Annotated in this window: 51 protein-coding genes (2 of these 51 only partly in view); 22 read left to right on the forward strand and 29 right to left on the reverse strand. The window is 72.6% G+C overall.

Annotation, left to right across the window (positions count from 1 at the left end; genetic code table 11):
- Both RGE_RS06875 and ileS read right to left on the reverse strand, forming a co-directional pair.
- Nucleotides 1–3364, reverse strand: partial view of a PAS domain-containing protein gene (locus RGE_RS06875; protein ID WP_070099448.1) — the 5' portion only. It extends 905 nt beyond the left edge of the window; the window shows 3364 of its 4269 coding nt (coding positions 1–3364); the start codon lies at nucleotides 3362–3364; the stop codon falls past the left edge of the window.
- A gap of 115 nt (nucleotides 3365–3479) precedes the next feature.
- The gene (ileS, locus tag RGE_RS06880; RefSeq protein WP_014427612.1) at nucleotides 3480–6323 is read right to left on the reverse strand and encodes an isoleucine--tRNA ligase; all 2844 of its coding nucleotides are present in this window, start codon (nucleotides 6321–6323) and stop codon (nucleotides 3480–3482) included.
- 263 nt (nucleotides 6324–6586) lie between these two features.
- Between ileS and RGE_RS06885 the strand changes: the two genes are divergently transcribed.
- Nucleotides 6587–7387: a MipA/OmpV family protein gene (locus tag RGE_RS06885; protein ID WP_232504994.1), complete on the forward strand. Its 801-nt coding sequence runs from the start codon at nucleotides 6587–6589 to the stop codon at nucleotides 7385–7387.
- On the opposite strand, the gene RGE_RS06890 is transcribed toward RGE_RS06885, so the two are convergent.
- The 7 genes from RGE_RS06890 to RGE_RS06920 form a co-directional block, all read right to left on the reverse strand.
- Complete coding sequence (locus RGE_RS06890; RefSeq protein ID WP_014427614.1) at nucleotides 7384–8346, reverse strand: bifunctional riboflavin kinase/FAD synthetase; 963 nt, start codon at nucleotides 8344–8346, stop codon at nucleotides 7384–7386. The genes RGE_RS06885 and RGE_RS06890 overlap by 4 nt on opposite strands.
- 16 nt (nucleotides 8347–8362) lie before the next feature.
- Complete coding sequence (locus tag RGE_RS06895; protein ID WP_014427615.1) at nucleotides 8363–9061, reverse strand: 16S rRNA pseudouridine(516) synthase; 699 nt, start codon at nucleotides 9059–9061, stop codon at nucleotides 8363–8365.
- Entirely contained in the window at nucleotides 9061–10038 is a 978-nt protein-coding gene (locus RGE_RS06900; protein WP_014427616.1) for a P1 family peptidase, read from the reverse strand. The genes RGE_RS06895 and RGE_RS06900 overlap by 1 nt, the downstream gene beginning before the upstream one ends.
- A 40-nt stretch (nucleotides 10039–10078) precedes the next feature.
- Entirely contained in the window at nucleotides 10079–11206 is a 1128-nt protein-coding gene (locus RGE_RS06905) for an acyl-CoA dehydrogenase family protein (protein WP_014427617.1), read from the reverse strand.
- A gap of 127 nt (nucleotides 11207–11333) precedes the next feature.
- Nucleotides 11334–12509: an acyl-CoA dehydrogenase family protein gene (locus RGE_RS06910; RefSeq protein ID WP_014427618.1), complete on the reverse strand. Its 1176-nt coding sequence runs from the start codon at nucleotides 12507–12509 to the stop codon at nucleotides 11334–11336.
- A gap of 97 nt (nucleotides 12510–12606) precedes the next feature.
- Complete coding sequence (locus RGE_RS06915; RefSeq protein ID WP_014427619.1) at nucleotides 12607–13266, reverse strand: retropepsin-like aspartic protease family protein; 660 nt, start codon at nucleotides 13264–13266, stop codon at nucleotides 12607–12609.
- On the reverse strand, nucleotides 13266–13769 hold the full coding sequence (locus tag RGE_RS06920) for a YajQ family cyclic di-GMP-binding protein (protein ID WP_014427620.1): 504 nt from the start codon (nucleotides 13767–13769) through the stop codon (nucleotides 13266–13268). Before RGE_RS06920 ends, RGE_RS06915 begins: the two co-directional genes overlap by 1 nt.
- A gap of 35 nt (nucleotides 13770–13804) precedes the next feature.
- Between RGE_RS06920 and murB the strand changes: the two genes are divergently transcribed.
- Nucleotides 13805–14821: a UDP-N-acetylmuramate dehydrogenase gene (gene murB / locus RGE_RS06925; RefSeq protein ID WP_043784910.1), complete on the forward strand. Its 1017-nt coding sequence runs from the start codon at nucleotides 13805–13807 to the stop codon at nucleotides 14819–14821.
- A gap of 12 nt (nucleotides 14822–14833) precedes the next feature.
- Here murB and RGE_RS06930 read toward each other — a convergent pair whose 3' ends face one another.
- The 7 genes from RGE_RS06930 to RGE_RS06960 form a co-directional block, all read right to left on the reverse strand.
- Nucleotides 14834–15706, reverse strand: a complete 873-nt coding sequence (locus tag RGE_RS06930; protein WP_014427622.1) for a ZIP family metal transporter — start codon at nucleotides 15704–15706, stop codon at nucleotides 14834–14836.
- The gene (locus RGE_RS06935; RefSeq protein WP_014427623.1) at nucleotides 15703–16071 is read right to left on the reverse strand and encodes a hypothetical protein; all 369 of its coding nucleotides are present in this window, start codon (nucleotides 16069–16071) and stop codon (nucleotides 15703–15705) included. The genes RGE_RS06930 and RGE_RS06935 overlap by 4 nt, the downstream gene beginning before the upstream one ends.
- A 192-nt stretch (nucleotides 16072–16263) precedes the next feature.
- Complete coding sequence (locus tag RGE_RS06940; RefSeq protein ID WP_014427624.1) at nucleotides 16264–18525, reverse strand: ATP-binding protein; 2262 nt, start codon at nucleotides 18523–18525, stop codon at nucleotides 16264–16266.
- Nucleotides 18526–18533: 8 nt separating this feature from the next.
- Nucleotides 18534–19091 carry a hypothetical protein gene (locus tag RGE_RS06945; protein ID WP_148280133.1) on the reverse strand — a complete coding sequence of 186 codons (558 nt, stop codon included), beginning with the start codon at nucleotides 19089–19091 and terminating at the stop codon, nucleotides 18534–18536.
- A gap of 48 nt (nucleotides 19092–19139) precedes the next feature.
- Nucleotides 19140–20348 (reverse strand): Coenzyme F420 hydrogenase/dehydrogenase, beta subunit C-terminal domain, encoded by a 1209-nt coding sequence (locus RGE_RS06950; protein WP_196887286.1) that lies wholly within the window; start codon nucleotides 20346–20348, stop codon nucleotides 19140–19142.
- Nucleotides 20349–20436: 88 nt separating this feature from the next.
- On the reverse strand, nucleotides 20437–21588 hold the full coding sequence (locus RGE_RS06955; RefSeq protein ID WP_014427627.1) for a tetratricopeptide repeat protein: 1152 nt from the start codon (nucleotides 21586–21588) through the stop codon (nucleotides 20437–20439).
- A gap of 56 nt (nucleotides 21589–21644) precedes the next feature.
- Nucleotides 21645–21878, reverse strand: a complete 234-nt coding sequence (locus RGE_RS06960) for a hypothetical protein (RefSeq protein WP_014427628.1) — start codon at nucleotides 21876–21878, stop codon at nucleotides 21645–21647.
- 255 nt (nucleotides 21879–22133) lie between these two features.
- Between RGE_RS06960 and RGE_RS06965 the strand changes: the two genes are divergently transcribed.
- From RGE_RS06965 to RGE_RS06975, 3 genes are all read left to right on the forward strand, one after another.
- Nucleotides 22134–22757: a 2OG-Fe dioxygenase family protein gene (locus tag RGE_RS06965; protein ID WP_310732389.1), complete on the forward strand. Its 624-nt coding sequence runs from the start codon at nucleotides 22134–22136 to the stop codon at nucleotides 22755–22757.
- Between the two features lie 80 nt (nucleotides 22758–22837).
- Nucleotides 22838–24325, forward strand: coding sequence for a S10 family peptidase (locus RGE_RS06970; protein WP_014427630.1), 1488 nt, complete (start codon nucleotides 22838–22840; stop codon nucleotides 24323–24325).
- Between the two features lie 7 nt (nucleotides 24326–24332).
- Entirely contained in the window at nucleotides 24333–25397 is a 1065-nt protein-coding gene (locus RGE_RS06975; protein WP_014427631.1) for a 6-phosphofructokinase, read from the forward strand.
- Here RGE_RS06975 and RGE_RS06980 read toward each other — a convergent pair whose 3' ends face one another.
- Nucleotides 25398–25874: a cupin domain-containing protein gene (locus RGE_RS06980; protein ID WP_043783879.1), complete on the reverse strand. Its 477-nt coding sequence runs from the start codon at nucleotides 25872–25874 to the stop codon at nucleotides 25398–25400. It abuts the gene before it with no gap.
- The gene (locus RGE_RS06985; RefSeq protein ID WP_014427633.1) at nucleotides 25871–26620 is read right to left on the reverse strand and encodes an SDR family NAD(P)-dependent oxidoreductase; all 750 of its coding nucleotides are present in this window, start codon (nucleotides 26618–26620) and stop codon (nucleotides 25871–25873) included. Before RGE_RS06985 ends, RGE_RS06980 begins: the two co-directional genes overlap by 4 nt.
- Nucleotides 26621–26633: 13 nt before the next feature.
- Between RGE_RS06985 and RGE_RS06990 the strand changes: the two genes are divergently transcribed.
- Nucleotides 26634–27362, forward strand: a complete 729-nt coding sequence (locus RGE_RS06990; RefSeq protein ID WP_014427634.1) for a hypothetical protein — start codon at nucleotides 26634–26636, stop codon at nucleotides 27360–27362.
- On the opposite strand, the gene RGE_RS06995 is transcribed toward RGE_RS06990, so the two are convergent.
- Nucleotides 27310–27894 (reverse strand): flavin reductase family protein, encoded by a 585-nt coding sequence (locus RGE_RS06995; protein WP_014427635.1) that lies wholly within the window; start codon nucleotides 27892–27894, stop codon nucleotides 27310–27312. The two genes, RGE_RS06990 and RGE_RS06995, sit on opposite strands and share 53 nt — an antisense overlap.
- 11 nt (nucleotides 27895–27905) lie before the next feature.
- Complete coding sequence (locus RGE_RS07000) at nucleotides 27906–28538, reverse strand: RluA family pseudouridine synthase (protein WP_014427636.1); 633 nt, start codon at nucleotides 28536–28538, stop codon at nucleotides 27906–27908.
- 342 nt (nucleotides 28539–28880) lie between these two features.
- Here RGE_RS07000 and rsgA point away from each other — a divergent pair, with 342 nt between their 5' ends.
- Nucleotides 28881–29960 carry a ribosome small subunit-dependent GTPase A gene (rsgA, locus tag RGE_RS07005; RefSeq protein ID WP_014427637.1) on the forward strand — a complete coding sequence of 360 codons (1080 nt, stop codon included), beginning with the start codon at nucleotides 28881–28883 and terminating at the stop codon, nucleotides 29958–29960.
- A gap of 66 nt (nucleotides 29961–30026) precedes the next feature.
- Nucleotides 30027–31265: a PGAP1-like alpha/beta domain-containing protein gene (locus RGE_RS07010; RefSeq protein ID WP_014427638.1), complete on the forward strand. Its 1239-nt coding sequence runs from the start codon at nucleotides 30027–30029 to the stop codon at nucleotides 31263–31265.
- A 4-nt stretch (nucleotides 31266–31269) separates the two neighbouring features.
- On the opposite strand, the gene RGE_RS07015 is transcribed toward RGE_RS07010, so the two are convergent.
- A complete protein-coding gene (locus RGE_RS07015) occupies nucleotides 31270–32505 on the reverse strand; it encodes an MFS transporter (protein ID WP_014427639.1) in 1236 nt (411 codons plus the stop codon).
- A 73-nt stretch (nucleotides 32506–32578) separates the two neighbouring features.
- Nucleotides 32579–33100 (reverse strand): 3'-5' exonuclease, encoded by a 522-nt coding sequence (locus RGE_RS07020; protein ID WP_014427640.1) that lies wholly within the window; start codon nucleotides 33098–33100, stop codon nucleotides 32579–32581.
- Between the two features lie 51 nt (nucleotides 33101–33151).
- On the opposite strand from RGE_RS07020, the gene aroQ reads away from it, so the two are divergent.
- Complete coding sequence (aroQ, locus tag RGE_RS07025; RefSeq protein WP_014427641.1) at nucleotides 33152–33604, forward strand: type II 3-dehydroquinate dehydratase; 453 nt, start codon at nucleotides 33152–33154, stop codon at nucleotides 33602–33604.
- Between the two features lie 94 nt (nucleotides 33605–33698).
- On the forward strand, nucleotides 33699–35210 hold the full coding sequence (gene gshA, locus RGE_RS07030) for a glutamate--cysteine ligase (RefSeq protein WP_014427642.1): 1512 nt from the start codon (nucleotides 33699–33701) through the stop codon (nucleotides 35208–35210).
- Between the two features lie 13 nt (nucleotides 35211–35223).
- Here gshA and crcB read toward each other — a convergent pair whose 3' ends face one another.
- Nucleotides 35224–35607: a fluoride efflux transporter CrcB gene (crcB, locus tag RGE_RS07035; protein ID WP_014427643.1), complete on the reverse strand. Its 384-nt coding sequence runs from the start codon at nucleotides 35605–35607 to the stop codon at nucleotides 35224–35226.
- A 129-nt stretch (nucleotides 35608–35736) separates the two neighbouring features.
- On the opposite strand from crcB, the gene RGE_RS07040 reads away from it, so the two are divergent.
- From RGE_RS07040 to RGE_RS07090, 11 genes are all read left to right on the forward strand, one after another.
- Nucleotides 35737–36552, forward strand: a complete 816-nt coding sequence (locus RGE_RS07040; protein WP_043783883.1) for a TIGR00266 family protein — start codon at nucleotides 35737–35739, stop codon at nucleotides 36550–36552.
- A 42-nt stretch (nucleotides 36553–36594) separates the two neighbouring features.
- Nucleotides 36595–37458: an EI24 domain-containing protein gene (locus RGE_RS07045; RefSeq protein ID WP_014427645.1), complete on the forward strand. Its 864-nt coding sequence runs from the start codon at nucleotides 36595–36597 to the stop codon at nucleotides 37456–37458.
- Nucleotides 37455–38249 carry a competence/damage-inducible protein A gene (locus RGE_RS07050; protein WP_014427646.1) on the forward strand — a complete coding sequence of 265 codons (795 nt, stop codon included), beginning with the start codon at nucleotides 37455–37457 and terminating at the stop codon, nucleotides 38247–38249. The genes RGE_RS07045 and RGE_RS07050 overlap by 4 nt, the downstream gene beginning before the upstream one ends.
- Before the next feature lie 223 nt (nucleotides 38250–38472).
- Nucleotides 38473–39888 (forward strand): type I glutamate--ammonia ligase, encoded by a 1416-nt coding sequence (glnA, locus tag RGE_RS07055; protein ID WP_014427647.1) that lies wholly within the window; start codon nucleotides 38473–38475, stop codon nucleotides 39886–39888.
- Nucleotides 39889–39987: 99 nt separating this feature from the next.
- Nucleotides 39988–40485, forward strand: coding sequence for a hypothetical protein (locus RGE_RS07060; protein ID WP_043783885.1), 498 nt, complete (start codon nucleotides 39988–39990; stop codon nucleotides 40483–40485).
- Nucleotides 40482–41573, forward strand: coding sequence for a nitrogen regulation protein NR(II) (glnL, locus tag RGE_RS07065; protein WP_014427649.1), 1092 nt, complete (start codon nucleotides 40482–40484; stop codon nucleotides 41571–41573). The genes RGE_RS07060 and glnL overlap by 4 nt, the downstream gene beginning before the upstream one ends.
- 99 nt (nucleotides 41574–41672) lie before the next feature.
- Nucleotides 41673–43148 carry a nitrogen regulation protein NR(I) gene (ntrC, locus tag RGE_RS07070; RefSeq protein ID WP_014427650.1) on the forward strand — a complete coding sequence of 492 codons (1476 nt, stop codon included), beginning with the start codon at nucleotides 41673–41675 and terminating at the stop codon, nucleotides 43146–43148.
- A gap of 225 nt (nucleotides 43149–43373) precedes the next feature.
- Nucleotides 43374–44096, forward strand: a complete 723-nt coding sequence (locus RGE_RS07075; RefSeq protein WP_014427651.1) for a hypothetical protein — start codon at nucleotides 43374–43376, stop codon at nucleotides 44094–44096.
- 56 nt (nucleotides 44097–44152) lie between these two features.
- A complete protein-coding gene (locus RGE_RS07080) occupies nucleotides 44153–45364 on the forward strand; it encodes a trans-sulfuration enzyme family protein (protein WP_014427652.1) in 1212 nt (403 codons plus the stop codon).
- A 56-nt stretch (nucleotides 45365–45420) separates the two neighbouring features.
- On the forward strand, nucleotides 45421–46941 hold the full coding sequence (locus tag RGE_RS07085; protein ID WP_014427653.1) for a WG repeat-containing protein: 1521 nt from the start codon (nucleotides 45421–45423) through the stop codon (nucleotides 46939–46941).
- Nucleotides 46942–46946: 5 nt separating this feature from the next.
- The gene (locus RGE_RS07090) at nucleotides 46947–47834 is read left to right on the forward strand and encodes a hypothetical protein (protein WP_014427654.1); all 888 of its coding nucleotides are present in this window, start codon (nucleotides 46947–46949) and stop codon (nucleotides 47832–47834) included.
- A gap of 19 nt (nucleotides 47835–47853) precedes the next feature.
- Here the strand turns inward: RGE_RS07090 and RGE_RS07095 are convergent, their stop codons facing one another.
- A complete protein-coding gene (locus tag RGE_RS07095; protein WP_014427655.1) occupies nucleotides 47854–48135 on the reverse strand; it encodes a hypothetical protein in 282 nt (93 codons plus the stop codon).
- Between the two features lie 199 nt (nucleotides 48136–48334).
- Between RGE_RS07095 and xth the strand changes: the two genes are divergently transcribed.
- On the forward strand, nucleotides 48335–49111 hold the full coding sequence (gene xth, locus RGE_RS07100) for an exodeoxyribonuclease III (RefSeq protein WP_014427656.1): 777 nt from the start codon (nucleotides 48335–48337) through the stop codon (nucleotides 49109–49111).
- A 1-nt stretch (nucleotide 49112) separates the two neighbouring features.
- Here xth and RGE_RS07105 read toward each other — a convergent pair whose 3' ends face one another.
- From RGE_RS07105 to RGE_RS07125, 5 genes are all read right to left on the reverse strand, one after another.
- Entirely contained in the window at nucleotides 49113–49613 is a 501-nt protein-coding gene (locus tag RGE_RS07105; RefSeq protein WP_014427657.1) for a dihydrofolate reductase, read from the reverse strand.
- 2 nt (nucleotides 49614–49615) lie between these two features.
- Nucleotides 49616–50437, reverse strand: a complete 822-nt coding sequence (locus tag RGE_RS07110) for a thymidylate synthase (RefSeq protein ID WP_014427658.1) — start codon at nucleotides 50435–50437, stop codon at nucleotides 49616–49618.
- 29 nt (nucleotides 50438–50466) lie between these two features.
- Entirely contained in the window at nucleotides 50467–54168 is a 3702-nt protein-coding gene (locus tag RGE_RS07115; protein WP_014427659.1) for a PAS domain-containing sensor histidine kinase, read from the reverse strand.
- Entirely contained in the window at nucleotides 54158–55336 is a 1179-nt protein-coding gene (locus RGE_RS07120; RefSeq protein ID WP_014427660.1) for an HD-GYP domain-containing protein, read from the reverse strand. Before RGE_RS07120 ends, RGE_RS07115 begins: the two co-directional genes overlap by 11 nt.
- Before the next feature lie 151 nt (nucleotides 55337–55487).
- Nucleotides 55488–56091, reverse strand: the 3' portion of a protein-coding gene (locus RGE_RS07125) for an ABC transporter transmembrane domain-containing protein (RefSeq protein ID WP_014427661.1). Its footprint extends 1220 nt past the window's final position; the window shows 604 of its 1824 coding nt (coding positions 1221–1824); the start codon falls outside the window, past its right edge — the gene reads right to left on this strand; it ends in the stop codon at nucleotides 55488–55490.

A 56091-nucleotide genomic window follows, 5' to 3' on the forward strand; every position in this document is an offset into this window, starting at 1 on the left:
CCGAAGCGAAACGCGCGGCCTTGGCCTCGCTGCGCATGGTCTCGTCGTCGAACGCGGTGACGAGCAGCGCCGGCGCTTCGGCGGCCGCCGGCAGTTCGCGCAGGCGCTTGAGCGTGCCGATGCCGTCGAGCTCGCCCATGCGCCAGTCCAGCAGCAGCAGGTCGTAGCGCCGGCCGTGCGCGCCGGCGGCGCGGGCATGCTCGATCGCGTCCTCGCCCGAGTCGGCGGCGTCGACGCGCACGCCCATCTGGCGCAGCCGGTCGGCCAGCGCCTCGCGCGCTTCGGGCAGGTCGTCGGCCAGCAGCGCCTGCAGCCCGGACAGGCGCGGCAGGCTGGGCGCCGGCGCGCTGTCCAGCGCCAGCCAGGCGCTGAACCAGAAGCGGCTGCCGACGCCGGGAGTGCTGTCGGCGCCGGTCTCGCCGCCCATCATCGTCGCCATGTGGCGCGTCAGCGCCAGGCCCAGGCCGGTGCCGCCGTGGCGCCGGCTGGTCGAGCTGTCGACCTGCTCGAAGGCCTGGAACAGCGCGCCCAGGCGTTCCGGCGGGATGCCGATGCCGGTGTCGGTGACCGTGAAGCGCACCAGCACGCGCGCTTCGTTCTGTTCGACGCGCCGCGCCTGCAGCCGGATCCAGCCGTGCTCGGTGAACTTCACCGCGTTGGACAGCAGGTTCAGCAGCGACTGCAGCAGCCGTGTCGGGTCGCCGATCAGGCGGTCGGGCACGTCCTCGGTGTCGAGCACCAGCTCCAGCCCCTTGCGCTGGGCGTCGGTGGCCACGGTCTGGAAGGCGCGGCCGAGCAGCGCCTCCAGCGAGAACGGGATCGCCTCCAGCTCCAGCCGCCCGGCCTCGATCTTGGACAGGTCGAGCACGTCGTTGAGGATCTGCAGCAGGTGCTGGGCCTGGTTGCGGATCTTCTCCAGCCGCTGGCGCTCGGTGTCGTGGCGTGCGTCGCGCAGCATCAGGTGCGCCAGGCCGATGATGGCGTTCATCGGCGTGCGGATCTCGTGGCTGATGTTGGCCAGGAAGGCGCTCTTGGAGCGGCTGGCGGCCTCGGCGCGGTCGCGCGAGACGACGAGTTCCTCGTTGAGCCGCTGCAGCGCGCCCTCGGCGCGTTTCTGCGCCGAGATGTCGATGGCCATCACGTAGAAGCCGTTGACGCCGCCGTCGCCGCGCCGGTCGGGCACGTAGTGCACCAGCAGGTCCTTGGGCTCGCCGCGGCGCGGCAGGCTGCGCTCGTAGCGCTGCAGCTCGCCGTCGAGCGCGGACTGGACCAGCGCGTACTGCTGGCTGACGAACTCCGGGCCCAGCAGCTCGGCCATCGTCCGGCCGAGGATCTGTTCCTGCGTCAGCTCGAACCATTCGCAATAGCCGCGGTTGGCGAAGCGGCAGCGCATGTCGCGGTCCCAGTAGGCGACCAGGCCCGGCAGGCTGTCGGCGATCATGCGCGCCGAGCGTTCGGCCTCGGCCAGGCCGGCGATCGCGCGCTTGAGCTCCTCGGTGCGGTCCTCGACGAGCTGCTGCAGGTGAAGGCGGTGGCGGCGCAGCTCCTCGGTGGTCTCGCGGCGCTCGGTGACGTCGTCCCAGGACGCGACGATGGCCAGCAGGCGGCCGTCGTGCGGGTCGCGCACCGGCTCGGCGTTGACGCGGAACCAGCGCAGCTGGCCGTCGGGCCCATGCACGCGCAGCTCGGCGTCGCGCCGGTCGCTGCGCGCCAGCACGACGTCGGTGAGCTGCTCCAGCGCCTGCGGCGACTCGCGTCCGTGCTCGTCGACCGGCATCCAGCCGGTGTCGGCCAGGTGGCGGCCGCGCAGCCAGTCCACCGGGCGCTGCAGCAGGCGTTCGGCGGCCGGGTTGGCGTCGACGATGGTGCCGTCGGGCGTGCGCACGACGATGCCTTCGTTGAGCACCTCGAAGACCGAGCGGAAGCGCGCCTCGCTCTCGCGCAGCGCCTGCTCGCCGCGGCGCACCTTGGTCAGGTCGCTGGCCACGCCGACCAGGCCGACGATGCGGCCGTCGGCGTCGCGCAGCGGCGCCTTGGTCACCGACAGATAGCGCTGCCCGGCCCGCGTCGGCATCGTCTGCTCGAAGCTCATCGGAGCGCCGTGTTCGAGCGTGCGCAGGTCGTCGGCGACGTAGTTCGCGGCCACCTCGGCCGGGAAGATGTCGGCGTCGCGGCGCCCGATCAGCTCGTCGCGGCTCTTGCCGGCACGTTCGCAGGCGACGCGGTTGACGAACAGGTATCGGCCTTCGAGGTCCTTGGCGAAGATCGCCTCGCCGGCGTTGTCGGCCACGGCGTCGAGCAGCTGCAGCGCGCGCATGCGCTCGCGCTCCTCGGCGCGCTCGCGTTCGGCGCGCGTCAGCGCGTCGCGGTTGGACAGGCTGCGCGCCGTGGCATAGAGCGCGAGCAGCGTCACCGCCAGCACCGAGACGCCGGCCAGCGTCACCTGCCGCGCCGGGGCGTCGATCGCCTGCTGCTCGATCTGCAGCGACAGCCACCAGTCGCCGCTGGCCAGCGGCAGCACCATCGCGGTGACGGCCTCGCCGCGGAAGTCGCTGCCGCGCAGCGCCGCCCGGGACGCGAGCTCGCCGCGTGCGACCTGGCCGACCAGGAAACGGGGTTCGGCGACCGGCACGGCATCGGGCAGTTCGCCTTCGAGCTCGGGCGTGAACTCGAGCAGCGGCACCATCACGTCGCCCTGGCGTTGCCACAGCACCGACATCGCGCCCGGCCGCGGCAGCGGCCAGCCGCGCAGGCGCGGCAGGAGCGCCTGGCGCGGGTCCTGCCGCAGCACGACGACGGCGCGCGCCGGCGTGCCGGTCAGCTTCAGCGCGAAGACCACGTCCAGTTGCAGCACGGCCGGGTTCTGGCCGTTGCGGTAGATCGGGGTCTGCTGGGCGTGGCCGGTCTCGATCGCGCGCCGCACGGCTTCCTGCAGCGCCGCAGCCGGCTCTTCGGTCGGCGTCGCCGTCACCAGGGCGCGGCCCTCGGCATCGAGCAGCAAGGCGTTGACGCTGCGCGTGTTGTCGCGCAACTGCTGCAGCCGCCGCTCCAGTTCCTGCTGCCCGGCGGCGCCGGGCCCGGCCTCGGCGGCGCGGAAGAACTGGGCCAGCGACGGGCTGGGTTCGAGCAGCCGGGCCAGGCCCAGGCGCTCGTCGATCCAGTTGTCGACCTGGGTCGCCCTCAGCTCGGCGACGGCACGCAACTCGGCGGCCGCGCGTTCGCGCCCGCTCTGGAACTCGCGCACGACGAGCACGGTGGTGATCGCCGCCAGCACGACGAACACGGCGGCTGCACGCCAGCCGATCGCACTGGCGCCCGTGGGCTTCGAGACACCGGTGGTCCGGCTGCTGCTTCTGTCGGCCATTCGACGCCGCCTCCCTTCCGCGCTGAGGCGCACGGCGGCGTCGCATTTCTAGCACATGGCCGGCGAACCGGCACGGGAGGTCCCCCGAGGCGGACGCCTCGGGGACAGGGCGTCGTCAGGCGACGCGCCGGGCTTCGCCTTCGCCGTACAGGTTGCTCGTGCAGCGGCCGCACAGCCCCGGGTGCGCCGGGTCGTGGCCGACGTCGTCGCGCCAGTGCCAGCAGCGCTCGCACTTGGTGTCGCTCGACGGCGTCACCGTCACCTGCAGCTCGTCGGCGGCGGCCAGCACCGCCTTGGAGGTGATCAGCACGAAACGCAGGTCGTCGCCTAGCGATTTCAGCAATTCCAGCTGGTCGGCGGGCGCACCGATCGTCACGTTGGCCTGCAGCGACGAGCCCACCGCGCCGGTCGTGCGCACGGCCTCGATCTCCTTGTTGACGCGTTCGCGCACGGCGCGGATGCGCGCCCACTTCGCCAGCAGCTCGGCGTCCGGCGTGGGGAAGTCGAGATAGGTCTCGGTGAAGATCGACGGCGTCGTGCCGACCAGCTTCCAGGCCTCCTCGGCGGTGAAGCTGAGGAAGGGCGCCATCCAGCGCAGCATCGCCTGGGTGATCGTCACCAGCGCGGTCTGGGCGCTGCGGCGGGCCAGCGACTTCGGCGCCGTCGTGTACAGCCGGTCCTTCAGCGCGTCGAGGTAGAAGGCGCCCAGGTCCTCGCTGCAGAAGACTTGCAGCTTGGCGACCACCGGGTGGAACTCGTAGACCTCGTAGTGCGCCAGGATCTCGGCCTGCAGCTCGGCGGTGCGGGCGAGTGCCCAGCGGTCGATCTCCAGCAGCTCGTCAGGCGCCACGGCGTCGGTCTTCGTGTCGAAGTCCGAGGTGTTGGCGAGCAGGAAACGCAGCGTGTTGCGGATGCGGCGGTAGGCGTCGACGACACGCGCCAGGATCTTGTCGTCGCCGGCGATGTCGCCCGAGTAGTCCGAGGCCGCGACCCAGAGACGGATGATCTCGGCGCCCAGGGTCGAGCTGACCTTCTGCGGCTCGATGCCGTTGCCCAGGCTCTTGCTCATCTTGCGGCCCTGGCTGTCGACGGTGAAACCGTGCGTCAGCAGGCCGCGGTAGGGCGCGCGGCCGTACAGCGCGCAGGCCAGCAGCAGCGAGCTGTGGAACCAGCCGCGGTGCTGGTCGTGGCCTTCGAGGTAGAGGTCGGCCTCGGGCCCTTGCTTGTGGAAGCCCTCGGGATGCTGGCCGCGCAGCACGTGCCAGAAGGTCGAGCCCGAGTCGAACCAGACCTCCAGGATGTCGCTGCTCTTGGTGTAGAGCGCGGCGTCCTCGGCGCCGAGGATCTGCTCGGCGGTCGTGCGGCTCCAGGCCTCGATGCCGCCGGCTTCGACGATGTCGGCGGCCTGGTCGAGGATCTCCATCGTGCGCGGGTGCAGGTCGCCCGTTTCCTTGTGCAGGAAGAAGGGCAGCGGCACGCCCCAGCTGCGCTGGCGGCTGATGCACCAGTCGGGGCGGTTGGCGATCATGTCGCGCAGCCGCGCCTGGCCGTTCTCGGGGTAGAAGCTCGTCGCCTCGATCGCGTCCAGCGCCATCCGGCGCAGCGACTGCGGCGCCTTGTCCGTCGTGAAGACGCCAACGCCTTCGTCCATGCGGATGAACCACTGCGCCGCGGCGCGGTAGATCACCGGGCTCTTGTGGCGCCAGCAGTGCGGGTAGCTGTGGGTGATGGTCTCGGTGGCGAGCAGCCGGCCGGCGGCCTTGAGCGTGTCGAGGATGACCGGCACCGCCTTCCAGATGTTCTGGCCGCCGAAGAGCGGGAAGTCGGCGGCGTAGCAGCCGTTGCCCTGCACCGGGTTCAGGATCTGGTCGGTCTTCATCCCGTGCGCGACGCAGGAGTTGAAGTCGTCCAGGCCGTAGGCCGGGCTGCTGTGCACGATGCCGGTGCCGTCGTCGGCGGTGGCGTAGTCGGCGAGATACACCGGGCTCAGGCGGTCGTAGCCCGGGTCGGTGTCGGCCAGCGGGTGGCGGAAGTTCAGGCCGCCGAGCTTTTCGCCCTTGGTCGTCGCCAGCACCGTGCCTTGCAGGCCGTAGCGCGCCAGGCACTTCTCGACCAGGCTCTCGGCCAGCACCAGCAGGCCGCGTTCGGTGTCGACGAGCGCGTAGTCCAGCGCCGGGTTCAGGTTCAGCGCCTGGTTGGCGGGGATGGTCCAGGCGGTCGTCGTCCAGATGACGACGAAGGCCGGCTTGGCGAGCGACGGCAGGCCGAACGCGGCGGCCAGCTTGTCGGGCTCGGCCGCCGGGAAGGCGACGTCCAGCGTCTGGCTCTTCTTGTCGGCGTACTCGATCTCGAACTCGGCCAGCGAGCTGCCGCAGTCGAAGCACCAGTAGACGGGCTTCAGGCCGCGGTAGACGAAGCCGCGTTCGATGACACGCTTGAAGGCGCGGATCTCGCCGGCCTCGTTGGCCGGGTCCATCGTCGCGTAGCGGTGCTCCCAGTCGCCGAGCACGCCCAGGCGCTTGAAGTCGGCCATCTGCAGCGCGATCTGCTCGGTGGCATAAGCGCGGCTCCTGGCCTGCATGTCGTCGCGGCTCAGGTGGCGGCCGTGCTTCTTCTCGATCGCGTTCTCGATCGGCAGGCCGTGGCAGTCCCAGCCGGGCACGTACTGGGCGTCGAAGCCCTTGAGCTGGCGCGCCTTGACGATCATGTCCTTCAGGACCTTGTTGACCGCGTGGCCCATGTGGATGGCGCCGTTGGCGTAGGGCGGGCCGTCGTGCAGCACGAACAGCGGCTTGCCGCAGCGTGCGTCGCGCAGGCGCTTGTAGAGGCCTTCGTCCTGCCAGCTCTTGATCCACGCCGGCTCGCGCTTGGCGAGGTCGCCGCGCATCGGGAACGGGGTGTCGGGCAGGTTCAGCGTCGCGCGGTAGTCGGGCGCGGCGGCGTTCGTGGAGTCGTTCATCTCGGTCGGCACCGTGGGGCGGTGCGTGGGCAATCGGCGGGGCGCGCGCGCGAGGGCACGCGAAGGCGGGACGGTCAGGCGTGCGGGCGCACGCTGCGCGTAATTCGGTCGCGCGTCGTCTGCCGCCGCGTGGCCGCCTGCCACGACGACGGATCGAGCCGGACGATGGACAATCGCATGAGGCGATTCTACCGAGGCGACGCAGAATGCCTTGTCACCGTCCGACCGCCCTCGCGCTGACGGCCCTGGCCGCGGCGTCCGCCATGGCCGAAGAGGCTTCGGCCCCGGCCGACCCGGCGCCCGCGCCAGCCGCTGCCGCGCCGCCCGAGCCGCCGGAACCGTCCCGGCGCTGGGACGCCGCCGTCGGCCTGATCGCCTCCTGGGGCACGTCGCCGCACGGCGACGGCAAACCCGACCTGCGCCTGCAACCCGGCTACGTGCTGCGCTGGGGGCGTGTGAGCCTCAGCAACGCCGGCGCCTTCGCCACCCGGCGCAGCGACAACGTGCAGCGAGGCCTGGGCCTGGACCTGCAGCGTGGCGAGCGCCTGCGCACGACGCTGTCGCTGCGCTACGACGGCGGCCGCGACGACGACGAACCGGCGCTGCGCGGCCTGGGCAAGGTGCGCAACACCGTGCGTGCGCGCCTGGGCGCGAGCTGGCGGCTGGACGACGGCTGGCGGCTGTCGGGCGGCATCAGCCCCGACCTGCTCGGCCGCGGCGGCGGCGTCTTCGCAGATGTCGGCGTCGGCCGCGAGCGCCGGCTGGCGCCGGCCACCGTCTGGAACTGGGGCCTGCGGCTGAGCGCGGCCGACAGCCGTTACCTGCGCAGCTACTACGGCGTCGACACCGAGCAGTCGCAGGCCTCCGGTTATCCCGTCTACCGCCCCGGCGCCGGCTGGCGCGACCTGCAGGGCTCGCTGGGCCTGCGCCACGATCTGGACAAGCACCGCATCCTGACTGCGGGCGTCTCGCTGGCGCGGCTGCTCGGCCCGGCGGCCGACGGGCCGGCGGTGACGCGGCGCAGCACCTGGAGCCTCGCGGCCGGCGCCGGCTGGCGTTTCTAGCCCGGGTGGGCGGCGAACCAGGCGCGCGCGTCGGCCTCGTCCTGGGCGATGCCTTCGCGCAGCGCCTCCAGCGACGGGTAGCGGCGCTCGTCGTGCAGCTTGTGCAGCAGCTCGACGCGCAGCACGCGGCCGTAACCGGCCTCGGGGCCCAGCGGCCATTCGAGGCAGTGCGTCTCCAGCAGCACGCGCCCGGCGTTCTCGACCGTCGGCCGCGTGCCCAGGCTGGCGACGCCGGGCAGCGCGCGTTCGGCCAGGCCGTAGACACGCACGACGAAGATGCCGCCGGCCGCCGGCCGCGGGTGCGGGAAACGCAGGTTCAGCGTGCGGAAACCCAGCTCGCGGCCGAGCTTGCGGCCGTGGATCGCGTGGCCGCTGATCGAGTACGGCCGGCCCAGCAGCACCGCGGCGCGCTGCATGTCGCCGGCGTCGAGTGCCGCCCGCACCGCCGAGCTCGACACGCGCAGGCCGTGCACCTCGTAGCTGAGCATGCGCGCGACGTCGAAGCCCAGCCGCGTGCCGGCCTCGTCGAGCATCGTGTAGTTGCCTTCGCGACGCGCGCCGAAGCGGAAGTCGTCGCCGACGAGCACGTAGCGCGCGTTCAGCCCGCGCAGCAGCACCTGTTCGACGAAAGCCTCGGGCGACTGCGTCGCCAGGCGCTCGTCGAAACGCGCGACGACGACGTGGTCGACGCCGCAGCGCTCCAGCTCGGCGAGCTTGTCGCGCAGCGTCGCGATGCGTGCCGGCGCACGCGCCGGATCGCCGGCGCGGCGGGCGAAGAAGTCGCGCGGGTGCGGCTCGAAGGTCATCACGCACGAGGCGAGGCCGCGGTGCCGGGCCTCGTTGACCAGCATCGCCAGCATCGCCTGGTGGCCGCGGTGCACGCCGTCGAAGTTGCCGATCGTCAGCGCGCAGCCGGCCTCGCGCAGGCCGGGGTGGTCGAATCCTCTGAAAACGCGCATGGCCGCGGATTCTCGTTCAAGCGCCGGCGAAGATCGCCTCGGGCTCGACCCAGCACCAGCGCCCCGGCGCCAAGTCCGCCGGCAGCGTCAGCGCACCGAAGGCGCTGCGGTGCAGGGCCTCGACGCGGTTGCCGGCGGCGGCGACCATGCGCTTGACCTGGTGGTACTTGCCTTCGGCGAGCACCAGGCGCAGCGCGTTCGGGCCGGTGCATTCGGCCTGCAGCGCGCGCACCGGCTCCGGGTCGTCGTCGAGCACGACGCCGGCCAGCAGGCGCTGCACGACGGCCTCTTCGACGGGGTGCCTGGTCGTCGCCTCGTAGACCTTGGGCACGTGGTGCTTGGGGCTGGTGAGACGGTGGATCAGCTTGCCGTCGTCGGTGAACAGCAGCAGCCCGGTCGTGTCTTCGTCGAGCCGGCCCACCGGCTGCACGCCGCGCGTGCGCAGCGGCGGCGGCAGCAGGCTCATCACGCTGGGGTGGTGGCGGGGCTTCTGCGAGCACTCGTAGCCGGCGGGCTTGTGCAGCATCACCAGCGCCGGCTGGCGGAAGGGCCACTCGCGGCCGTCGACCTCGAAGACGAGGCCGGCGGTGTCGAAGTCGGCCGACGGGTCGTCGACGACCTGGCCGCCGACGCGCACCGCGCCGCAATCGACCAGCCCCGCACAGACGCGGCGGGTGCCGAAGCCCTGGGTGAAGAGGATTTGTTCGAGTTTCATCAGGGGGCGAATTCTCGCGCCGACGGCAAGCCGGCCCGGCCGGTGGCCGAAAGCACCGCGTCGAGCACCGCGGCGGCCACCGCTTCGGCGGCCAGCACGTGCAGCAGCGTTGCCGGCGCCGCTGGGCCGCGGCCGGTAGACAGGCCGAACAAGGTGTCGCCGTCGCTGGCGGTGTGCACCGGGCGGATCGTGCGCGCCAGGCCGTCGTGGCCGGCGGTGGCCAGGCGCTGCGCCTGGGCCTTGGAGAGCGGCGCGTCGGTGGCGACGACGCCGATCGTCGTCGCCCCGGCCAGCGGCGCGGCGGCGTGTTCGCCGGCGAGATAGCAGGCGACGGTGTCGCGCAGGCTGCGGCCGTCGGCGCTGCGCGCGCCGGCGACGAGGCGGCCGCTGGCCGGATCGACGACGTCACCGACGGCGTTGACCGCCACCAGCGCCGCCACCGTCACGCCGCCGGCGCGGCGCGAGGCCGTGCCGATGCCGCCCTTCATCGCGTGCTGCGGCCCGAAGAGCTTGCCGACGCTGGCGCCGGCTCCGGCGCCGACGCTGCCACGCTCGAAGGCGCCGGCCACCGCCGCCTCGCAGGCGGCGTAACCCGCCGCGGCGTCGGGGCGCGCGGCCGGGCGCAGCCAGAGGTCGAACAGCACCGCCGCCGGCACGATGGGCACGATGGCCGGGCCGACGGCGACGCCGCGGCCGCGTTCTTCCAGCCAGCGCATCACGCCGCCGGCGGCGTCCAGCCCGTAGGCGCTGCCGCCGGCCAGCAGCAGCGCGTGCACGGCCTCGACGGTGTTCTCCGGGCGCAGCAGATCGGTCTCGCGTGTGCCCGGCGCGGCGCCGCGCACGTCGGCGCCGGCCACCGAGCCTTCGGGGCAGAGCACGACGCTGCAGCCGCTCAGCCCGTCGGCCAGCGTGTGGTGGCCGACGGCGAGGCCGGCGACGTCGGTCAGGGCGTCGAGCGTGGCGTGGGGGGCGGACATGCCGCGACTGTAGCGGCGGGCCCGCCTTCGCCCCGCTGCGTCAGACGAAGACGCCGGCCGTGTCTTCCATGCGTGCGGAGACTTCGCCCAGGTGGTGCAGCGTGTCGCCGAAGGCCAGTTCCAGCACCGTCAGGCGCTTGAAGTAGTGGCTGCCGGCGTACTCGTCGGTGACGCCGATGCCGCCGTGCATCTGGATGCACTGCTGGCCGACGAAACGCATCGCCTGGCCGAGCTGCACCCGCGCCTGGGCGACGGCGCGGCGGCGTTCGGCGGCCGGCGCGCCGAGCTTGAGCGTCGCGTAGTAGCTCATCGAACGTGCGAGTTCGAGCTGCATCTTGGCGTCGGCGACGCGGTGGCGCAGCGCCTGGAAGCTGGCGATCGGCACGCCGAACTGGCGGCGCGTGTTCAGGTACTCGACGGTCATCGCCAGCAGCCGGTCCATCAGGCCGACGCCTTCGGCGGCGATGCCGGCCAGCGCGATGTCCACCGCGTGTTCCAGGCGCTCGAGGCCGTCTTCGGCGATCAGCGCGGCCGGCGCGGCGTCGAAACGCAGGTCGGCGGCACGCGCGCCGTCCTGCGTCGGGTAGGGCGTGATCGCGGTGGCACCGGCTTCGACGACGAACAGGCCGATGCCGGCACGCTCGCCATCGGCGCCCGCGATGCGCGCCGGCACGACGAAGGCGTCGGCCTCGTCGCCGGCCGGCACGACGATCTTGGTGCCGGTGATGACCCAGCCGTCGCCGCGGCGTTCGGCGCGCGTCGCCGGCCGATCCAGCGCCCAGCGTGCGGCGCGCTCCTGCTGCGCCAGCACGACCAGCGCCGAGCCGTCGGCGATGCGCGGCAGCCACTCGCCCTGCAGCGCCTCGGGCGCGGCGGCCAGCAGCGCCGGCACGGCGAGCGCGGCGTTCGTCCACGGCGCGTGCACCAGGCCGCGGCCGAGTTCCTCGTTGACGAGCATGGCCTCGACCGGGCCGAAGCCCAGCCCGCCCTGCGACTCGGGCACCGCCAGGCCGGCGAGCCCGAGTTCGGCCAGTTCGCCCCAGACGGCGCGCGAATGCCCGCCGGCCTTGGCCAGCGTGTGGCGGCGCTCGAAGGCGAAGCCCTTGTCCACCCAGCGCCGAACCGCTTCGCGCAGCGCCTGCTGGTCGTCGGTGAAATCGAAATCCATGGGCCCTCCTGTGCTTCAGATGCCGTGACCACGGCGCATCAAGCGGCCGCCGTGGCCCGGCTTTGCCGGGACACTGGCGGCGCCCCCTCGAGGGGGAGCGCCGAAGGCGCTGCGGGGGTGGTCCATCTCAGCTCCCGAGCACGGTCTGGGCGACGATGTTGCGCTGCACCTCGTTGGAGCCGCCGTAGATCGTCGTCTTGCGCAGGTTGAAGTAGCTGCCCATCAGCGGCGCCAGCGTGTCGTGCTGCCAGCCGGCGCCCGAAGCGTCGGCGGCTTCGTCGCGGCGCGCCACGGTGCCGGGGCCGCCGGCGAGCATCAGCAGCTCGGCCGAGCGCTGCTGGATCTCGCTGCCGCGGATCTTCAGGAGGCCCGCGATGTCCAGGCTCTGCTTGCCGCTCTTCTCGGCCGACAGCACGCGCAGCACCAGCATCTCCAGCGCGACGATGTCGACTTCCAGCAGCGCGATCTGGTCGCGCAGCCGGGCGTCGTCCCAGACGCCTTCGGCCTTGGCCAGCGCCTTCAGCCGTTCGAGCTCGCGCTTGGAGCGGTTGACCTCGGCGATGTTGGTGCGTTCGTGCGCCAGCAGCAGCTTGGCGTAGGACCAGCCCTTGTTCTCCTCGCCGATCAGATTGGCCGCCGGCACCTCGACGTTGTCGAAGAAGACCTCGTTGACCTCGGGCTCGCCGTCGAGCATGACGATGGGCCGCACGCTGACGCCGGGGCTCTTCATGTCGATCAGCAGAAAGCTGATGCCTGCCTGCGGCTTGCCGTCGCTGGCGGTGCGCACCAGGCAGAAGATCCAGTCGCCGTGCTGGGCCAGCGTCGTCCAGGTCTTCTGGCCGTTGACGACGTAGGTGTCGCCGCGGCGCTCGGCGCGTGTCTTCAGCGAAGCCAGGTCCGAGCCGGCGCCGGGTTCGCTGTAGCCCTGGCTCCACCAGACCTCGCCGCTGGCGATGGCCGGCAGGAAACGCCGCTGCTGCTCGGGCGTGCCGAAGGCCATGATGACCGGCGCCACCATCACCGGGCCGAAGGGGATCAGGCGCGGCGCGCCGGCGAGCGCGCATTCCTCCTCGAACAGGTGCTTCTGCACCGCGGTCCAGCCCGGGCCGCCGAAGGCGCGCGGCCAGCCGGCGACCAGCCAGCCTTTCTGGCCCAGGATGCGGGCCCAGCGCTGGTGTTCCTCGCGGGTCAGCGGGCGCGCGGCGCGCACCTTGTCGCGGATGTCGGCCGGCAGGTGGGCGCCGACCCAGGCGCGAACCTCCTGGCGGAACACCTGTTCTTCCTCGGTGAACTCGAGGTCCATCGTCGTCTCCTCGCGGCCGTCGGCGGCCGGCTCTTGGTGGCCGGCTCGTTGTAGCACGCGGGTTTCGGGCCGCCTTGTCCCTGCCGGGACAGCGGCTTCAGCGGGCCTCGAGGCGCAGGACGTCGCTGTCGCGCTGCATCTTGAAGCGCGTCAGGAAGCTGTTGCCGAGCAGCACCAGCGGCATCGGCTGCGGCACGACGACCGCCGGCACCTGGCTGACCTCCACCTCGCCGACCCGCACGCGCGACAGCGTGATGCGGTACGCGGTGGCGCTGCCGTTGGCGGTGTTGACCAGGCCCGGTTCGCCGTTGCGCCAGGCGATGCCCAGGCGGTCGGCCTCGGCCTGGCCGAGCGCGATCAGCGTCGCGCCGGTGTCGACCATGAAGTTCACCGGCCGGCCATTGATCGCGCCCTGGGTGACGAAGTGCCCGCCCGGACCGACGGGGATGACGATCTCGCGTGGGCCGGACACGACGCCGCCGCTGCCGGCCACTCGAGCCGTGCCGCCGCCGGTGCGCAGCACCAGGCGCTGGCCGCCGGCTTCGACGACCGCGCCATCGGCGTCCAGCTGCAGCAGCTTGACGCCGCGCGCGCTCTCGCCGACGGCCAGCGTCACCGGCTGTCCGCCGACGACGAGCAGCGCCTTGCGCCCCATCTGGCCGGCCAGCGAGACGTCCTGCGCCGCGGCCGGCAGCACGGCCGCGGCCAGGAGCGTTGCCGCGATGCGCAGCGCCTGGCGACGGCCGGGGGCGTTCATCAGTCGCGGAAGTTGTCGAAGGTCAGCGGCAAGTCCGAGATTTCCTTCTTCAGCAGCGCGATCGCCGCCTGGAGGTCGTCCCGCTTCGCGCCCGAGACGCGCACCGCGTCGCCCTGGATCGCGCCCTGCACCTTGAGCTTGCTGGCCTTGAGCGCCTGCTGGATCTTCTTCGCGTGTTCGGCGTCGATGCCGGCCTTGACCTTGACGGCGAGCTTGAGCTTGTCGCCGCCGAGCTTCTGCGGCTTGGCCGTGAGGTCGAGGAAACGCACATCGACGTTGCGCTTGGCCAGGCGCGAGAGCAGCACGTCGCGCACCTGTTCGATCTGGAAGTCGCTGTCGGCGTAGAGCACGAGTTCGCGCTCCTTGGCCGACTTCTCGGTGAGTTCGACCTTCGCGCTCGACCCCTTGAAGTCGAAGCGGTTGCCGATTTCCTTGTTCGCCTGGTCGAGCGCGTTGCGCAATTCGACCAGATCGGGCTCGAGGACGGTATCAAAGCTGGGCATGGGAAAATTCTGCCATGTCCCCCGTCGCCTCCCCGCTGCAGATCGAGTCGCGCGTGTCGCTGCGCGAGCACAACAGCTTCGGTCTGCCCGCCGTCGCCCGCACCCTGGTGCGCGTGCGCAGCGAGGCCGACGTGCGCCGTGTCGTCGATCACCCCGAGTTCGGCCGCGCCCCCAAGCTGATCCTCGGCGGCGGCAGCAACCTCGTGCTAACGCGCGACGTCGACGCCGTCGTGCTGAAGATCGAGATCGAGGGCCGGCGCCTGGTGGCCGAGACCGAAGACGCCTGGATCGTCGAGGCCGGCGCCGGCGAGCGCTGGCACGACGTCGTCGCCTGGACGCTGGACCAGGGCCTGCCCGGGCTGGAGAACCTAGCGCTGATCCCGGGTACCGTGGGCGCGGCGCCGGTGCAGAACATCGGCGCCTACGGCGTCGAGCTGAAGGACCGCTTCCATTCGCTGGACGCGGTCGACCTGATCACCGGCCGCAGCGTGACGCTGGACGCGGCGATGTGCCGCTTCGGCTACCGCGACAGCCTCTTCAAGCAGGACCTGGCGGGCAAGAGCGTCGTCACCCGCGTGCGCCTGCGCCTGCCCAAGCCCTGGGTGCCGGCGCTCGGCTACCTGGACCTGGAACGCAAGATGGCCGAGACCGGCGACACGCACCCCAGCGCGCGCACGATCTTCGACTGGGTCTGCGCCATCCGCCGCGCCAAGCTGCCCGACCCGGCGGCCATCGGCAACGCCGGCAGCTTCTTCAAGAACCCGGTGGTCAGCGCCGAGCAGTGCCGCGACATCATCGGCCGCGACCCGGAGATCGTGCACTACCCGCTGCCCGACGGCAGCGTGAAGCTGGCCGCCGGCTGGCTGATCGACGCCTGCGGCTGGAAGGGCAAGTCGGTGGGCCGCGCCGGCGTCTACGAGCGCCAGGCGCTGGTGCTGGTCAACCGCGGCGGCGCCAGCGGCGCCGAGGTCGTGACGCTGGCGCGCGCGATCCAGGAAAGCGTCTACGGCCGCTTCGGCATCCGCCTGGAGCCCGAGCCGGTCATCGTCTGAACCCTCGGCGCTCTACGCGAGCGCCGTGTCCAGCACCATCATCAGCACGAAGCCGAGCATCAGCCCGGCGGTGGCCTGGCGCTCGTGGCCCTGGCGGTGCGACTCGGGGATGACCTCGTGGCTGACGACGAAGAGCATCGCTCCGGCGGCGAAGGCCAGCGCCCAGGGCAGCAGCATGGCGGCGCCGGCCACCGCCGCCGCGCCCAGCACCGCGGCCAGCGGCTCGACTAGGCCCGAGGCCGCGCCCAGCAGCGCCGCGCGGCCGCGGCCCATGCCGGCGGCGTGCAGCGCCAGCGCGACGACCAGGCCTTCGGGCACGTCCTGGATCGCGATGCCGCCGGCCAGCGCCGTCGCACGCGCCGCTTCCGAGCCCACCGCGGCGACGCCGATCGCCAGGCCTTCGGGGATGTTGTGCAGCACGATCGCCAGCACGAACAGCAGCACGCGGCGCGGGCGCGCGTCGCCGCCCAGCGCGTGGCTGTGCGGCAGCAGGTGTTCCAGCAGCATCAGCCCGCCGGCACCGGCCAGCAGCGCCAGCCCGATGCCGGCGGCCCGCGGCCAGGGCGCGAAGCCGGCGGCGCGCACCGCGTCCAGCGCCGGGTTCAGCAGCGAGAAGCAGGTGGCGGCGAGCATCACGCCGGCCCCGAAGCCGAGCAGCGTGTCCTGGGTGCGCTGCGACGGCGTGCGCGCCAGCACCAGCGGCAGCACGCCCAGTGCGGTGGCCAGCGCCGCGGCGGCGCCCAGCGCGCCCGCATGCGCCACCGCCGGCGCCAGCACGAGCGCCCGCCAGGCCTGGGCCAGCACGATGGCCGCGCCGGCGGCGCACAGCGCCAGGCCCAGCCACTGCAGCGGCCGCAGCGTGGCGTGGGTGCCGGTCGGGTTCACGGCTCGGCCCGGTCGACCGGCCGCAGCGTGAACTGCGCCAGCCGTGCCGACAGCGTGTGCAGGCGATCGGCCTGCTCGTCGTCGGCCAGCAGCGGCCCCAGCCGCGCCAGCGGCCGGCTGGCGGCGTTCAAGCAGGTCATGCGCCAGCAGACCGGCAGCAGCGTGTCCTCGGCGGTGTCCAGCAGCAGGCGCAGCATGCGCTCGTGCGTCGCGAAGGCCGGGCGGCCGTAGGCGGCGATCAGGCGTTCGCCCTGGTGGTGGTAGGCGCAGAGCAGGCGCGGCTCGTCGGGCTCGAGGCCCAGGCGGATGTGCATCGCGATGCGCTGCCAGTGCCGTGCGGCGGCCTGGGTCTCGGCGGGGCACATCTCAGCGCTCCCGACGACGGGCTGCGGGGAAGGGACGGGCGGTCATGGCGGGCTCCTCGGCGTGACATGCACCGGGGCTGGCCGGGTCGCTGGCGTGCATGCGGGGGTTCTGCGGCTTCGGCGAAGCCATGAACCATCTTACATGCGAATAATTCGCATTTGCAAATCGGAGGCGCCGGGCCTCGTGTCGATTCAGGCTGCGGCGTTGGCGGGCTGTGCCAGGCCGGCGGCGATCGCGGCGTCGCGCGTGGCCGGCAGCAGATCCTCGAAACGCTGCACGTGGCGCGCGATCTCGTGCGCCGGCAGGTGGGTCGCACCTTCCTGCAAGGCGTCGGCGGTGGCGGCCAGCGCCGCCAGGCCGAGGTTCAGCGCCGCGCCGCGTGCGGCATGGGCGTTGACGCGCAACTCCAGCGGCTGGGCGTCGCGCACCGCGGCGCGCAGGCGCTGCACGAGCTGCGGCCCCTGGTCGAGGAAGCTGTGCACCATCGCCGCCAGGCGCTCGCGCGGCATGGCCTGCAGCGCCAGTTCGATCGCCGCCGGATCGATCAGCGGCGGGCTGTCACCGGCGCCTGCGGCAGGCGCGGCGGGCGCCGCGGATGCCGAAACCGGCGGGAACTCGGCACCCCCGGTGCTGCCGAAGAAGCGGCGCAGTGAAGCCGCCAGCTTCTGCGGGCTGACCGGCTTGGTCAGGAAGTCGTTCATGCCGGCGACCAGGCAGCGGTCGCGGGTCTCGGTGAAGGCGTCGGCGGTCAGCGCGACGATCGGCACCGTGGCGGCGGTCGGGTCGGGCAGGGCGCGGATCGCGCGTGTCGCGGCGATGCCGTCCATCTCCGGCATGTGCAGGTCCATCAGCACGATGTCGAAAGGCCGGGTGCCGGCGGCGTGCATCGCGTCGACCGCCTCGTGGCCGTTGGCGGCGAAGACCGCGGTGTGGCCCAGGCGCTCGAGCAGCGCGGCCATGTACTGGCGGTTGACGAAGTGGTCCTCGGCGACCAGCACGCGCAGCGGCCGCGGCGGCGGCGGCGCGTCGCCGGGCAGCGGGTGCGGCGCGGCCCCGGCGGCCACCGGCTTGAGCGGCATGCGGAAGCGGAAGCTGCTGCCGCTGCCGGGCTGGCTGGTGACGGTGATGTCGCCGCCCATCAGGCGCGCGAGGTTGCGCGAGATCTCCAGCCCCAGCCCGGTGCCGCCATGGCGGCGCGAGCGCGAGCTGTCGCCCTGCACGAAGCGGTGGAACAGCGTCGCCAGCGTCGCCTCGTCGATGCCGATGCCCTGGTCGGTCACCGTGAAGACCAGTTCCGGCACGGCTACGGCGTCGTGGGCCTGGACGTCGAGCACGACGGCGCCGCGGTCGGAGAACTTGATCGCGTTGGACAGCAGGTTGAACAGCACCTGCTTGACGCGCGTGGCGTCGCAGAGCACACGCTCGGGCAGCGCCGGGTCGGCGACGATGTGCAGCGCAAGCGACTTGGCGTGCGCCTGCGGGCGCATCAGCGCCTCGACGTCGCGCAGCAGCGCGCGCAGCTCGACCGGCGTCGAATTCAGCACCATGCGCCCCGACTCGAGCTGCGACATGTCGAGGATGTCGTTGAGGATCGCCAGCAGGTGGTCGGCCGACTCGGTGGCAGTGCGCAGATAGCCGACCTGCTGCTGGTTGAGCCCGGTCTCGCGCAGCAGCGACAGCATGCCCAGCAGGCCGTGGAAGGGCGTGCGGATCTCGTGGCTCATGTTGGCGAGGAAGGCGCTCTTGGCCTCGCTCGCCGCCTCGGCGTCGCGGCGCGCCTGGCGCAGGTGCTCGGCCAGCTCCTCCAGCGCGGCGCGGCGGCGGTCGAGCTGGCGCATCTGGCGCAGCGCCAGCAGCGCGAAAGCCAGCGTCAGCGCCGACAGCGACACCGTCAGCCCGATGCCGATCATGTTGTGGTGCTGCACCGTGGCATTGCGCGCGGCGACCTGCTCGCCGACGTGATGCGCGGCGCGCATCGACAGGCCGTGGATCTCCTGGCCCAGCGCCATCAGCTCGGGCTCCAGCTCGAGCAGCGCGTCGCGTGCCGGGCCCTGGCCGCCCGAGGTGCCGAACACCTCGTCGGCCCGGCGGATGAAGCGGTCCATGCGCATCAGCGTGTCGGCGAACTCGGTCTCGTCGGCCAGGATGCGGGCGATGCGCTCGTTGTGCAGCAGGCCGACGCGGCTGATCCAGATGTCGTAGCGCAGCTGCAGCGCCGAGGTGTCGAGCACGCGCCGCGGGTCGATCGAGCGGCTCCACTCGTCGCGCAGGCGCAGGTACTCGGTCTCGGCCTGGTAGACGAGCAGCACGGCGTCGTCGTCGGCCACCTCGACGGCCTGGCGCAGCAGCGCGGCCTGGCGCACCTGCAGCCAGGCCACCGCCAGCAGGGCGAAGATCAGCCCGACGCCGAGCACGCCCAGCCAGGTCGCCCGGCTACGCCGTGCGTTCGGCACCGTGGGTTCTAACGAACCTCGATCGTCCGCAGCTGCCATGCCGACCTGCTGAAGTAGACGGGGGTGCGGAGTTCCTCTTTCGCGTCGAAGGGGTAGATCGCGAACAGCGGCCCGCGGTCGCGCACGGCCATCGGCCGGTCGTCGAGCAGGCGGGCGACGATGACGTCGTGGCGTGCGGCGTCGTCGAACGGCATGTCCACCCAGTAGTCGTTGAGCGCGACCAGCCGCAGCGTGCTGCCGCGTGCCGCCGCCGCGCCGAGCACGTCGCGCAGCAGCGGGCCGGTGAACTTGCGCGGCGTCGAGTACCAGGGCGTGCGCGTGACGAAGCTCGTCTGCGGCAGGTGCTCGAGCATCGGCATGTCGAAGTCGGCGCGGGCGCCGAAGTTCGGCGACTGCACGCGGCCGATCAGCGTCAGCACGACCGCGCCGGCCGGGGCCTCCAGCGCCCTGGCGGCGCCGCACCACGGGGCCAGCGCGGCCGCGCTGGCGGCGGCCAGCACGCGGCGGCGCCCTCGGTCGTGCGAGGTCGCGCGGGTGACGGCGGCGACAGCGGAGCGGGCGGGCACGAACGGATTCTAGGGGGAGAGCCTCCCCCGAATCGTCTGCCCTGAGGATCAGCCGGAGTGGGGCTTGGTTTCCTCGGGCCGGGGCGCCAGGCCGTAGGGCTCGACCAGTTTCCAGACGTGCGGCGGGACCATGTTCTTCATCTTCGCCGGCTGCTCGCGGCGCAGGTGCAGCACGGTCTCGACGGCCTTCATCTCCAGCCGGGCGCGCGCGAACTCCAGCCCGCGCGGGCCGACCTTGGGCATCAGCCAGCCGACGATGGGCCGCAGCCAGGACGGCATGCGGCGCAGCGGCAGGCCGCCGGCGGCGCGCTCGGTGTTGGCGAGAAAGCCCTTGACCGGGCCTTCGCGCTTGCCGGCGCTGCCGGGTTCGGCCAGCGTCACCTCGTCGCCGAGCAGGCCGAGGATCTTCTCGCCGCGCTCGTTGCGCACCAGCAACCATTGCTCGCCTTCGCCGCCCATGTAGCCGACGGTGATGTCGGCCAGCACGTTGCTGTAGTCGACGCAGGTGCGGCAGGTGAGCGGGAAGAAGTCCGTCGGCAGCTGCGACAGCGGCAGCTGCAGGAAGGGCACGCGGCGCTGGCGGCCGTCGTCGAAGCGGATCTCGACGTGGTAGTCGGCGCGGAACTCGAGATAGGTGATCGACTCCGGCTTGGGCGTCAGCAGCCCGAGGAAGCGGTGGAAGTTCTCGGTCGTCGTGTTGTCCGAACACGGCGTGCCGATGACGTAGAGCTGCTCCAGTCCCAGCTCCTGCTCCAGCGCGCGCAAGGCGTAGACCTGGCACGGGATGCCGATCACCGCCAGGCGCTTGTGGCCGGCGGCGACCGCCGGCTCCAGCAGCGACAGCAGCGGCGCGTAGCCCATGCGCATGCCGCGGCAGCGCGCCAGCTCGCCGGGTTTCGTCACCAGCGTCGGCACCGGGCGCCAGCGGTCCTCGGGGTCGGGGGCCATCGTCAGCACCGCGTCGACGGCGCCGGTCTCCAGCAGGCGCTCGGCCAGCCGGGTCGTGATGCCGGTCCACTGCGCGCCGTCGGACGGGCGCTTCAGCGCCGCGCGCCACATGCGCCGGAAGGGGCCGAAGTGCAGCTCGTCGGCGCGCCCGGGGTCGCGCGGCCGGCCCTGCACGCGGGTCTCCATCGCGGCGTAGTCGGGCTGGATGAACTGGCAGGCACGGCCGCAGCGGCGCGGGTCGCTGCTGCGCGAGACGCCGCAGTCGGTGCACAGCGTGCGGGCGGGGGCGTGGGGCGTGGGGGACTTCAAGGTTCGGGCGCGGTTCGCGGGACGCGCGATCATCGCCCAAGCCGGCCGCCGCCGACGCGATCTGCCGCAGAACGGCGGCGCTGGGGGCTCACTGCAGCGCTCGTTCGGCCTTGATCCGGTCGAGCTTGGCGGCGTAGAGCGCCTGCACCTGGGGCGTCGGGCTGGTTTCGCGGGCCAGTTCCAGCTCGCGCAGCGCCTGTTTCGGGCGCCCGAGCAGCAGCTCGGCACGCGCCAGCCAGTAGTGGAACTCGTGGTAGCTGGCGTCGCGTTCGACCTCGCGCACGAAGAACTCCCGGGCGCGGCGCGGGTCGCCGGCCTGCAGCGCGTCCAGCCCGGCATCGAACCAGTGGAAGGGCGGCGCCACTTCCAGCGACTGCAAGCGCGTGGCGAAGACCTGGGCCTCGTCGCGACGGCCCTCGTGGGCGAGCAGCTGCGAGAGGTTGGCCAGCGCGCTGCGGTTGGCCGGCTCGCGGGCGAGCAGGGTGCGCCAGACGGTCTCGGCGGCGTCGGCCAGGCCACGGCGGCGGTAGACGACGGCCAGCGTGTTGTAGCCGGCGGAGAAGTGCGCATCCTGCCGGATCGCCTCGCGGGCGTGCCAGTAGGCGTCGTCCAGCCGGCCCTGGGCCAGCGCCTCGGCGGCGCGGTTGTTCATGAACATCGCCAGCACCGTGGCCGGCGAGATCTCGCGCCAGCGGTAGGCGCCGATCTGCTCGCCGGGCAGGAAGTCGACGACGATCGTCGACTCCTTGCTGCGCCGCACCTGGCCGGCGGCCACCGGCCAGCCGATGCCGACGTTGACGTGGCCGCTGAGCGCCATCAGGTCGCCGCTGCGGCTCCAGCTCTCGTCGACGGCGATGCTGCGAAAGCGCACCGGCAGGCCGGCCTCGCGTGCGAAGGCCGCGGTCATCGCCACCAGCGACAGGCAGTTGCCCGAACGGGCGGCGAAGGTCTCGGCGGCGGTGCGCGTCGCGCCTTCGTAGTCCAGCGCCAGCGACTGACGGCGGTACAGCAGCTCGACGAGCAGGCGCCGCGGGTCCTCGGCGCGCCACAGCGCCGCGGTGTCGAGCGCCGCGCGCATGCGCTCGTCGGTGGCGAAGACGCCCGCCGGGTCGGGCCGGTGCTCGGGCGGGGCGAAGGCCTCGTCGCGCCACAGCGGCGGCGGGGTGCCCGGGTCAGGGGCGGTGGCGCAGCCGGCCAGGACGGCCGTGGCCACGACGAGCAGTGCGATGGTGCGGCGCATCGGGGTGCTCCCGCCGCGCGGCTTGCGCGGCCGTGGACATCCTACGCCGCGGGGCTTCAGGCGGTGGCGGTGCCCCCGGCGGCAATCTGGTCGGCCAGGCGCGCGGCGGCGGCGCGCAGTTCGGCGTTGCCCGAAGCGGCGGCCCGGGCCAGCAGATCGCGGGCGTAGTCGGCGTCGTGCTGCAGGCGTTCGACGTGCAGGAACACGCCTTCGTTGGCGAACAGCCACTTGAGGTCGATGACGTCGACCAGCTCCAGCGCGCCTCTCAAGCCTTGGGTTTCGGCATTCATCGCACACTCCCGCCTTTTGGGCCTTCGATTCCACGCTGGCGCCGGGTAGGCGCCCGCCAGACGACGATAGCGCCGCCGGGCACCGGCCGGGCCGGCGATTCCTGGAGTCGTCACTCCAATTTCCGCAGCATGAATTTCTCGCCTTCTCCGCCGCTGACACCGTTGCCCGCGCTCCACACCACGCTCGCGGGGGGGGGCTGGGCGGTGCTCGATGCCGGTGCATTCACCGAACTGGTGCGGCAGCCGCTGTCCGCGATGCAGGCTCTGCAACCGGCCTGGGAAACGCTGCCGCCCGATGCGCACCTGCGCGACGGCGGCCGCTACCGTCGCCGTCGCCACGGCTGCTTCGTCGTCGACGACGGTCGCGTCGAGGCCGCGCCGCCGCGCGCGCACTGGCAGCCGGTGGCCTACAACGCGCTGCATGGAGGTTTCGAGCGCTGGTTCGAGCCCTTGCCGGCGGAGTGGGCGAGCGCGCCTGCCTGGCCGGCGCTGCTGGCGGCGCTGGCCGGCGTGGCGACGCGGCTGCGTGGCGAGCGCCGCTGGTACGTCGAGGCGCATCCCTTCCGCATCGACACCACCGACGGCATCGGCCGGCCGACGCCCGAAGGCGCGCACCGCGACGGCGTCGACCTGGTCGCCGTGATCCTGGTCGCGCGCCACGCCGTGCTCGGCGGCGAGACGCGGGTCTTCGACGCCGCCGGCGCCCAGGGCGTGCGCTTCACGCTGGCCCAGCCCTGGAGCGTGCTGCTGCTCGACGACGAACGCGTGATCCACGAGAGCACGCCGATCCGGCCGCGGCAAGCCGGTGCACCGGCCTGGCGCGACACGCTGGTCGTGACGCTGCGTCGCGGCGGCTTCCAGGGGCCCGACGGGGGCTGATCGATCCCGCCGGCGGCGTTAAGCTGCGCCCGCCGCGGCCACCCGCCGCGGCGAATGCCGCGAAACGATCACGAATCCCGATGGCCGAACCCGACAAGACCCCCGACCCCGACAAGACCCCCGACCGCCGCCACCGCGAACGCGTCGAACAGCTCGTCGCGCGCCCGCCGGTGCGTGCCTCCGGCTCGCTGACGCTGGCCGCCCGGCGCCTGGACTACGGCGTCAGCGCCGAGTTCATCCCGGTGTCCGGCGAAGGCTTCGACGCCGCGCTGGCCGAGTCCCAGGCGGCGGTGATGACCACCGCCTACCAGCTGCGCGACGCCGCCGCCGGCACGCGCCCGGTGTGTTTCGCCTTCAACGGCGGGCCGGGTTCGGCCTCGATCTGGCTGCACCTGGGCGCGCTGGGCCCAAAGCGCCTGGTCGTGCCTTCCGACGGCAGCATGCCGGCGCCGCCGTACGCGGTGGCCGACAACCCGCTGAGCTGGCTGGAGCACTTCGACCTTGTCTTCATCGACCCGCCGCACACCGGCTGGTCGACGACCGCCGGCGAAGAGGTGCGCAAGAAGATGCTGTCGGTCGACGGCGACGTGAAGGCGCTGGCCGAGGTCGTGCGCACCTGGCTGACGCGGCACCGCCGCTGGGGCTCGCCGGTCTACCTGGCCGGCGAGAGCTACGGCACGACACGCGGCGCGGCGCTGGCCGACAAGCTGCTGGACGGCGGCGTCGCGCTCGCCGGGCTGGTGCTGGTGTCCTGCGCGATGGACCTGCAGAGCCTGTCCTTCGACCCGGGCAACGACCTGCCTTACGCGCTGTACCTGCCGGCCTTCGCCGTCGTCTCGCAGTACCACGGGCTGCTGAAGGGGCCGCTCGCCGCTTCGCGCGAAGCCGCGCAGGCGGCGGCCGAGGCCTTCGTCGACGAGGACTACGCCGCCGCGCTGCTGGCCGGCGCGCGGCTGTCGGACAAGCGCCGCGCCGCGGTGGCGCGCCGCGTCGCCGAACTCACCGGCCTGCCGCGCGAGCTGGTCGAGCAGAAGAACCTGCGCATCGCCGATGTGGACTACTTCTTCGAGGCCATGTGGCCGCAGGGGCGTCAGGTCGGCCGTCTCGACGCGCGCGTAACCGTGCCGATGGCCGCGCGCCGCAGCCGCGACTGGGAGTTCGACCCCGGCATCGAGGCCATCGCCGCGCCGTACACGATGGCCGCGATGGCCTACTTCGGCGAACTCGGACTGGCCACCGAGCAGCGTTACGAGACCCTGTCGCACGAGGCGCACCGCGCCTGGAACTGGAACCGCGGCGACGCCCAGGGCAACGCCTACGCCAGCACCAGCCGCGACCTGGCGCGCGCGCTGCGCCGCAACCCGCAGCTCAAGGTCTTCGTCGCCAGCGGCCGCTACGACCTGGGCACGCCGTACAGCGCCAGCGACTGGTCGCTGGCCCAGCTCGACGCGCCGCCGGAGGTGCTGGCACGCATCGAGCATCACTACTACGATGCCGGGCACATGATGTATACCCGGGAAGAGGACTTGACCAAACTCAAGTCCGACATCGCCCACTGGCTTGGATGATCGCCCCATGCACATCGGAATCCTGACCGGCGGGGGCGACTGCCCCGGCCTCAACGCCGTCATCCGCGCGGTGACGCTGTCGCTGATCAACGAATGCGGTGCCAAGGTCACCGGCATCGAACGCGGCTTCCTCGGCCTGCTGACACGTTCGTCGCGGCCGCTGGACACCGCCGCCGTCGCCGGCATCCTGGCCGAAGGCGGCACGATCCTCGGCACGCACAACAAGTGCGACCCGTTCCACTACTTCGGCGCTGCCGGTGCCGACAGTTCCGCCGCGGCGATGGACTACGTGCGCGAGCTGGGCCTGGACGCGCTGGTCGCCATCGGCGGCGACGGCACGATGGCCATCGCGCACAAGTTCGAGGCGATGGGCCTGCCGGTCGTCGGCGTGCCCAAGACCATCGACAACGACCTGTTCTGCACCGAACGCACCTTCGGCTTCGACAGCGCGGTGGCCGTCGTCGCCGAGGCGCTGGACCGGCTGGCGACCACCGGCCGCAGCCACGGCCGGGTGATGATCGCCGAGACCATGGGCCGCTACGCCGGCTGGATCGCGCTCGAAGGCGGCATGGCCGGCGGCGCCGAGGTCATCCTGATCCCCGAGATCCCGTTCAGCGTCGAGGCCGTGGCCGAGCGCTGCCGCGAGCGTGCCGCGCACGGGCTGTCGACGATCATCTCGATCGCCGAAGGCGCCGCGCCCGAGGGGGGCGGTCTGACCATCCAGCGCACGATCGCCGACAGCCCCGACCCGCTGCGCCTGGGCGGCGTCGGCAACTGGCTGCAGCAGCAGCTGGAGCCGCTGGTCGACTGCGAGGTGCGCACCACGCTGCTGGGCCACATCCAGCGCGGCGGCTCGCCGACGCCCTTCGACCGCGTGCTGGCCACGCGCTTCGGCTACCACGCGGCGCAGCTGGTCGAGGCCGGCCAGTTCGCGCGCATGGTCGCGCTGCAGGGCGACGCCGTCGTCAGCGTGCCGATCTCCGAGGTGGCGGGCAAGAACCGCCTCGTGCCGCGCGACCACGAGCTGGTGCGCGCCGCACGCGGCATCGGCGTCTCGCTGGGCGAGAAGTAACTACAGCAGCCGGTGCAGATCGGGCGCCAGGCGCCCGATCGCCGAACGCAGCGCGGCGTCGTCGCGGCCGAAGCCGAAGTCCTCGAACTCGAAGCCCGGCCCGACCGTCGCGCCGCAGTAGGCGAACTCGCCCATCGGCTCGGCGGTCTGCCACCAGTCGGCCGGCACGACGTGGCGCCGGCAGTCGGCGTCGAGCACGACCTGCTCGATCGTCTGCAGGTCCGGCGACAGCTGCCACAGCGCCAGCGGCCCGCCTTCGAGCAGGTGCCAGACCTCGCAGGAGCGCACCCGGTGCCAGGCCGAGCGCTCGCCGCGCACGAGCAGGAAGTCGATCGTCGTCAGGCCGCGGCGCTCGCCGCGCGCCGTGGCCACAGTCTGCTGCGAGCGGTAGAGCTCGGCGTAGTGGCCGCCTTCGGGGTGAGGCTTCAGCTTCAGCCGGTCGATCAGCGCCTGGGCGCGTTCCGGCAAATCGCTCATGCGTCCCTCACGTCGGCCACCGGCTGGTGGCCGAAGTCGGCGCGGTCCAGGTAGCGCAGCAGCTTGGCGGCCGCGGTCTCCGGGCTGTCGAGCATGCCGCCTTCGTGCAGGCCGACGAAGCGGCTGCGGTCGGTGAAACGTGTCGGGTCGGCACTGCGCAGCTGCACCTGCATGTCGGTGTCGATGACGCCCGGCGCCAGCGAGACGACGCGCGCGCCGTTGGGCCGCGCCGCCTCTTCGAGCGCGATCGCCCGCGCCAGGTGGTCCATGCCGGCCTTGGCGGCGCAGTACGAGGCGCTGCCGGCCATCGCGCGCCGGCCCAGGCCGGAAGACACGAACAGCAGCTTGCGCGGCACCTGCCACGACGCGGTGGCGCGCAGGAAGGCCGAGGCCAGCAGCATCGGCGCCTCCAGCCCGACGCGCAGCGCGTGCGAGAGGTCGGCCGCACCGACCTCGCCCAGCGGCGCGAGTTCGGAGATCACGCCGGCGTTGTTGACCAGCGTGACCGAGGCCAGCATGCCCGGGTCCTGCGCGCCCAGCCAGGCCGCCAGGCGGCTGGCCGCCGGCGCCGGGTCGGCGAGGTCGACGGTCCAGGCGATCAGCGCCGGGTGTTCGAGCGGCGGTGCACGCCGCGCCAGCGTCAGCACGCGGTCGCCGCGGTCCAGCAGCTGGCGCACCAGCGCGAGGCCCAGCCCGCGCGAGCCGCCGGTGACGAGGGTGAGGGAGGTCTTCATCGCTTCGAGCATACTGGCGCCGCCCATGAATCGTGTCCTGAAAAGCCCATTCCTCGTCGCGTTGCTGGCCGGCCTCGTGATCCTCGTCTTGGCCTTCGTGCCCGCGCTCTGGCAGGTGTTGCGCGGCACCGCCTCGGCCCCCGTGTCCTCGGCCGACACGCCCTGGAGCATCGCCGCACGCGGCGACGGCGTCGCCGCCTTCGGCCTGCAGCTGCCCGGCAGCACGCTCGCCGACGCCGAGCGCCGCTGGGGCGAAGACCTGCAGCTCGCGGTGATGGCCGAGACCGGCCAGGCCGGCGCGCTGGAAGGTTATGTCGAACGTTTCGAAGCCGGCGGCGTCGGCGGCCGGCTGCTGCTGACCACCGCCTTGCCCGAGGCCGAACTGCAGCGCCTGCAGCAGTCGGCCGCCGAGCGTGAGCCGGCCGGCGGCACGCTGTGGCGCTACCGGCTGCGGGCGTCCGAACGCAAGGCGATGGGCGCCACGCCGCTCGTCGGCCTGAGCTTCATCCCGGCGGCCAACCTCGATGCGCAGACGCTGCGCCAGCGTTTCGGCGAGCCCGACGAAATCATCGCCCCCGGTGGCCGCCTCGAGCACTGGCTGTACCCGGCGCGCGGGCTGGCGATCGCCGTCGACGCCGAGGGCCGCGAGCTGCTGCAGGTCGTCGCGCCGGCCGACTTCGAGCGCCGGCTGCGAGCGCCGCTCAAGACAGCGGTTTCGGCAGCGGCTTCGCCTGCAGCATCGGCCCCACGCTGAAGAACGCGCCACCGGCGACGTGGTGGATCGTGCGCAGGGCTTCGTGCCCGGGCGCGAAGCTCCAGCGCCCGCCCTGGAACACCCGCGCGTCGGCCTGCGCCGCGACGACCTCGGCGAGGAACAGGTCGTAGGTCTGCTCGACGTGCGGCTCGCGCAGCAGCCGGCATTCGAGCCAGCCGACGCAGCCTTCGACCAGCGGCGCGCCGGTCGTGCGGCCGGCGAAGACGCCCAGGCCGTAACGCTCGAACTTGTCGACGCCGTCGTGGCCGCTGGTGTTGCCCACCGTCACCGTGGCGTCGGCCAGCGCGACGCAGGGGATGTTGAGCGCGAACTCGCCGGCGGCCTCCAGCAGCGTGCGCGTGAACGTGCTCTTGTCGAGCACGACGGCGACCTTGGGCGGGTCGAAGTCCAGCGGCATCGCCCAGGCCGCGGCCATCACGTTGCGGCGGCCGCCGTGGGCAGCGCTGACCAGCACCGTCGGGCCGTGGTTCAGCAAGCGGTAGGCGTGTTGGAGGTCGACGTCCTGTTTCATCGTCTCGGGCTTCAGAAGTCGGGCGCACGCTCGAACTCGAGGCGCTCGCCGGTGACGGGATGCGGGAAGGCCAGGCGCGCGGCGTGCAGCAGCAGCCGCGGCGCCGCGGCGGCGAGTTCGGGCGGCGCGTAGAGATCGTCGCCGAGCATCGGGTGACCGATCGTCGCCAGGTGCAGGCGCAGCTGGTGCGAGCGCCCGGTGACCGGTTCCACCTCGACTCGCGTGCGGCCGGCGGCCACGTCGCGCGAGAGCACGCGCCAGCGGGTCAGCGAGGGCTTGCCGCGCTCGTGGCAGACCATTTGCCGCGGCCGGTTCGGCCAGTCGCAGACCAGCGGCGCGTCGACTTCGCCGGCGTCGGCGGCGATCAGCCCGGCGACGATGGCGACGTAGCGTTTGTCGACGCGGCGCTCGGCAAACGCGATCGACAGCGTGCGCTGCGCCGCCGCGCCGCGGCCGTAGACCATCAGCCCCGAGGTCGCCATGTCCAGCCGGTGCACGGTCAGCGCGTCGGGCCAGCGCGCCTGGGCGCGTGCGACCAGGCAGTCCTGCTTGTCGGGGCCGCGGCCGGGCACGGCCAGCAGCCCGGCGGGCTTGGCCAGCACCAGGCAGGACTCGTCGGCGTACAGGCAATCGGGCGTCGGCATCGGCCGCGAGCATAACGAGCGCCGTGGCGTGCACGCCGCAGCCGGGTGCGCCTGGGTTGACGCATCCAGAGCGCTCGGCGCACAGTGCGCGGCTGCTATCCACTCGCCACACAGGAGGCCGCCATGGAACATCGGGACCTTGCCGTTCACGGCCTCCGCCGCGCCGCGCGCTGACGCGCGTTCCCTGGATCTCCCGCCCGGCCACGCCGGGCTGCTGAAGTCCTCCGCCCGCCGGCCCCCGGCGCGCCGACAGGCCCTTCCCCATCGAGCCCCGCCCGGCCTCATGCGCTGGCGGACCGATCACGCGCGGCCCTCGGCCGCGCCACGGGACTTCAGTTCATCATGTCTTTTGTTTCCCCGTACGAGAGGCTGCAGGCCATCGGCCTGACGCCGCAACTGCTTTCTTCCCTGCCGTTTCCGCCACCCGAAGGCGAAGCCGCGCTGATGCGCGTCGCCGAGGTGCACCGCGACGGCCTCGTGCTGCACGACGGCGAGTCCACCTCGCCGGCACGCACCCGCCCGGCGCTGATCCAGGCGCTGGCCTCGGAGGCCGACGCGCTGGCCGTCGGCGACTGGGTGCGCGCCGAGCGCAACACCTTCGGCGAGTGGTGGGTCGACGCACGCGTGCCGCCGCGCACGCAGCTCGCGCGCCGGCTGCACGACGGCCGCGAGAAGGTCGAGCGGGTCGTGCTCGCGAGCAACGTCGACACCGCGCTGCTGGTCATGGGACTGGACCACGACTTCAACCTGCGCCGGCTGGAGCGTTACCTGGCGCTGGTGCGCCTGGCCGGTGTCGGCGCCGTGGTCGTGCTCAGCAAGGCCGACCTCTGCGTCGACCTGGGCCGGCGGCTGCGCGACGCGCAGACGCTGGCGCCGGCCGGCGTCGGGGTGCTGGCGCTGGACTCGCTGCACGACGACGTGCCGTCACAGCTCGCGCCCTGGCTCGCGCCGGGGCAGACGCTGGTGCTGCTGGGCTCCAGCGGCGCCGGCAAGAGCACGCTGGCCAACGCCTTGTGCGGCGAGGCCGTGGCGGCCACCGGCGGCACCCGCCGCGGCGACGGCCGTGGCCGCCACACGACGACGGTGCGCACGCTGCACCCGCTGCCCGGCGGCGCCTGCATCGTCGACACGCCGGGGCTGCGTTCGCTGCGCCTGGACGGCGACGCGGGCGACGTCGCCGGCGCCTTCGACGACATCGCGGCGCTGGCCGCCCAGTGCCGCTTCCGCGACTGCCGCCACGAGGGCGAACCGGGCTGCGCGGTGCGCGGCACGGTCGCGCCCGAACGGCTGAAGAGCTTCGGCAAGCTGGTGCGCGAGGCCCAGCGCGACTCGATGAGCGCGCTGCAGCGCCGCGAGCAGGTTGCGCAGTGGAAGGCGCGCAGCCGCATCGGCCGGGCGAACATCCGTGCCAAGCGCGGCTGATCGGCTTGCGCTCAGGCCAGTGCCGGGCGCACAGTGGGCCGTCGCCACCGCCCGGGAGCCCGGCCCATGTCCGATGTCACCGCGCTCGCGGTCCTGCCCGCGCCGGCCCGGCCGGCCTTCACGCTGGCCGATCTGCGCGGGCTGGTCCAGCTGGGCATCGATGCCGGCGTCGGCATCGCCGGCATCGCCGAGCAGTTGCACGGCACGATCCTGGCCGGGCGCGCGCCGCTGGGCGTGCCGCACGAAGGCGGCACGCGCGGGCTCACCGGCTTCGTCTACGGACGCGTGCGTGGCGGCATCCGCCTCGCCGGACGTGGCGTCGACGGCCTGCTCAAGCGGCTGGAGACCGAGCCGCCCGCGGCCAGTGCCGCCTCGCGCGAGGCCGTGCTGGCGGCCGTGAACGGCCTGTGGGGCGACCACCTGGCCGCGTCGGGCAACCCGCTGGCGATCACGATGAGCCTGCGGTTCGCCGGCCGCCGCCTCGGCCTGGGGCGCGAGGCGCTGGCCGCCGCCTTCCCGGACGCCGGCACGCGCGCCGTCGTGCTGGTGCACGGGCTGTGCATGAACGATCTGCAGTGGCAGCGCCAGGGCTACCACCACGGGCAGCTGCTGGCGCAGGCGCTGGACTGCCCGGTGCTCGCCGTGCACTACAACAGCGGGCTGCACGTCTCGCACAACGGCGCCCACCTGGCCGACCTGCTGGAGCGCCTGGCGCGCGACTGGCCGCGGCCGGGGCTGCGGCTGTCCCTCGTCGGACACAGCATGGGCGGGCTGGTCGCGCGCAGCGCCATCGCCCACGCCGAGCGCCACCACCAGGCCTGGCGCGAGCGGCTGCAGGCGCTGGTCTGCCTGGGCACCCCGCACCAAGGTGCGCTGCTCGAGCGCGCCGGGCAGCTGGTCGACGCGGCGCTCGGCGCCAGCCCCTACCTGGCGCCGTTCGCGCGCCTGTTGGGCGTGCGCAGCGCCGGCATCAACGACCTGCGCTGGGGCCATGTGCGCGACGAGGACTGGTGCGGCCACGGCGCCGGCGGCCCGGCGCGCGACCACCGCGTGCCGACGCCGCTGCCTGACGGGGTGCCGGTCTACCTCGTCGCCGCGACCACCGTCGCCGAGCCTCGCGGCCTGCGCCATGCGGTGCTGGGCGACGGGCTGGTGACGGTGGCCAGCGCCTGGGGCGAGCACCGCGACCCGGCGCTGGCGCTGGCGGTGCCGGCGAGCCGCAAGCGCCTGGTCACCCAGGCCGGCCACTGGGACCTGCTGAGCCGCGCCGAGGTCGCCGAAGCCTTGTGCGGCTGGCTGGCCTGAGCGCTCAGCCGGCCTTGGCCGGCGCCGTGGCGACTAGTTCGTCGCGCTGCGCCAGCGCCGGGAACAGCTTGAACCAGGCCGCCGCGACGGCCAGCGTGCCCAGGCCGCCGAACACCACCGAGCCCACCGGCCCGAGCAGCGCCGCGGTCGCGCCCGACTCGAACTCGCCGAGCTGGTTGGACGCGCCGATGAAGATCGAGTTGACCGCGCTGACGCGGCCGCGCATCTCGTCGGGCGTCTCCAGCTGCACCAGGGTCTGGCGGATGACGACGCTGATCATGTCGGCCGCGCCGCTGATGCCCAGAACCGAGAGCGACAGCCAGAACGAGGTCGACAGCCCGAAGACGAGCTGGGCGACGCCGTAGACCGCCACCGCGCCGAGCAGCACGCGCCCGGTGCGCCGGCGCACCGGCCAGCGTGTCAGCACCGCCGACATGCCCAGCGCGCCGACCGCCGGCGCGCTGCGCAGCAGCCCCAGGCCCCAGGGCCCGACGTGCAGGATGTCCTTGGCGAACATCGGCAGCAGCGCCGTCGCGCCGCCCAGCAGCACCGCGAACAGGTCCAGCGACATCGCGCCCAGCACCGGCTTCTTCTGCCAGACGAAGCGCACGCCGGCCAGCAGCGTCTCGCTCGTCACCGGCGCGGCCGGCGGCGGCGCGTGTTCGTAGCGCACCGCCATCGCCAGCCCGGTGCCCAGGCCGAACAGCGCCGTGCAGGCGGCGTAGACCGCGGCCGCCCCGGCGACGTAGACCACGCCGCCGATCGCCGGCCCGGCGATGACCGCCGCCTGCATCGCCGCCGACGAGAAGGCCAGCGCGCGCGGCAGCAGCGTGGCCGGCACCAGCGAGGGCACCAGTGCCTGCTGCGCCGGCATCTGGAAGGCGCGCACCACGCCCAGCGCGACCGACACGCCGAGCAGCAGCTCGCGGTTGGCCCAGCCGCCGGCACTGGCGATCCACAGCAGCGCCGACACCGCGGCCGTCGCGCCCAGGCTGGCCGCGAGGATGCGGCCGCGGTGCACGCGGTCGATCAGCTGGCCGGCGGGCAGCGCCAGCAGCATCGCCGGCGCGAACTGCAAGAGGCCGACGAGTCCCAGGTCCCAGGCCGAACCGGTCAGGTCGTACATCTGCCAGCCGACCGCGACCATGGCCATCTGGCCGGCGGCGGTGCCGGCCAGGCGGGCGAACCAGAAGAAGACGAAGCCGCGGTGGGCGAACAGGGAGTCGGAAGCGGGGGCCAACGGAAAGCGGAGAAATCGGTGAAAACCCGACCATAGCACCGGGGCCACGGCCGAGCCGGCGTGTCGGGCTCGTTCAGTCCTGGCGCGCGGCGCCCAGTCGGCCGAGCGCGATCTGCAGCGCGCGGGCGTCGCTGCTCGCGCGGTGGCGCGACAGGCCCAGCTCGCCGATGACGCCGCGGCGCGCGTCGCCCAGCCGCGCCAGCGCGTCTTCGTCGAGCAGCCGTGCCACCGTCTCCAGCCGGAACGACGGGTGCAGGCCGGCCTCCTCGTACAGCGCGCCGAGCCAGGCGTAGTCGTGCGCCCAGCCGTCGCAGTAGACGGTGCGGCCGGCGAGGTCGACGTTGAGCATCGCCGCGACCTCCGCCGCCGGGCGGCCGCAGCGCTCCAGCGTCTGGCGGTCGATGCCGTGCACGCCGGCGGCCTGCTCGTCCCAGTGGGTCCAGCCGGCGGCCGGGCGGATCAGCGTGCAGTGGGCGCGGCCGTCGGGCAGCACGTAGCCGACCTCGATCGGATAACTCGCCCGGCCGAAGCCCGAGGCCTCGACGTCGAGCACGCAGGGCAGCTCGGGCGGCGGTGGGGCAGGTGCGGGCGTCATGCGCGGGGACAGGCAAGGATCGGGCCGGCGTGCGGTTACGATCGGGGGCTGATGCCCAAGATCCTCGTCCTCAACGGCCCGAACCTCAACCTGCTCGGCCAGCGCGAGCCCGAGGTCTACGGCCGCGCCACGCTGGCCGACGTCGAGGCGCTGTGCCGCGACACTGGCGCGCGCCTGGGGGTCGAGGTCGAGTGCCGTCAGAGCAACCACGAGGGCGTGCTGCTCGACGCGCTGCACGAGGCCGGCCGCGCCGTGAAAACCGGCGAGCTGCTGGGCGTGGTCTTGAATCCGGGCGCCTACACCCACACCTCGGTGGCGCTGTTCGACGCGATCAAGGGCGCCGAGGTGCCGGTGATCGAGGTGCACGTCTCGAACGTGCACGCCCGCGAGCCCTTCCGCCACCACAGCTACGTGTCGCCTGCGGCCGCCGGCATCGTCGTCGGCTTCGGCGTCGACGGCTACCGGCTGGCGATCGAAGGCCTGGTGCGCCAGCGGCGCGCCTGACGCGCCGCTTCCCGCCGCCGCGGCGGGAGTCCCCGGCCAGCAGGGATGATGCCCTTGGCCGACAATCCGTTTCCACAAGACGACTGGACCGCCGATGTCCCGACCGATTTCCCTGTCGCCGGAGCGCCTGCGTGGCATGCGCCGCGGCATCGAGAAGGAAAGCCTGCGTGCCGACCGTCACGGCGCGCTGGCGATGACGCCGCACCCCGAAGCGCTGGGTTCGGCGCTGACGCATCCGCACATCACGACCGACTTCAGCGAGTCGCAGATGGAGCTGATCACCGGCGTGCACGCCGGCGTCGAGGCCTGCCTGGAAGAACTGCGCCGCGTGCACCAGTTCGTCTACCGCGAACTCGGTGACGACGTGCTCTGGGTGGCCAGCATGCCGTGCCGGCTGCCGGCCGACGAGAACATCCCGATCGGCCGCTACGGCTCGTCCAACGTCGGCCGCGCCAAGAGCGTCTACCGCATGGGCCTGGGCCACCGCTACGGCCGGCGCATGCAGACGATCTCGGGCATCCACTACAACTGGTCGCTGCCCGGGCTGGGCGACGACGAGTACTTCGCGCTGATCCGCAACTTCCGCCGCCACTCCTTCCTGCTGCTGCTGCTGTTCGGCGCCTCGCCGGCGCTCGGTGCGTGTTTCGTCGAAGGCCGCGATCACGGCCTGGAGCCGCTGGGCCCGGGCTCGCTGCACCTGCCTTACGCGACCTCGCTGCGCATGGGGCGCCTGGGCTACCAGAGCGACGCGCAGTCCTCGATCTCGGCCAGCTACAACAACCTCGAGAGCTACGCCGCGTCGCTGCACGACGCGCTGACGCGGCCGTACCCGGCCTACGAGGCGATCGGCGTGCGCAACCCCGGCGGCGAGTACAACCAGCTCGCGACGACGCTGCTGCAGATCGAGAACGAGTTCTACGGCACGATCCGCCCCAAGCGCACGATCGGTCCCGGCGAGCGCCCGCTGCACGCGCTGCGCGCGCGCGGCGTCGAGTACGTCGAGGTGCGCTGCATGGACCTCGATCCGTTCGAGCCGCTGGGCATCGCCGAGTCGACGATGCGTTTTCTCGACGTCTTCCTGCTGCACTGCCTGAGCAGCCCCAGCCCCGAGGACACGCCCGACGAGATCGCTCAGCTCAAGCGCAACCAGAACCTGGTCGCCACCGCCGGCCGCCAGCCCGGGCTGCGGCTGGAGCGCGGCGGCCGCTCGGTGGCGCTGGCCGACTGGGCGGCGGAGATCGTCGCCGGCTGTCTGCCGCTGGCGCAGCAGGTCGACGCGGTGCTCGGCGGCGACGCCTACGCGCGGGCCGTCGCCCAGGCCGACGAACGCCTGCGCTGGCTGCAGACGACGCCGTCGGCGCGGGTGCTGGCCGCGGCACGTTCGGACTTCGGCGGTTCGTTCTGCGACTTCGTGCTCGCGCAGTCGGAGCAGACCAAGGGTGCGCTGCGGGCGCTGCCGTTCCCGGCCGAGGTCGAGGCCGAGTTCCGCGCCGAGGCGCTGGCCTCGCTGCAGGCCCAGCGCCGCATCGAGGCCGCCGACACCCAGTCCTTCGAGGACTACCGCGTCGACTACCTGTCGCCCGCGCGGCTGACGGTCGCCGGCTGAGGCCGGCGCGCCTTCAGGCGCGGCGCAGCGCCTCGTAGGTGGCGATGCCGCCCAGCGTCATCAGCACCGAGCCGACGACGTGCACCGCCACCGTCGTCGCCGCCCAGGCCAGCCGCCCCTGCTGCAGCAGCGTGACGACCTCGGCCGAGAAGGTCGAGAAGGTCGTCAGGCCGCCGAGGAAGCCGGTGATGGCGAACAGCCGCCATTCCGGCGGCAGCGTCACATGGTGCGCGAACAGCGCCAGCGCGACGCCGATCAGGTAGCCGCCGAGCAGGTTGGCCGCCAGCGTGCCCGGCGGCAGCGTCGGGAACAGGCCGTTGAGCGCCAGCCCCAACCACCAGCGCAGCAGCGCGCCGAGCGCGGCGCCGAGCGCGATCGAGAGCATCGAGCCGATCATCGGCGGGGCAGGGCGCGGGCTGGCATGGCGGCGGATTATCGACGCGCGCCGGCGTCAAGGCGGCGACGCGGGCGCTTCGGTACCATCGCCGCCGAATCCACTCTCACCGCTTACCGCGAGGAAACCACCATGGCAATGGACGTCGTCGACTTCGAGATCAAGGGCTCGGAGATGCAGTTCGTCGAGATCGAACTCGATCCGGGCGAGGCTGCGGTCGGCGAAGCCGGCAGCATGATGTTCATGGACGCCGGCATCACGATGGACACCGTGTTCGGCGACGGCCGCCAGAACGCCGGCGGCGGCCTGTTCGGCAAGCTGCTGTCGGCCGGCAAGCGTCTGGTCACCGGCGAGTCGCTGTTCACCACCGTCTACACCAACCAGGGCGCGGGCAAGCTGCGTGTCGCCTTCGCCGCGCCCTACCCGGGCAAGATCCTGCCGATGGACCTGTCGAAGATGGGCGGCACGCTGATCTGCCAGAAGGACGCCTTCCTCTGCGCCGCGCGCGGCGTCTCGCTGGGCATCGCGCTGCAGCAGAAGCTGTCGACCGGCTTCTTCGGCGGCGAAGGTTTCATCATGCAGCGCCTGGACGGCGACGGCCTGGCTTTCGTGCACGCCGGCGGCACCGTCGTGCGCCGCGAACTGCAGGCCGGCCAGACGCTGCTCGTCGACACCGGCTGCGTCGTCGCCTACACGCCGGGCGTGGACTTCGAGATCCAGTACGTCGGCAAGATCAAGACCGCGCTGTTCGGCGGCGAGGGCCTGTTCCTGGCCAAGATGACCGGCCCGGGCACGGTCTGGCTGCAGAGCCTGCCGTTCTCGCGCCTGGCTTCGCGCATCTTCGCCGCGGCGCCGCAGCGCGGCGGCTCGCGCGAGGAAGGCTCGGTGCTGCCCTTCGCGGCGGCCGGCGGCGTGCTCGGCGGCCTGTTCGGCGGCGACGACGAGTAAGCCCGTGACGCCGCGCCCGCCTCCGCTTTCCAGGGCCGCACGATGACGCGGCTGCTCGACGCCTTCTGGCGCGCCGCGGCCTACTGCCTGCATCCGCGCGTCATCCTCTGGTCGCTTCTGCCGCTGCTGATCGCCGGCGGCGCGGCCGGTTTCGCCGGCTGGGCGTTCTGGGAGGGCGCGGTCGACGCGGTGCGGGCGACGCTGGAGCAGTGGGCGCTGGTGTCCGCTGCGCTGCGCTGGCTGGACGCGATCGGCGGCCAGGGGCTGCACGCGCTGGTCGCGCCGCTGGTCGTCGTCGCGCTGGCGGTGCCGGCGCTGATCGTCGTCACGCTGCTGCTGGTGGCGCTGCTGGTGACGCCTGCCATCGTCGACCTCGTCGCCGCGCGGCGTTTCCCGACGCTGGAGCGGCGCCGCGGCGGGCGCTGGTGGCAGGGGCTGGCCTGGTCGCTGTCGGCGACGATCGCCGCCGTCGTGGTGCTGGTGCTCAGCCTGCCGTTGTGGCTGGTGCCGCTGGTCGCGCTGGTGCTGCCGCCGCTGATCTGGGGCTGGCTGACCTACCGCGTCTACACCTTCGACGTGCTGGCCGCGCACGCCGACGCCGACGAGCGCCGCCGCATCATGGCCGAGCAGCGCTGGCAGTTGCTGGCCATCGGCGTCATCTGCGGCTACCTGGGCGCGGCGCCGACGCTGCTGTGGGCCGTCAGCGCCGCGACGCTGATCCTGGCGCCGGTGCTGATCGTCGCCTCGGTCTGGCTGTACACGCTGGTCTTCGCGTTTGCCTCGGCCTGGTTCGCGCACTTCGCGCTCGACGCGCTCGAGCGCCTGCGCCGCGAGGCCAGTGCCGTCGACCTGCCGGTGGCCGAAGCGCCGCCGCCCGTCACCCTCGACACGCTGCCACCGCCATGAACATCGGCACCATCATCATCGGCGACGAGATCCTCTCCGGCAAACGCCGCGACCAGCACCTGGCCAAGCTGATCGAGATGCTGGCGGCGCGCGGCCTGACCCTGTCCTGGGCGCGTTACGTCGGCGACGAGCGCGCGCGCATCAGCGAGACGCTGGCCCAGGCTTTCGCCAGCGGCGACCTGGTGTTCTCCTTCGGCGGCATCGGCGCTACACCCGACGACCACACGCGCCAGGCCGCGGCCGACGCGCTGGGCGTGCCGCTGGCGCTGCACCCCGAGGCGCGCGACCTGATCCTCTCGCGCATCCGCGAGATGGCCGCCGAACAGGGCGAGCCCTACGAGCCCGACCGGCCGGACAACGCGCGCCGGCTGCACATGGGCGTGTTCCCGGCCGGTGCGGCGATCATTCCCAATCCGTACAACAAGATCCCCGGCTTCTCGGTCGGCCACGTGCACTTCGTGCCCGGTTTCCCGGTGATGGCCTGGCCGATGGTCGAGTCGGTGCTCGACGGCCGCTACGGCCATCTGCACCAGGATGCAGCGCCGCGCGAACGTTCCGTGCTCGTCTTCGGGTCGATGGAGTCGACGCTGACGCCTCTGATGGAGGAGATCGAGACCCGCTTCGCGCCGGTCAAGGTCTTCAGCCTGCCCAGCGTCGACCACCCGACGCACGGACGCCACATCGAGCTGGGCGTCAAGGGCCGCGGCGAGCTCGTCGACGCCGCCTACGCGGCGCTGCGCGACGGGGCCGCGGCACTCGGTGCACGGCTGGGCGACGAGTTGGTGCGTTGATGCACCACGGTGCGCACCTCATTGGTGCGACACTTCGCACCAGACTGGAATAGCCGGCGCCAGGCTTCGTGGGAGGCGTCGCCGCGTCCTGCATCGTGCCTGCGCTGGAGTGCCGTTCCTTGGCACACCTTCTGCTACATTCGCTCGCGCCTTTCGGGGTTAGTACCGAGGGGTCGCCCCGATCAGACCAACCTTTTCCACGAGCCCCCGCTAGGAGATCTGAATGGCAAAGACCGTTGCCGACGTGATGAAGCTGGTGAAGGAGAACGAAGTCAAGTTCGTCGACTTCCGCTTCACCGACACCCGCGGCAAGGAACAGCACGTCTCGGTGCCCGTTTCCGCTTTCGACGAAGACAAGTTCACCGCCGGTCATGCCTTCGACGGCTCCTCGATCGCCGGCTGGAAGGGCATCGAAGCGTCCGACATGCTGCTGATGCCGGACCCGAACAGCGCCAACATCGACCCGTTCTACGAAGAGCCGACGCTGATCCTGACCTGCGACGTGCTCGAGCCGGGTGACGGCAAGCCCTACGACCGCGATCCGCGTTCGCTGGCCAAGCGCGCCGAGGCCTACCTGAAGAGCAGTGGCCTGGGCGACACCGCCTTCTTCGGCCCGGAACCCGAGTTCTTCATCTTCGACCAGGTCCACTGGCACGTCGGCATGGACGGCAGCCACGTGAAGATCACGTCGGAAGAAGCGCCGTGGTCGACGAGCAAGGAGCTCGAAGGCGGCAACATGGGCCACCGTCCGGCGGTCAAGGGTGGCTACTTCCCGGTGCCCCCGGTCGACAGCTTCCAGGACATGCGCTCGGAGATGTGCCTGATCCTCGAATCGCTGGGCATCCCGGTCGAAGTCCACCACCACGAAGTGGCGGCCCCGGGCCAGAACGAGATCGGCACCAAGTTCAGCACGCTCGTCGAGCGCGCCGACTGGCTGCAGCTGCAGAAGTACGTGATCCACAACGTCGCGCACGCCTACGGCAAGACCGCGACCTTCATGCCCAAGCCCGTCGTCGGCGACAACGGCTCCGGCATGCACGTGCACCAGTCGGTCTGGAAGGACGGCAAGAACCTGTTCGCCGGCGACGGCTACGGCGGCCTGTCCGAGTTCGCGCTGTACTACATCGGCGGCATCATCAAGCACGCCCGTGCGCTGAACGCGATCACGAACCCGGGCACCAACAGCTACAAGCGTCTGGTGCCGGGCTTCGAAGCGCCGGTCAAGCTGGCCTACTCGGCCCGCAACCGCTCGGCCTCGATCCGCATCCCGTTCGTCAGCAACCCGAAGGGCCGCCGCATCGAGGCGCGCTTCCCGGATCCGCTGATGAACCCGTACCTGGGCTTCGCCGCGCTGCTGATGGCCGGCCTGGACGGCGTCGAGAACAAGATCCACCCGGGCGAAGCCGCCACCAAGGATCTGTACCACCTGCCGCCGGAAGAAGACGCGAAGATCCCGACCGTCTGCCACAGCCTCGACCAGGCCCTCGAGTACCTCGACAAGGACCGCGCCTTCCTGACCAAGGGCGGCGTGTTCACCGATGCGTACCTCGACGCCTACATCGACCTGAAGATGCAGGAAGTCACGCGCTTCCGCATGACGACCCATCCGGTCGAGTTCGACATGTACTACAGCATCTAAAGTCCGGCGGCGCTCGCGCGTCACGTACTGCAGAAGGGACGGTTCGCCGTCCCTTCTTCGTTTCGGCGCGCCACAATCCACCGCACGGAGGTATTCCCCATGTCCCGTCGGCGAAGCGCCGGCCTCGCCTTGCTGCTGCTGGCCTCGGCGGCCGCGCACGCGCAAGGCGACAGCGGTCCCGTCTACCGCTGCCCCGGCAACCCCGAGAGCTACACCAACATGCTGACGCCGCAGCAGGCCAAGGACCGCGGCTGCCGCACGATCGAAGGCTCGCCGATCACGATCGTGCAGACGCGCCGGCCCACGCCCGCGGCACCGGCGTCCGGCGCCCGTCCGGCCGACAGCCGAGTCGACCCGGCCGAGCAGCGCGCCCGCGACAGCGACGCGCGCCGCATCCTGCAAGACGAGCTGCAGCGCGAGGAACAGCGCCTCGCCGAGTTGCGCAAGGAATACAAGGACGGCCAGCCCGAGCGCCGCGGCGACGAGCGCAACTACCAGAAGTACCTGGACCGCACGGCCTCGCTGAAGGCGCAGATCGAGCGCAAGGAAGAGGACGTCGCGGCCATCCGGCGCGAGCTGTCCAAGGTCTCGCCGTGAGCGCCGATCCCGACGCGCTCGACGGCTTCGACGCCTTCGACGCCTTCGACTACCTGGCGACGATGGTCGGCATCGGTGCCGCCGACGGCCGCTGCCTGTTCGTCAACTCGACGCTGGAGAACCTGATCGGCCAGTCGCGGCGCACGCTGCGCCGCGGCAGCGTGTTCGACTGGCTCGTCGACTCGGCGCGGCTGCGCGAGACGCTGGCCTCGGTGGTTAACGGCGAGGTCTCCTGCGGCCGCTTCGACGGCGTGCTCAAGCGCCCGGCCTCGCTGGGGCCGGCGGCGGACCTGCCGGTGCACGTCATCGTCAGCCAGATGGACCACGCCGAGCGCGTGCTGATCGAGCTGATCGAGGTCGAGCAGCAGACCCGGCTGGACCGCGAGGAGCGCGCCCACGGCCTGGCGCAGGCCAACAAGGAGCTGGTGCGCAACCTGGCGCACGAGATCAAGAACCCGCTGGGCGGCATCCGCGGCGCGGCGCAGCTGCTGGCGATGGACGTGCAGTCCAAGGAGCTGACCGAGTACACGCAGGTCATCATCCACGAGGCCGACCGGCTGCAGGCGCTCGTCGACCGGCTGCTGGCGCCGCACCGCCGGCCGCACGTCGTCGGCGACGTCAACATCCACGAGATCTGCGAACGCGTGCGCTCGCTGGTGATGGCCGAGTACCCGCGCGGGCTGACCGTCGAACGCGATTACGACACCTCGATCCCCGAGTTCCGCGGCGACCGCGAGCAGCTGATCCAGGCGGTGCTGAACATCGCCCACAACGCGACGCAGGCGCTGGCCGAGCGCATCGCCGCCGGCGACGCCGAGATCGTGCTGCGCACACGCGTCGCGCGCCAGGTCACCTTCGGGCGCAAGCGTTTCCGGCTGGCACTCGAATTGCATATCCAGGACAACGGGCCGGGCGTGCCCGAAGCCATCCGCGATCGCATCTTCCACCCCCTGGTGTCGGGGCGCGAAAACGGTTCCGGCCTCGGGCTGACGTTGGCGCAGACATTCGTGCAGCAGCATCAGGGCACGATCGAATGCGACAGCGTCCCGGGCCGGACCGTGTTCAAGCTGCTGATTCCTCTGCCTTGAGTCCGACTCGATGATCCTTGCCCGCGTCACGCAGTCCAAGCTGTCAAGCCGCCGCCACGAACCCGGTTCCGCCGGTCCGAAGACGCTACGGGGGGGCCTATGAAGCCTATCTGGATCGTTGACGACGACCAGTCGATCCGCTTCGTTCTGGAGAAGGCGCTGGTGCGCGAGCAGTTCGCGGTGCGCAGCTTCTCCGGCGCACGCGACGTGCTCGCCGCGCTCGACGACGACGAGCCGCAGGTGCTGGTCAGCGACATCCGCATGCCCGGCGGTTCGGGCATCGACCTGCTGTCCAAGGTGAAGGCGCGCCTGCCCGGGCTGCCGGTCATCATCATGACCGCCTACTCGGACCTGGACAGCGCCGTCTCGGCCTTCCAGGGCGGCGCCTTCGAGTACCTGCCCAAGCCCTTCGACCTGACCAAGGCCGTCGAGCTGATCCGCCGCGCCGTCGACGAGAGCCTGCGCGACGAGGTCGGCGAGACCGTCGACAAGGCCGTGCCCGAGATGCTGGGCCAGGCGCCGGCGATGCAGGACGTGTTCCGCGCCATCGGCCGGCTCAGCCAGAGCAACGTCACGGTGCTGATCACCGGCGAGAGCGGCTCGGGCAAGGAGCTCGTCGCGCGTGCGCTGCACAAGCACAGCCCGCGCGGCCAGGGCCCGTTCGTCGCGATCAACACCGCGGCGATCCCCAAGGACCTGCTGGAAAGCGAGCTCTTCGGCCACGAGCGCGGCGCCTTCACCGGCGCGCAGACCATGCGCCGCGGCCGCTTCGAGCAGGCCGACGGCGGCACGCTGTTCCTCGACGAGATCGGCGACATGCCGTTCGACCTGCAGACGCGGCTGCTGCGTGTGCTGTCGGACGGCCAGTTCTACCGCGTCGGCGGCCACCAGCCGCTGAAGACCAACGTGCGCGTGATCGCCGCGACGCACCAGAACCTCGAGCAGCGAGTCAAGGACGGCGTCTTCCGCGAAGACCTCTACCACCGCCTGAACGTCATCCGCCTGCGCCTGCCGGCGCTGCGCGAGCGCCGCGAGGACATCCCGATGCTCACGCGCTTCTTCCTGCAGAAGAGCGCGCGTGAGCTCGGTGTCGAGGCCAAACGCATCACCGACGCCGCGGTCGCGCGGCTGCAGGGCTTCGACTTCCCCGGCAACGTGCGCCAGCTCGAGAACGTCTGCCACTGGCTGACGGTGATGGCGCCGGCCCAGGTCGTCGAACCCAAGGACCTGCCGCCGGAGCTGCTGGCGACGCCCGAACTGCGCGCCTACGTGCCGGCCGCGCTGTCCGATGCCGCGCCGGCGGCCGCGTCGGCGCTGCCGCTGCCTGCGGCGCCCGCCGTCGCCCCGGAAGCTGCCACCCCGGGCTGGCTGGCCGACCTGGAGCGCGAGGCGCGCCGCCGCCTCGAGTCCGGCGAGCCCGACGTCTGGGACGTGCTGACGCGCCAGTTCGAAGGTCGGCTGATCCACACCGCGCTGGACATCACGCGCGGCCGCCGCATCGAGGCGGCGCAGAAGCTGGGCATCGGCCGCAACACCATCACCCGCAAGATCCAGGAGCTGGGTCTGGAGGACTGAATGAGGACGTGGCAGGCCGGAAGGCCTGCCACGCCTCACTCAGGCTCTTGCGCGACTTCACGCGCGAGGGCTGAACGAGGACCAAGCCCCCCCGCGCCCTCATCCCCCTCGTCCCCCAACGCCGCCTCCTTGTTCCGAGGGATGGCCGCTTGCGATGCATCACGGTGGGGCCGGTGGCGGCGGCCATCATGGCCGCTTCACCAACTTCGGCGTTCTGTCTCTGCCATGCGTCGTCCGCTGCTGCTGCTCGCCTCCTGGGCGCTGGTTTCGCTCCTGTCCGGTTGCGCCGTGCTCGGCGCCAAACGCGGGGTCTCCGAAGAGGACCTGTCGCAGACCCGGCGCATCGGTGTCGTCTCGCTGCTGGGTGATCGCCTGTATGGCGTGCGCATCGGCACCACGGTGTTCCAGAACGACAGCTTCGTCGCCCAGGTGCCGGAGTGGAAGGTCGACGCCTACGCCACCGACCGCGCCGTCGCGCTGCTGAAGGACCGGTCGAGCTTCGAGGCCGCTCCCCTGGACCGCGGCGAACTCGTCGCCGACCGCATGCCGGTCGACGGCTGGCAGCAACTGAAGACCGCCGGTGCGCGCCAGGGCTTCGACCGCTTGGTGATCGTCCGCCCGGGCACCGCCTCGACGCAGGACCGCGGCTTCTTCACACCCGGCTACGGGCTGATTGAACGTTCGTTCTTCGGCCTGGTTCGGCGTTGTGTCTACGCCGCCTACATCGTCGACGTCATGGACGTGAAGACCGGCGAGGAGATCGCCTGGCAATGGGGCAGCGACTTCCCCTGCGAATACGGCAAGGCGCCGCAACTGCCGATCCTGGCGTCGTTCGACCAGTACAGCGACGTCCAGCGCGAGTCGGTCCGCGTGGGGCTGATGCAATGGATCGACAAGTCGATGGCCGACGCGCTGGGTGCGCTCAAGCTGATTCCCGCGCCGCGCTGACCGGTCGGGCGGTTTCGGGCGCGCACAATCGGGTGCGTTCGAATCCGATGCCGCCCATGTCACATCCGACCGCCCCCTCCGCCGGCCTGCAGACCCTCGCCATCCACGCCGGCGAGACCCCCGACCCCGCCACCGGCGCCTCGGCGCCGAACATCGTCATGTCGACGACCTTCGTCACCGGCGCCGACGCCGGTTTCTCGGTCGAGGACATGGACGACGAGACGAAGTGGATCTACACGCGCTGGGGCAACCCGACGGTGCACCAGCTCGAGGTCAAGCTGGCCGCGCTCGAAGGCGCCGAAGCCGCGGTCGCCTTCGGCAGCGGCATGGCCGCGGTCAGCAGCCTGTTCATGCATCTGCTGAAGGCCGGCGACCACGCCGTCGTCAGCGACGTCACCTACGCCGCGGCCTCCGAGATGGCGCGCGAGATCCTGCCTTCGCTGGGCATCGAGATCACGCGCGTGGACACCTCCGACCTCGCCCAGGTCGCCGCCGCGATGCGGCCCAACACACGCCTGGTCTACGCCGAAACGCCCTGCAACCCGCTGCTGCGCCTGACCGACATCGCTGCCGTCGCCGACATCGCGCACGCTGGCGGCGCGCGGCTGGCCGTCGACTCGACCTTCGCGACGCCGCTGGCGACGCGGCCGCTGGCGCTGGGTGCCGACTTCGTCGTGCACTCGCTGACCAAGTACCTGGGCGGCCACGGCGACGCGCTGGGCGGCGCGGTGCTCGGCGGAGCCGAGGCGCTGGCCGCGCTGCGCCAGCGCACGGCGATCCGCTTCGGCGGCGTGCTGAGCCCCTTCAACGCCTGGCTGATCCAACGCGGCCTGGCGACCTTCCCGCTGCGCATGCGCGCCCACGCCGAGAACGCGCTGGCGCTGGCGAAGTACCTGGAGTCGCATCCGCGCGTCGAACGCGTGATCTACCCGGGCCTGCCGTCGCACCCGCAGTACGAACTGGCGCAGCGCCAGATGCGCAACGCCTCGGGCATGGTCACCTTCCGCGTCGCCGACGGTGCCGCGCTGGCGCGGCGCTGCGCCGAGCAGCTGCGTGTCATCCACTACGCGGTGTCGCTGGGCCACCACCGCTCGCTACTGTTCTACCTCGCCAGCGAGGACCTGCTGCGCACCTCGTTCCAGCTCGACACGCCGGCGCAGCGCGCGTCCTGGGACGCCTATGCCGGCGACGGCATCTTCCGCTTCTCGGTCGGGCTGGAAGACCCCGAGGACCTGATCGCCGACCTGTCGCGCGTGCTCGACGCCTGAAGCGGCGCCTGCGGCAGGTCAGGGCGCCGCGGCGACCGGCTGCCAAGAATGCGGCCATGCGCGCGCGCCTGGTCCTGCTGCTCACCTTGTTGGCCTGCGGCGCCGCCGGCGCCGCGCCCACCGGCCCCGTCGTCGACCTCCAGCGCAGCTGGCGGCTGAACCTCGCGCCGCGCCTGGACGACGGCAGCTGGGCGACGATCCGCCTGAACCTCGACGCCCGCGTCTGGACGCTGATGGGCGAGCCGGTCGTCTTCTGCAGCGCCACCTGGCAGCTCGGCACGGCGCAGATGAAGACGCCGCGCAGCGGCGGCCGCGTCTTCGACCACATCCGCGCCAACACGCCCGAAGCGGTGTGGAAACGCGTCGCGCTGACCGATGCGCGCTTCGTGCTGCCGCTGGACCGCCGCCTGGGCGCCGGCCGCGTCGACACCGCGTGGATCGTCTGCGACATCGGCGCGGCCCATCCCGAGGGCGATCCGCGGCCCTCGTTCAACGTGCCCGGCAGCCCGGCCTGGAACCGCCTGCTGCTGCGCGGCACGCCGGGGCTGGAAGGCGAGAAGATGCTGCAGCGTGCCGACGCCTGGCTGCCGGCCGACGAGGCCCGGCGCTTCCTCGCCGAGGCGACGCTGCGCGAGAGCGCGCACCAGCTGGAGGCCGTGACGCTGAAGCTGGACCTCGACGCGCTGCGCGTGCTGGACGAACGCGTGCTTGCCGACGAGGAGGTGCGCGAGCTGGAACGCCGCCGCCAGGCCCAGGCCCGGCGCCGCGACGCGGCCGACCCGCTGGAGACGATGTTCGACGAGGTCGACGCCCAGACGCTGCCGCGCCGCCAGGCGCAGGTGGCCGAGCGCGACACCCAGGCGGCCCGCCAGCAGCGGGAGCGCGACGAGGCGCGGCGCCGCGAACTGCAGCGCCAGCGCTGCGCCGCCGCGCAGGACATCGTGCCCGCCGGCGCCGGTTTCGACGCCGCCGCGGCGGCGGCGCTGGCCACCGCGCAGCGCTGCGGCGGGCGTCTGGAGGCCTACCGCGACGCCGCCAGCGGCCGCTGGGGCTACCGCAGCCCGGCTGGCGAGCCGCGGGTCGAGCCGCGCTGGCAGGCGGTGCTGCCTTTTGCCGAGGGCCGCGGCGGTGTCTACGACGGCAAGGTCTGGCGCCTCGTCGATCGCGACGGACAGTTCGTCGGCGAGGGCCGGTGGAAGGCGCTGCGCCGTTTCGCCGGCGGGCTGGCGCCGGCCAGCGACGGCGAGCGCTGGGGTGTCGTCGACATCGACGGCCGCTGGGTGCTCGCGCCGCGCTACGAGGACATGGCCGAGTTCTCCGACGGCCTGGCCGCGTTCCGCGAGCGCGGCGCCTGGGGCTACCTCGACACGCGCGGGCAGGTTGCCGTGCCGGCGCGTTACCAGCGTGCCGGCGCCTTCGCCGACGGCCGCGCCGAGGTCGCGCGCCTGGTCTCGTCCAGCGGCCGCTGCGAGGGCTACCGCGAAGACTGGGAGCAGCGCGAGATCGACCGCCAGGGTCGCGAGCTGCGTGTGCTGAAGAGCTGGACCGAGCGTGGCCAGCTCTGCCTGAGCCGCTGAAGACGATGCGCCGACTGCTGCCACTGCTCGCCCTGGCCGCCGCGCTGCCGGCGGCGGCGGACGACTACCTGCCGATGTGGGTGCCCAAGTCCACCGAGAGCCGCTGGGAGGCCGTGCGCGGCCCGTACCCGCTGGCGCTGGAGGGCCGACGCTTCGTCGACGACGTGCTCAGCGCGACCGTCGTCGAGCGCCGGTTCGAGCAGGAGTCCGAGCGCACGCGCTACCGCTACGAATGGACCTGCAACGCGCCGGGCGGCGGCTGCAGCGGCGACCGGCCCTCGATCGCCGGCCTGGGCCGCACGATGACCGAGGAGAACCCGACCGGCCGCACGCGCTGGACCTCGGTGCGCAGCCTCGAGAGCTTCGACGTGCCGGCGCAGCTGCTGGCGCTGGACGCCGAGAACCGCACGCTGGCCAGCGTCGACACCGTCGTCGCGGTGCGCGACGGGCAGTTCATGCTGCCGCTGCCGCCGTTGCTGGCCCGCCTGCCGGCGGCCCTGCCGCGCCCGGCCACCGTGCGCCTGCTGCTCGCGCTGCCGCGTGCCGAAGGGCAGGCGGGCATCAAGCTGTCGAGCGAGCAGTTCGACGAACTGGCCTCGCGCACCCCGCAATGGATGCCGCCGGCCGAACGCCTGGCCGTCTACCGCGAGGAACTGAAGGCCCGGCTGCTGGCCGAGGACGATGCCGGCGCGCTGCCGGTGTTCGAGAAGATCGCTGCCGTCGGCGAGCCGCTGCCGGCGGTGTTCACCTACCGCTGGGGCCTGAGCCTGATGAAGGCCGGCCGCAGCGAGGAAGGCCGGGCGAAGCTGCAGGCCTACCTGAAGCAGGCCGGAGCGCAGGCGCCGGACGCCGAGGCGGCGCGGCGCTGGCTGAAAGCCACGGCGCCGCGCTGAAGCGTCCGGTGCGAGGCGCTCAGGGAACGAGAAGCTTGATCTCGCTGATGTGCGGCGCTGCCGGGGGCGGCGGCGCGTAGATGTAGACCTCGGCGGCGTACTCTTCGGCCTTCGGATAGACCGGGTGCGCCTTGCACAGGAAGCAGTAGTTCAGGCCGGCGACGACCTGGGTCGCCACGGCCAGCGGCTTGTAGCCGACGCCGACCAGGCCGTGCATCGCCCCGTTGAACACGTCGCGATCGCTTTCGCTCAGCTCGAAGCGGAACTGCGACCAGCCACCGGCCATCGTCGTTTGTGTCATCGCCATCTCCAGCGGCCGCGAGGCTGTCGGCGACCGCAGCGGACGGCGGCCGGCGTCCCTGCGGTGGCGGGCGGCCGCCCGTTCGGGCGGCGCCTTCGCTGTCCCAACGTAGCCCGGGCCGCCGGGCATTCAAGCGCGGCGAGGGGTGATGGTTTTGCATCCAGCCACGGCCCGGCCCCGACTCGCTACGATCGGTCGCATGAAGATCGCCACGTTCAACGTCAACGGCATCACGGCGCGCCTGCCGCGGCTGCTCGAATGGCTGGCCGAATCGGCCCCCGACGTCGCCTGCCTGCAGGAGCTGAAGACATCCGACGAGACCTTCCCGCTGCAGGCCATCGAAGCCGCCGGCTATGGCGCGATCTGGCACGGCCAGAAAGGCTTCAACGGCGTCGCCGTGCTGGCGCGCGGCGCGCAGCCGGTCGAACGCCGCCGCGGCCTGCCCGGCGACCCGGACGACACCCACAGCCGCTACCTCGAGGCCCAGGTCGGCGACGTGATCGTCGGCGCGCTCTACCTGCCCAACGGCAACCCGCAGCCGGGGCCGAAGTTCGACTACAAGCTGAAGTGGATGCAGCGCCTGCACGAGCACGCCGCGACGCTGGTGGGCCTGGACGCGCCGGTCGTGCTGGCCGGCGACTACAACGTCGTGCCGACCGACGCGGTGCGCGACATCTATTCGCCCAAGGGCTGGCAGAACGACGCCTTGCTGCAGCCCGAGTCGCGCGAGGCCTTTGCGCGTCTGCAGGCGCTGGGCTTCACCGACGCGCTGGCCACGCTGCACGGCGACGCGGCGATGTACACCTACTGGGATTACTTCCGTCAGCGCTGGGAGCGCAACGCCGGGCTGCGCATCGACCACCTGCTGCTCAACGCGCCCGCCGCGGCGCGGCTGAAGGCCGCCGAGGTCGACCGCTTCATCCGCGGGCGCGAAAAACCCAGCGACCACGCGCCGGTCTGGGTCGAGCTCGGTTGATTCAGGCGGCGCGGCGGTAGGTGACGAAGGCGTAGCCGAACTCGTTCGGCGCCGCCGCGCGGTGCTCTTCGCGTGCGACCTCGGCGAAGCCGTCGCGCAGCGTCTCGGGCAGCCGGGTGTCGCCGTCGAACTCGGCATCGATCTCGGTCAGCACCAGCTCGTCGACGTGCGGCAGCAGCGCCGCGTAGAGCGCGCCGCCGCCGATGACGAAGGCGCGCTGCGTGTCGGCGACCAGGGCCAGCGCCGCCTCGGGTGAGGCCGCGACCTCGGCGCCGGGTGCGGCCCAGCCGGCCTGGCGCGTGACGACGATGTTGCGCCGCCCGGGCAGCGGGCGGAAACGCTCCGGCAGCGACTCCCAGGTGCGCCGGCCCATCAGCACCGGCAGCCCCTGCGTCGTGCGGCGGAAGTGCGCCAGGTCTTCGGGCAGGTGCCAGGGCATCACGCCGTCGCGGCCGATGACGCCGTTGCGCGCGACGGCGGCGACCAGAACCAGCGTCGTCATCGTCAGACGGCGACCGGCGCCTTGATGGCGGGATGGTGCTGGTAGTCGTGCAGCACGAAGTCCTCGTACTCGTAATCGAAGATCGACGCCGGGCGGCGGCGGATCTCCATCGTCGGGTAGGGGAAGGGCGCGCGCGCGAGCTGGGTCTGCACCTGCTCGAAGTGGTTGCTGTAGAGGTGGCAGTCGCCGCCGGTCCAGATGAAGTCGCCCAGTTCCAGGTCGCACTGCTGGGCCATCATCATCGTCAGCAGCGCGTAGCTGGCGATGTTGAAGGGCACGCCGAGGAAGATGTCGGCGCTCCTCTGGTAGAGCTGGCAGCTGAGCTTGCCGTCGGCGACGTAGAACTGGAAGAAGGCGTGGCAGGGCATCAGCGCCATCTTCGGCAGCTCGGCGACGTTCCAGGCGCTGACGACGATGCGGCGCGAGTCCGGGTCGGTCTTCAGCAGCCGCACGGCCTCGGCGATCTGGTCGACGGTGCCGCCGTCGGGCTTGGGCCAGCTACGCCACTGCACGCCGTAGACCGGGCCCAGGTCGCCGTCCTCGCGCGCCCATTCGTTCCAGATCGTCACGCCGCGCTCCTGCAGCCAGCGCGCGTTGCCGTCGCCGCGCAGGAACCACAGCAGCTCGAGGATGATGCTCTTGAGGTGGACCTTCTTGGTCGTCACCAGCGGGAAGCCTTCGGACAGGTCGAAGCGCATCTGGTGGCCGAAGACGCTCTTCGTGCCGGTGCCGGTGCGGTCGCCCTTGTGCACGCCCGTCGTGTAGACGTGGCGCATGAAATCCTCGTACTGCGAGCGCACCGGGCGCGGGATCGGGTCGGTCATGCGCGGATTATCCGCGGCCGCGCCCGGGTTCAGGCCGCGTGCCTTGCCAGCAGCGAGGCGGCCTCGTCGAAGCGGAAGGACTCGACCAGATCGTTGAGATGCTCGAACTCGGCGCCCAGCGACTGGCGCAGCTCGGGCTCGTGCTCGGCGATGAACGAGGCGCTGGCGGTGTCGCCCGAGGTCAGCAGCAGCGCCAGCCCGGCGACGGCGACGCCCGGGTCGCCGACGGACCGTGACGGCGCGGCGGGCGCCTCGGGTTCGGGCAGGGAGCGCACGCCGTCGATCAGTTCGGCCAGCGCGGCCGACAGCACGCGCGTGGCCTCCTGGCGCGAGGCGACCGGCGCCTGCTCGTCGAGCAGGGCTTCGAGCCGGGTGGCCGCCAGGTGCACCTCGCGCGCGCCGACGTTGCCGGCGGCGCCGCGCAGCGCGTGGCTGAGCTGGCGCAGCTGCGACCAGCGGCCCTCGGCGCACAGCGTCTCGAGCTGCGGGCTGTCGTCGGCGTGGGTGCGCACGAACAGCCGCAGCAGCGCCAGCGCCCGCGCGCCGCTGCCGCCGGAGCGCAGCAAGGCATCGACGGTGTCGACGCCGGGCAGCGGCGGCAGCGCGGCCTCGGCCGGGGCCGGGTGCGGGGCGCCGGTGTCCTGCTCGGTTTCGTCGGCGTCCGCCGCGCCGCTGCCCAGCCAGTGCAGCAGCGTCTCGTACAGCGCGCGCGGCTCCACCGGCTTGTGCACGTGGTGGTCCATGCCGGCGGCCAGGCACTCGGTCAGCGTCTGGTCGGCGTCGGAGGCGGTCAGCGCCAGGATCGGCAGCGTGGCGCCGCGGCGGCGCATCTCGCGTGCCGCGCCCAGGCCGTCGAGCTCGGGCATCTGCAGGTCCATCAGCACCAGCGCCGGCTGGTCGGCGGCCAGGCGCTCGAGCGCCTCGTGGCCGTTCTCGGCCAGCAGCACCTTCAGCCCGACGGCCCCCAGCAGCGCCGAGGCGCTCTCGCGGTTGACCGGGTCGTCGTCGACGACGAGCACCGGCGTGCCGGCGTGGCGGGCACGCAGCGTCGCCTCGACGGTCAGCTGGCCCGGCGGGCGCGTCGAGACGTCGCGGCCGCGCGGCAGGTGCACGCGCAGCCAGAAGCGGCTGCCGCGGCCCGGGCGGCTGTGCACGCCGACCTGGCCGTGCATCAGCTCGGCCAGCCGTCGCGTCAGCGCCAGCCCCAGGCCGGCGCCGCCGTGGCGCCGCGTCATCGAGAGGTCGCCCGGCTCGAAGGCGCCGAACAGCCGCGGCTGCTGCGCCGGGTCGATGCCCGGGCCGGTGTCGCGCACCTCCAGCAGCAGCGTCACGCCCTCGGCGTCTTCGGCGACGCGGCGGGCGATGATCTGGACGCTGCCTTCGGCGGTGAACTTGACCGCGTTGCGCACGTAGTTGCCCAGCGCGCGGCCGAGCATCGCGGGGTCGCCGCGCAGCCACAGCGGCACCGAGCCGGCGTCGACCGTCAGCGCCAGGCCCTTGCGCTGGGCCTCCGCCTCGACCTGCTCGCGCGCCTGGTGCAGCAGCGCGCCGAGCTCGAAGTCGGCGCTGCGCGGCACGACGCCGCCGGCCTCCAGCTCCGACAGCGTCAGCACGTCCTCGAGGATCTCGGCCAGCCGGTCGGCGGCGTCGACGAAAGCGTCCTCGGGCGAGCCGTCGTCGCGGTGCAGGTGCGGCGCCAGGTTGAGGATCTGGTGCAGCGGCGTGCGCAACTCGTGGCTGATGATGCGGATGAAGGCGTCGCGGGCGCGCATGCCGGCCTCGGCGCGCGCGCGGGCGACCTCCAGGTCGGCGGTGCGCTCGCGCACCTGGCGCTCGAGCTCGGCGCGGTGGCGGTCGAGTTCGATGCGCAGCGTCTTGGCTTCGGTGACGTCCTGCACGAAGCCCTGGGCGTGCAGCACGCGGCGGCCCTCGAACTCCAGCTGGCCGACGATGCGCACCCAGCGCTCGCGGCCGCGTGCGGTCTGCACCGGCAGCTCCAGATCGAGTGGCACGCCGTGTTCGCGGTTGGCCTGCAGCGCGGCCTGGAGCTGCTCGCGCGACTCGGTGCCGAGGAAACCCAGCGCGAAGCCGATGCCCGGGTCGATCTCGCCGTCGACCTCGACGATGCGCCGGATCTCGTCGGTCCAGGTGACGCGGCGCGTGCGGTCATCGTAGCTCCAGCCGCCGATGCGCGCGATGCGGCTGGTCTCGGCCAGCAGCGCACGTTCCTTGCGCAGGTCGGTGACGTCGCGCGAGACGCCGAAGACGCCGATCAGCTCGCCGGCGCGGTTGTGCAGCGGGCCCTTGGTGACCGTCATCTCGCGCGGCCCGTCGGGCGTCGGCAGCGTCTCCTCGAGTTCGATGACGCCTTCCTGGGCGCGGCGGTCGGCCGCGCGCAGCCCGGCGACGATGTCCGGCGGGAACAGCACCGAGTCGTCGCGGCCCAGCATCTGTTCGCGCAAGGCGCCTGTGAAACGCTCGGCGCCGCGGTTGAACAGCAGGAAGCGCCCCTGCAGGTCCTTGGCGAAGATCATGTCCGGCGAGCTGTCGGCGATGGCCTCGAACACCGCCAGCGCCTCCACGCGTTCGGCTTGGCGGAGGCGCTCGGCCTCGTGGCGGTCGATGGCCTCGCGCTGGCGGCGCAGCGCCAGCAGCCCCGTGGCACCGAAGCCGGCGAGCAGCGCGGCCAGCAGCACGCCCGAGGCCGCCTGCCAGCGCTGGCGTTCGATCACCGTGTGGTCGACGCGCGTCAGCAGCTGCCAGGGCGTGCCGGCGATCGGGCCGAGCAGGCCCAGCGCGGCCTCGCCGCGTTCGTCGCCGCCGTCGATCAGCGTGCCCGCCGGGTGGCTGGTGGCGGCGATGGCCGAGTCGTCGGCCGGGCGGCGCCAGATCGCGAAGCCTTTGCGCGCCGGCGCGCCGAAGTAGACGAGGTCGTTGCCGTCGCGGCGCACCAGCACCGTGGCCGCGCCTTCCATCGTCATCCCGCCCAGCGCCAGCGGCGGCAGGTCGGCGGCGGCCAGCTGCAGCAGCGCGTAGCCGCCGGCAGGTGCCTGGCCGGGCGCCAGCGGCACCAGCAGCAACAGGTGCGGCAGACCTTCGGCGTCGAGCTGCGGCCCCAGCAGGCGGGGCTTGTCGGGGTGCAGGTCGGGAGCGTCCTGCGGCGCGTCGGGCGCCGGGCCCGAGGACCAGACGCTGCGCCACTGGGCGTCGAGCAGGGCGACGGCGGCGTAGCCGCGTTCGGCGCGCAGCAGTTCCAGCCGCGCCTGCAACTGCGACGGCTGGATCTCGCGCACCCGGCCGCCATCGGCCAGGTGCACCGCGGCCCAGGCCGAGGCCTGGGCGCTGCGCAGGTCGGCGATCGAGCGCAGCGTCTGCTCGGTGCTGCGGTGCTGCTGCCGCAGCGCCAGCGCCAGGCCGGCGGCCGTCAGCAGCACGATGCTCGCCGCCACCAGCGCCGGCAGCACGCGTTCGCCGCGCTGCGGCCGGCCGCTCGCCGGCTCGGCCGGGGCCATCCGGCGCACCAGCACGTACAGCAGCAGCGAGGTGACGGCGACGAAGACCCAGCCCTTGGCGATGCCGGCGAGCACCCGCGCCTCGGCATCGGTCATCAGGTGTTCGACCCAACGGTCGGACAGCAGGATCCACAGCGAGGCCAGCCCGGCGTAGCCGAGCGCGACACGGAGCGCGGTCAGGCGGGACCGGCGCGGCGCGCCGGCGCTGTCAGGCGGCACGGTCGGCGCTGTCCTGCGGCTCGTCCTTGGGGTCGGCGAAGGTCGTCGCGATGCGGCAGAACTCGTCGTAGCAGCGCTCGAAGGCGTCGACGACCGCCGGGTCGAAGTGCGTGCCGCGCCCTTCGAGGATCGTCGTGCGCGCGTGGCCGTAGTCCCAGGCTTCCTTGTAGCAGCGCTTGGAGATCAGCGCGTCGAAGACGTCGGCCAGCGCCATCAGCCGTGCCGAACGCGGGATCGCGTCGCCGGCCAGGCCGTCGGGGTAGCCGCGGCCGTCCCAGCGCTCGTGGTGGCGGTGGGCGATCTCCTTGGCGATGCGCAGGCAGTCGAGCAGGTCGCGCGTCTTGTCGTCGATCTCGCCGTCGTGCCAGCGCAGGCGCATCTCCTGCTGCACGTCCTCCTCGGCGCGCGTGATCGCGTCGGCGCCGATGCGGGCGTGCTTCTTCATCGTCACCCACTCGTCGTCGGTGAGCTTGCCCTTCTTCAGCAGCACCTCGTCGGGGATGCCGACCTTGCCGATGTCGTGCAGCGGCGCCGAACGTTCGAGCAGCGAGATCGTCGAGTCCGACAGCTCCCAGCCGTGGCGGCGCAGGTCTTCGGCGAGCACGCGCACGTACTTCTGCGTGCGCAGGATGTGGTTGCCGGTCTCCAGGTCGCGCGTCTCGGCCAGGTGGGCCAGCGCGCGGATGACGACCGTCTGCATCAGGTCGCCTTCGAGGTCGCGCAGCTGCTTCTCGCGCTGGAGCTCGTCGCGCAGCAGCGCACGCAGGCGCGCCGCGTCGAGCTGGGTGCGCACGCGCGCCAGCAGGATCAGCGGGCTGAAGGGCTTCTTGATGTAGTCGGAGGCGCCGGCCTGCAGGCCGGTCTCCTCGTCGCGCTCCTTGCCCAGCGCGGTGACCATCACGACGGGGATCGCGCGGGTGGCCGGGTTCTCGCGCAGCTTCTCGAGCACGACCATGCCGCTCATGCCCGGCATCATCACGTCCAGCAGGATCAGCGCCGGCAGCGGCGGGCGCTCGGCCAGGCGCAGCGCGGTCTCGCCGTTGGACGCGGCGATGACGCGATAACCCTTGTCCCCCAGGATCGTCGCCAGGATCTTCAGATTGGCCGGTTCGTCGTCGACGATGAGGATCGTCTCCGGGCCGGACGGCAGGGACAGGGCGGCAGGCAAGTCGGCTTCCTCTCGGGCAGGGGCGCTCTGAACGTCCCGGCAGCTTAGTGGCGGACCTCGGCCCTCGGTCAGGGCAAAAGCCTTGCGTTTCCAGCGCTTCCGCATTCTTCCGCCGGCCGGCCGCGGCCGCAACCGGCGGCAACCCCCCGAGTCAGGACAAGGCCGGCGCCAGCTCGAACTGCATCGCCGCCAGCCGTGCGTACAGACCGCCGCGCGCCACCAGTTCGGCGTGGGTGCCGACGTCGACGATGCGCCCGCCGTCCATGACGACGATGCGGTCGGCACGCAGCACGGTGGCCAGGCGGTGGGCGATGACGATCGTCGTGCGCCCGGCCATCGCCGTCTCCAGCGCCGCCTGCACCATGCGCTCGCTCTCGGCGTCCAGCGCGCTGGTGGCTTCGTCGAGCAGCAGCAGCGGCGGGTTCTTCAGCATCGCGCGCGCGATCGCGACGCGCTGGCGCTGGCCGCCGGACAGGCGCACGCCGCGTTCGCCGAGGAAGCTGGCGTAGCCCTCGGGCAGGCGCTCGATGAACTCGTGGGCGTGCGCCGCGCGCGCCGCGGCCATGACCTCGGCGTCGCTGGCCTCGGGGCGGCCGTAGCGGATGTTCTCCAGCGCCGAGGCCGAGAAGATCGTGCTGTCCTGCGGCACGATGCCGATGCGCCCGCGCAGCTCGGCCAGCGCCGCCTCGCGCACGTCGACGCCGTCGATGCTGACGCGCCCGGCCTGGGCGTCGTAGAAGCGCAGCAGCAGCTGC

The sequence above is a fragment of the Rubrivivax gelatinosus IL144 genome (assembly GCF_000284255.1).
Taxonomy (GTDB): Bacteria; Pseudomonadota; Gammaproteobacteria; order Burkholderiales; family Burkholderiaceae_C; genus Rubrivivax; species Rubrivivax gelatinosus_A.

Excerpts from the sequence above, each read along its gene's own strand:
- ileS (WP_014427612.1), bottom strand. The coding sequence starts at position 6,323 with ATGAACGACTCCACGAACGCCGCCGCGCCCGACTACCGCGCGACGCTG.
- RGE_RS06885 (WP_232504994.1), top strand. The coding sequence starts at position 6,587 with ATGGCCGAAGAGGCTTCGGCCCCGGCCGACCCGGCGCCCGCGCCAGCC.
- RGE_RS06890 (WP_014427614.1), bottom strand. The coding sequence starts at position 8,346 with ATGCGCGTTTTCAGAGGATTCGACCACCCCGGCCTGCGCGAGGCCGGC.
- RGE_RS06895 (WP_014427615.1), bottom strand. The coding sequence starts at position 9,061 with ATGAAACTCGAACAAATCCTCTTCACCCAGGGCTTCGGCACCCGCCGC.
- RGE_RS06900 (WP_014427616.1), bottom strand. The coding sequence starts at position 10,038 with ATGTCCGCCCCCCACGCCACGCTCGACGCCCTGACCGACGTCGCCGGC.
- RGE_RS06905 (WP_014427617.1), bottom strand. The coding sequence starts at position 11,206 with ATGGATTTCGATTTCACCGACGACCAGCAGGCGCTGCGCGAAGCGGTT.
- RGE_RS06910 (WP_014427618.1), bottom strand. The coding sequence starts at position 12,509 with ATGGACCTCGAGTTCACCGAGGAAGAACAGGTGTTCCGCCAGGAGGTT.
- RGE_RS06915 (WP_014427619.1), bottom strand. The coding sequence starts at position 13,266 with ATGAACGCCCCCGGCCGTCGCCAGGCGCTGCGCATCGCGGCAACGCTC.
- RGE_RS06920 (WP_014427620.1), bottom strand. The coding sequence starts at position 13,769 with ATGCCCAGCTTTGATACCGTCCTCGAGCCCGATCTGGTCGAATTGCGC.
- RGE_RS06935 (WP_014427623.1), bottom strand. The coding sequence starts at position 16,071 with ATGTGCCCCGCCGAGACCCAGGCCGCCGCACGGCACTGGCAGCGCATC.
- RGE_RS06955 (WP_014427627.1), bottom strand. The coding sequence starts at position 21,588 with ATGCGCCGCACCATCGCACTGCTCGTCGTGGCCACGGCCGTCCTGGCC.
- RGE_RS06960 (WP_014427628.1), bottom strand. The coding sequence starts at position 21,878 with ATGAATGCCGAAACCCAAGGCTTGAGAGGCGCGCTGGAGCTGGTCGAC.
- RGE_RS06965 (WP_310732389.1), top strand. The coding sequence starts at position 22,134 with ATGCAGGCTCTGCAACCGGCCTGGGAAACGCTGCCGCCCGATGCGCAC.
- RGE_RS06970 (WP_014427630.1), top strand. The coding sequence starts at position 22,838 with ATGGCCGAACCCGACAAGACCCCCGACCCCGACAAGACCCCCGACCGC.
- RGE_RS06975 (WP_014427631.1), top strand. The coding sequence starts at position 24,333 with ATGCACATCGGAATCCTGACCGGCGGGGGCGACTGCCCCGGCCTCAAC.
- RGE_RS06980 (WP_043783879.1), bottom strand. The coding sequence starts at position 25,874 with ATGAGCGATTTGCCGGAACGCGCCCAGGCGCTGATCGACCGGCTGAAG.
- RGE_RS06985 (WP_014427633.1), bottom strand. The coding sequence starts at position 26,620 with ATGCTCGAAGCGATGAAGACCTCCCTCACCCTCGTCACCGGCGGCTCG.
- RGE_RS06990 (WP_014427634.1), top strand. The coding sequence starts at position 26,634 with ATGAATCGTGTCCTGAAAAGCCCATTCCTCGTCGCGTTGCTGGCCGGC.
- RGE_RS06995 (WP_014427635.1), bottom strand. The coding sequence starts at position 27,894 with ATGAAACAGGACGTCGACCTCCAACACGCCTACCGCTTGCTGAACCAC.
- RGE_RS07000 (WP_014427636.1), bottom strand. The coding sequence starts at position 28,538 with ATGCCGACGCCCGATTGCCTGTACGCCGACGAGTCCTGCCTGGTGCTG.
- rsgA (WP_014427637.1), top strand. The coding sequence starts at position 28,881 with ATGTCTTTTGTTTCCCCGTACGAGAGGCTGCAGGCCATCGGCCTGACG.
- RGE_RS07010 (WP_014427638.1), top strand. The coding sequence starts at position 30,027 with ATGTCCGATGTCACCGCGCTCGCGGTCCTGCCCGCGCCGGCCCGGCCG.
- RGE_RS07020 (WP_014427640.1), bottom strand. The coding sequence starts at position 33,100 with ATGACGCCCGCACCTGCCCCACCGCCGCCCGAGCTGCCCTGCGTGCTC.
- aroQ (WP_014427641.1), top strand. The coding sequence starts at position 33,152 with ATGCCCAAGATCCTCGTCCTCAACGGCCCGAACCTCAACCTGCTCGGC.
- gshA (WP_014427642.1), top strand. The coding sequence starts at position 33,699 with ATGTCCCGACCGATTTCCCTGTCGCCGGAGCGCCTGCGTGGCATGCGC.
- crcB (WP_014427643.1), bottom strand. The coding sequence starts at position 35,607 with ATGATCGGCTCGATGCTCTCGATCGCGCTCGGCGCCGCGCTCGGCGCG.
- RGE_RS07040 (WP_043783883.1), top strand. The coding sequence starts at position 35,737 with ATGGCAATGGACGTCGTCGACTTCGAGATCAAGGGCTCGGAGATGCAG.
- RGE_RS07045 (WP_014427645.1), top strand. The coding sequence starts at position 36,595 with ATGACGCGGCTGCTCGACGCCTTCTGGCGCGCCGCGGCCTACTGCCTG.
- RGE_RS07050 (WP_014427646.1), top strand. The coding sequence starts at position 37,455 with ATGAACATCGGCACCATCATCATCGGCGACGAGATCCTCTCCGGCAAA.
- glnA (WP_014427647.1), top strand. The coding sequence starts at position 38,473 with ATGGCAAAGACCGTTGCCGACGTGATGAAGCTGGTGAAGGAGAACGAA.
- RGE_RS07060 (WP_043783885.1), top strand. The coding sequence starts at position 39,988 with ATGTCCCGTCGGCGAAGCGCCGGCCTCGCCTTGCTGCTGCTGGCCTCG.
- ntrC (WP_014427650.1), top strand. The coding sequence starts at position 41,673 with ATGAAGCCTATCTGGATCGTTGACGACGACCAGTCGATCCGCTTCGTT.
- RGE_RS07075 (WP_014427651.1), top strand. The coding sequence starts at position 43,374 with ATGCGTCGTCCGCTGCTGCTGCTCGCCTCCTGGGCGCTGGTTTCGCTC.
- RGE_RS07080 (WP_014427652.1), top strand. The coding sequence starts at position 44,153 with ATGTCACATCCGACCGCCCCCTCCGCCGGCCTGCAGACCCTCGCCATC.
- RGE_RS07085 (WP_014427653.1), top strand. The coding sequence starts at position 45,421 with ATGCGCGCGCGCCTGGTCCTGCTGCTCACCTTGTTGGCCTGCGGCGCC.
- RGE_RS07090 (WP_014427654.1), top strand. The coding sequence starts at position 46,947 with ATGCGCCGACTGCTGCCACTGCTCGCCCTGGCCGCCGCGCTGCCGGCG.
- RGE_RS07095 (WP_014427655.1), bottom strand. The coding sequence starts at position 48,135 with ATGACACAAACGACGATGGCCGGTGGCTGGTCGCAGTTCCGCTTCGAG.
- xth (WP_014427656.1), top strand. The coding sequence starts at position 48,335 with ATGAAGATCGCCACGTTCAACGTCAACGGCATCACGGCGCGCCTGCCG.
- RGE_RS07105 (WP_014427657.1), bottom strand. The coding sequence starts at position 49,613 with ATGACGACGCTGGTTCTGGTCGCCGCCGTCGCGCGCAACGGCGTCATC.
- RGE_RS07110 (WP_014427658.1), bottom strand. The coding sequence starts at position 50,437 with ATGACCGACCCGATCCCGCGCCCGGTGCGCTCGCAGTACGAGGATTTC.